Origin of the sequence: Bacillus nitratireducens, assembly GCF_036320425.1 — a bacterium.
GTDB lineage: Bacteria > Bacillota > Bacilli > Bacillales > Bacillaceae_G > Bacillus_A > Bacillus_A nitratireducens.
Map to the genome: position 1 here is coordinate 173,015 of NZ_JAUMJO010000004.1, position 57,671 is coordinate 230,685.

At 33.8% G+C, this 57,671-nt stretch carries 66 protein-coding genes, 2 pseudogenes and 1 other annotated feature (2 of these 69 running past the window's edge); of the genes and pseudogenes, 51 read left to right on the forward strand and 17 right to left on the reverse strand.

Annotated features, from left to right (window positions below; genetic code table 11):
• The 10 genes from Q3V31_RS16390 to Q3V31_RS16435 all read left to right on the forward strand — a co-directional run.
• A protein-coding gene (locus Q3V31_RS16390; RefSeq protein WP_001273571.1) for a bifunctional 3-deoxy-7-phosphoheptulonate synthase/chorismate mutase crosses the window boundary here: on the forward strand, positions 1-306 show its 3' portion. 771 nt of this gene lie to the left of the window's left edge; the window shows 306 of its 1,077 coding nt (coding positions 772-1,077); the start codon falls outside the window, past its left edge; its stop codon occupies positions 304-306.
• A 9-nt stretch (positions 307-315) separates the two neighbouring features.
• Positions 316-535, forward strand: a binding site (T-box leader).
• A 53-nt stretch (positions 536-588) separates the two neighbouring features.
• Positions 589-1,761 (forward strand): chorismate synthase, encoded by a 1,173-nt coding sequence (gene aroC, locus Q3V31_RS16395; protein WP_001269415.1) that lies wholly within the window; start codon positions 589-591, stop codon positions 1,759-1,761.
• A gap of 17 nt (positions 1,762-1,778) precedes the next feature.
• Positions 1,779-2,879 (forward strand): histidinol-phosphate transaminase, encoded by a 1,101-nt coding sequence (gene hisC / locus Q3V31_RS16400; RefSeq protein ID WP_090813579.1) that lies wholly within the window; start codon positions 1,779-1,781, stop codon positions 2,877-2,879.
• Positions 2,872-3,972, forward strand: a complete 1,101-nt coding sequence (tyrA, locus tag Q3V31_RS16405; RefSeq protein WP_000335160.1) for a prephenate dehydrogenase — start codon at positions 2,872-2,874, stop codon at positions 3,970-3,972. Before hisC ends, tyrA begins: the two co-directional genes overlap by 8 nt.
• A 15-nt stretch (positions 3,973-3,987) precedes the next feature.
• Positions 3,988-5,277, forward strand: coding sequence for a 3-phosphoshikimate 1-carboxyvinyltransferase (gene aroA / locus Q3V31_RS16410; RefSeq protein ID WP_000665532.1), 1,290 nt, complete (start codon positions 3,988-3,990; stop codon positions 5,275-5,277).
• Positions 5,278-5,315: 38 nt separating this feature from the next.
• Positions 5,316-5,801, forward strand: a complete 486-nt coding sequence (locus Q3V31_RS16415) for a SpoIIAA family protein (protein WP_000879137.1) — start codon at positions 5,316-5,318, stop codon at positions 5,799-5,801.
• Positions 5,802-6,077: 276 nt separating this feature from the next.
• Positions 6,078-7,238 (forward strand): GNAT family N-acetyltransferase, encoded by a 1,161-nt coding sequence (locus Q3V31_RS16420; RefSeq protein WP_139265928.1) that lies wholly within the window; start codon positions 6,078-6,080, stop codon positions 7,236-7,238.
• A gap of 109 nt (positions 7,239-7,347) precedes the next feature.
• Positions 7,348-7,803, forward strand: a complete 456-nt coding sequence (locus Q3V31_RS16425; RefSeq protein ID WP_090813576.1) for an NUDIX domain-containing protein — start codon at positions 7,348-7,350, stop codon at positions 7,801-7,803.
• Between the two features lie 127 nt (positions 7,804-7,930).
• The gene (locus Q3V31_RS16430; RefSeq protein WP_001107286.1) at positions 7,931-8,497 is read left to right on the forward strand and encodes a TetR/AcrR family transcriptional regulator; all 567 of its coding nucleotides are present in this window, start codon (positions 7,931-7,933) and stop codon (positions 8,495-8,497) included.
• Positions 8,498-8,747: 250 nt separating this feature from the next.
• The gene (locus Q3V31_RS16435; RefSeq protein WP_141534517.1) at positions 8,748-11,864 is read left to right on the forward strand and encodes an MMPL family transporter; all 3,117 of its coding nucleotides are present in this window, start codon (positions 8,748-8,750) and stop codon (positions 11,862-11,864) included.
• 29 nt (positions 11,865-11,893) lie between these two features.
• On the opposite strand, the pseudogene Q3V31_RS16440 reads toward Q3V31_RS16435, so the two are convergent.
• Positions 11,894-12,318 (reverse strand): annotated as a pseudogene (locus tag Q3V31_RS16440) (stress protein).
• Between the two features lie 258 nt (positions 12,319-12,576).
• Here Q3V31_RS16440 and Q3V31_RS16445 point away from each other — a divergent pair.
• The 3 genes from Q3V31_RS16445 (at position 12,577) to ltaS (ending at position 17,126) form a co-directional block, all read left to right on the forward strand.
• Positions 12,577-14,202, forward strand: a complete 1,626-nt coding sequence (locus Q3V31_RS16445; RefSeq protein ID WP_000633871.1) for an ABC-F family ATP-binding cassette domain-containing protein — start codon at positions 12,577-12,579, stop codon at positions 14,200-14,202.
• A gap of 90 nt (positions 14,203-14,292) precedes the next feature.
• The gene (locus Q3V31_RS16450) at positions 14,293-14,790 is read left to right on the forward strand and encodes an SRPBCC family protein (RefSeq protein ID WP_001067400.1); all 498 of its coding nucleotides are present in this window, start codon (positions 14,293-14,295) and stop codon (positions 14,788-14,790) included.
• A 362-nt stretch (positions 14,791-15,152) separates the two neighbouring features.
• On the forward strand, positions 15,153-17,126 hold the full coding sequence (ltaS, locus tag Q3V31_RS16455; RefSeq protein ID WP_001183887.1) for a lipoteichoic acid synthase: 1,974 nt from the start codon (positions 15,153-15,155) through the stop codon (positions 17,124-17,126).
• Between the two features lie 47 nt (positions 17,127-17,173).
• Here the strand turns inward: ltaS and Q3V31_RS16460 are convergent, their stop codons facing one another.
• Positions 17,174-18,622, reverse strand: coding sequence for a DHA2 family efflux MFS transporter permease subunit (locus Q3V31_RS16460; RefSeq protein WP_001168356.1), 1,449 nt, complete (start codon positions 18,620-18,622; stop codon positions 17,174-17,176).
• Positions 18,623-18,795: 173 nt separating this feature from the next.
• Here Q3V31_RS16460 and Q3V31_RS16465 point away from each other — a divergent pair, with 173 nt between their 5' ends.
• The 5 genes from Q3V31_RS16465 (at position 18,796) to Q3V31_RS16485 (ending at position 24,078) form a co-directional block, all read left to right on the forward strand.
• On the forward strand, positions 18,796-19,341 hold the full coding sequence (locus Q3V31_RS16465; RefSeq protein ID WP_000108280.1) for a TetR/AcrR family transcriptional regulator: 546 nt from the start codon (positions 18,796-18,798) through the stop codon (positions 19,339-19,341).
• A 404-nt stretch (positions 19,342-19,745) separates the two neighbouring features.
• On the forward strand, positions 19,746-21,851 hold the full coding sequence (locus Q3V31_RS16470; protein ID WP_329765626.1) for a BglG family transcription antiterminator: 2,106 nt from the start codon (positions 19,746-19,748) through the stop codon (positions 21,849-21,851).
• Between the two features lie 13 nt (positions 21,852-21,864).
• Complete coding sequence (locus tag Q3V31_RS16475) at positions 21,865-22,134, forward strand: PTS sugar transporter subunit IIB (protein WP_000757313.1); 270 nt, start codon at positions 21,865-21,867, stop codon at positions 22,132-22,134.
• Positions 22,135-22,158: 24 nt separating this feature from the next.
• On the forward strand, positions 22,159-23,430 hold the full coding sequence (locus Q3V31_RS16480) for a PTS ascorbate transporter subunit IIC (RefSeq protein ID WP_000459912.1): 1,272 nt from the start codon (positions 22,159-22,161) through the stop codon (positions 23,428-23,430).
• A 222-nt stretch (positions 23,431-23,652) separates the two neighbouring features.
• Positions 23,653-24,078: a WapI family immunity protein gene (locus Q3V31_RS16485; RefSeq protein WP_001010971.1), complete on the forward strand. Its 426-nt coding sequence runs from the start codon at positions 23,653-23,655 to the stop codon at positions 24,076-24,078.
• A gap of 44 nt (positions 24,079-24,122) precedes the next feature.
• On the opposite strand, the gene Q3V31_RS16490 is transcribed toward Q3V31_RS16485, so the two are convergent.
• Positions 24,123-24,950, reverse strand: a complete 828-nt coding sequence (locus Q3V31_RS16490; protein ID WP_000551426.1) for a peptidoglycan-N-acetylglucosamine deacetylase — start codon at positions 24,948-24,950, stop codon at positions 24,123-24,125.
• A gap of 218 nt (positions 24,951-25,168) precedes the next feature.
• Here Q3V31_RS16490 and Q3V31_RS16495 point away from each other — a divergent pair, with 218 nt between their 5' ends.
• The 18 genes from Q3V31_RS16495 (at position 25,169) to Q3V31_RS16580 (ending at position 38,818) form a co-directional block, all read left to right on the forward strand.
• Complete coding sequence (locus Q3V31_RS16495) at positions 25,169-25,825, forward strand: hypothetical protein (protein WP_090813572.1); 657 nt, start codon at positions 25,169-25,171, stop codon at positions 25,823-25,825.
• Positions 25,826-25,973: 148 nt separating this feature from the next.
• On the forward strand, positions 25,974-26,657 hold the full coding sequence (locus Q3V31_RS16500) for a DNA alkylation repair protein (protein WP_071734338.1): 684 nt from the start codon (positions 25,974-25,976) through the stop codon (positions 26,655-26,657).
• A gap of 14 nt (positions 26,658-26,671) precedes the next feature.
• Positions 26,672-27,373: a nucleotidyltransferase domain-containing protein gene (locus Q3V31_RS16505; RefSeq protein WP_090813571.1), complete on the forward strand. Its 702-nt coding sequence runs from the start codon at positions 26,672-26,674 to the stop codon at positions 27,371-27,373.
• 15 nt (positions 27,374-27,388) lie between these two features.
• Positions 27,389-27,934 (forward strand): GNAT family N-acetyltransferase, encoded by a 546-nt coding sequence (locus tag Q3V31_RS16510; protein ID WP_071734342.1) that lies wholly within the window; start codon positions 27,389-27,391, stop codon positions 27,932-27,934.
• A gap of 33 nt (positions 27,935-27,967) precedes the next feature.
• Complete coding sequence (locus tag Q3V31_RS16515; protein WP_016129715.1) at positions 27,968-28,468, forward strand: GNAT family N-acetyltransferase; 501 nt, start codon at positions 27,968-27,970, stop codon at positions 28,466-28,468.
• A gap of 87 nt (positions 28,469-28,555) precedes the next feature.
• Positions 28,556-29,494: a DMT family transporter gene (locus Q3V31_RS16520; RefSeq protein ID WP_000643674.1), complete on the forward strand. Its 939-nt coding sequence runs from the start codon at positions 28,556-28,558 to the stop codon at positions 29,492-29,494.
• A gap of 61 nt (positions 29,495-29,555) precedes the next feature.
• Positions 29,556-29,957: a GNAT family N-acetyltransferase gene (locus Q3V31_RS16525; protein WP_000941880.1), complete on the forward strand. Its 402-nt coding sequence runs from the start codon at positions 29,556-29,558 to the stop codon at positions 29,955-29,957.
• Positions 29,958-30,205: 248 nt separating this feature from the next.
• Complete coding sequence (locus tag Q3V31_RS16530; protein WP_329765764.1) at positions 30,206-31,006, forward strand: AAC(3) family N-acetyltransferase; 801 nt, start codon at positions 30,206-30,208, stop codon at positions 31,004-31,006.
• Positions 31,007-31,018: 12 nt separating this feature from the next.
• Positions 31,019-31,708 (forward strand): phosphopantothenoylcysteine decarboxylase domain-containing protein, encoded by a 690-nt coding sequence (locus Q3V31_RS16535; protein ID WP_000676690.1) that lies wholly within the window; start codon positions 31,019-31,021, stop codon positions 31,706-31,708.
• Between the two features lie 179 nt (positions 31,709-31,887).
• A complete protein-coding gene (locus tag Q3V31_RS16540) occupies positions 31,888-32,361 on the forward strand; it encodes a tetratricopeptide repeat protein (protein WP_071734346.1) in 474 nt (157 codons plus the stop codon).
• Positions 32,362-32,373: 12 nt separating this feature from the next.
• Positions 32,374-33,429, forward strand: coding sequence for a hypothetical protein (locus Q3V31_RS16545; protein ID WP_329765627.1), 1,056 nt, complete (start codon positions 32,374-32,376; stop codon positions 33,427-33,429).
• Positions 33,422-33,907 (forward strand): NUDIX hydrolase, encoded by a 486-nt coding sequence (locus Q3V31_RS16550; RefSeq protein ID WP_000030344.1) that lies wholly within the window; start codon positions 33,422-33,424, stop codon positions 33,905-33,907. Before Q3V31_RS16545 ends, Q3V31_RS16550 begins: the two co-directional genes overlap by 8 nt.
• Positions 33,908-34,074: 167 nt before the next feature.
• Positions 34,075-34,587 carry a ribonuclease FAU-1 family protein gene (locus Q3V31_RS16555; RefSeq protein ID WP_000009081.1) on the forward strand — a complete coding sequence of 171 codons (513 nt, stop codon included), beginning with the start codon at positions 34,075-34,077 and terminating at the stop codon, positions 34,585-34,587.
• A 181-nt stretch (positions 34,588-34,768) separates the two neighbouring features.
• The gene (locus tag Q3V31_RS16560; protein WP_000218588.1) at positions 34,769-35,524 is read left to right on the forward strand and encodes an ABC transporter ATP-binding protein; all 756 of its coding nucleotides are present in this window, start codon (positions 34,769-34,771) and stop codon (positions 35,522-35,524) included.
• Between the two features lie 18 nt (positions 35,525-35,542).
• Positions 35,543-36,529, forward strand: coding sequence for an aliphatic sulfonate ABC transporter substrate-binding protein (locus Q3V31_RS16565; RefSeq protein ID WP_000277170.1), 987 nt, complete (start codon positions 35,543-35,545; stop codon positions 36,527-36,529).
• A gap of 16 nt (positions 36,530-36,545) precedes the next feature.
• A complete protein-coding gene (locus Q3V31_RS16570) occupies positions 36,546-37,394 on the forward strand; it encodes an ABC transporter permease (RefSeq protein WP_329765628.1) in 849 nt (282 codons plus the stop codon).
• A 76-nt stretch (positions 37,395-37,470) separates the two neighbouring features.
• Positions 37,471-38,583 carry an FMNH2-dependent alkanesulfonate monooxygenase gene (ssuD, locus tag Q3V31_RS16575; protein ID WP_016129708.1) on the forward strand — a complete coding sequence of 371 codons (1,113 nt, stop codon included), beginning with the start codon at positions 37,471-37,473 and terminating at the stop codon, positions 38,581-38,583.
• A gap of 142 nt (positions 38,584-38,725) precedes the next feature.
• Entirely contained in the window at positions 38,726-38,818 is a 93-nt protein-coding gene (locus Q3V31_RS16580) for a putative holin-like toxin (RefSeq protein WP_001289319.1), read from the forward strand.
• A 228-nt stretch (positions 38,819-39,046) separates the two neighbouring features.
• Here the strand turns inward: Q3V31_RS16580 and Q3V31_RS16585 are convergent, their stop codons facing one another.
• Positions 39,047-39,868: an HNH endonuclease gene (locus Q3V31_RS16585; protein WP_097872165.1), complete on the reverse strand. Its 822-nt coding sequence runs from the start codon at positions 39,866-39,868 to the stop codon at positions 39,047-39,049.
• 149 nt (positions 39,869-40,017) lie between these two features.
• Between Q3V31_RS16585 and Q3V31_RS16590 the strand changes: the two genes are divergently transcribed.
• Positions 40,018-41,103, forward strand: coding sequence for an AI-2E family transporter (locus Q3V31_RS16590; RefSeq protein ID WP_016129707.1), 1,086 nt, complete (start codon positions 40,018-40,020; stop codon positions 41,101-41,103).
• A gap of 232 nt (positions 41,104-41,335) precedes the next feature.
• On the opposite strand, the gene Q3V31_RS16595 is transcribed toward Q3V31_RS16590, so the two are convergent.
• Genes Q3V31_RS16595 through Q3V31_RS16615 form a run of 5 tightly spaced genes read right to left on the reverse strand, consistent with a single transcriptional unit; the run spans position 41,336 to position 42,155 of the window.
• Positions 41,336-41,476, reverse strand: coding sequence for a YrzI family small protein (locus Q3V31_RS16595; RefSeq protein ID WP_000668492.1), 141 nt, complete (start codon positions 41,474-41,476; stop codon positions 41,336-41,338).
• 27 nt (positions 41,477-41,503) lie between these two features.
• Complete coding sequence (locus Q3V31_RS16600) at positions 41,504-41,644, reverse strand: YrzI family small protein (protein WP_000669808.1); 141 nt, start codon at positions 41,642-41,644, stop codon at positions 41,504-41,506.
• Between the two features lie 26 nt (positions 41,645-41,670).
• Positions 41,671-41,814: a YrzI family small protein gene (locus tag Q3V31_RS16605; RefSeq protein ID WP_090813565.1), complete on the reverse strand. Its 144-nt coding sequence runs from the start codon at positions 41,812-41,814 to the stop codon at positions 41,671-41,673.
• A gap of 29 nt (positions 41,815-41,843) precedes the next feature.
• Positions 41,844-41,987 (reverse strand): YrzI family small protein, encoded by a 144-nt coding sequence (locus Q3V31_RS16610; protein ID WP_000142722.1) that lies wholly within the window; start codon positions 41,985-41,987, stop codon positions 41,844-41,846.
• Positions 41,988-42,014: 27 nt separating this feature from the next.
• Positions 42,015-42,155 carry a YrzI family small protein gene (locus Q3V31_RS16615; protein WP_000156189.1) on the reverse strand — a complete coding sequence of 47 codons (141 nt, stop codon included), beginning with the start codon at positions 42,153-42,155 and terminating at the stop codon, positions 42,015-42,017.
• Positions 42,156-42,595: 440 nt separating this feature from the next.
• Here Q3V31_RS16615 and Q3V31_RS16620 point away from each other — a divergent pair, with 440 nt between their 5' ends.
• The 6 genes and pseudogenes from Q3V31_RS16620 (at position 42,596) to Q3V31_RS16645 (ending at position 46,418) form a co-directional block, all read left to right on the forward strand.
• Positions 42,596-43,189, forward strand: a complete 594-nt coding sequence (locus tag Q3V31_RS16620) for a DUF4825 domain-containing protein (protein ID WP_000876560.1) — start codon at positions 42,596-42,598, stop codon at positions 43,187-43,189.
• A 169-nt stretch (positions 43,190-43,358) separates the two neighbouring features.
• Positions 43,359-43,739, forward strand: a complete 381-nt coding sequence (locus tag Q3V31_RS16625; protein WP_000805182.1) for a GntR family transcriptional regulator — start codon at positions 43,359-43,361, stop codon at positions 43,737-43,739.
• Positions 43,736-44,606 (forward strand): annotated as a pseudogene (locus Q3V31_RS16630) (ATP-binding cassette domain-containing protein). The gene Q3V31_RS16625 and the pseudogene Q3V31_RS16630 overlap by 4 nt, the downstream one beginning before the upstream one ends.
• Positions 44,603-45,274: a DUF4052 family protein gene (locus Q3V31_RS16635; RefSeq protein WP_329765629.1), complete on the forward strand. Its 672-nt coding sequence runs from the start codon at positions 44,603-44,605 to the stop codon at positions 45,272-45,274. Before Q3V31_RS16630 ends, Q3V31_RS16635 begins: the two are co-directional and overlap by 4 nt.
• 35 nt (positions 45,275-45,309) lie before the next feature.
• Complete coding sequence (locus Q3V31_RS16640) at positions 45,310-45,789, forward strand: CcdC family protein (protein WP_090813564.1); 480 nt, start codon at positions 45,310-45,312, stop codon at positions 45,787-45,789.
• A 119-nt stretch (positions 45,790-45,908) separates the two neighbouring features.
• Entirely contained in the window at positions 45,909-46,418 is a 510-nt protein-coding gene (locus tag Q3V31_RS16645; RefSeq protein WP_090813563.1) for a 2'-5' RNA ligase family protein, read from the forward strand.
• Positions 46,419-46,433: 15 nt separating this feature from the next.
• On the opposite strand, the gene coaW is transcribed toward Q3V31_RS16645, so the two are convergent.
• From coaW to Q3V31_RS16685, 8 genes are all read right to left on the reverse strand, one after another.
• On the reverse strand, positions 46,434-47,255 hold the full coding sequence (gene coaW, locus Q3V31_RS16650; protein ID WP_001246775.1) for a type II pantothenate kinase: 822 nt from the start codon (positions 47,253-47,255) through the stop codon (positions 46,434-46,436).
• 27 nt (positions 47,256-47,282) lie between these two features.
• Positions 47,283-47,681: a 3-hydroxyacyl-ACP dehydratase FabZ family protein gene (locus tag Q3V31_RS16655; RefSeq protein WP_001021823.1), complete on the reverse strand. Its 399-nt coding sequence runs from the start codon at positions 47,679-47,681 to the stop codon at positions 47,283-47,285.
• 55 nt (positions 47,682-47,736) lie between these two features.
• Positions 47,737-48,936: an LL-diaminopimelate aminotransferase gene (locus Q3V31_RS16660; protein ID WP_139265926.1), complete on the reverse strand. Its 1,200-nt coding sequence runs from the start codon at positions 48,934-48,936 to the stop codon at positions 47,737-47,739.
• Between the two features lie 175 nt (positions 48,937-49,111).
• Entirely contained in the window at positions 49,112-49,480 is a 369-nt protein-coding gene (locus tag Q3V31_RS16665) for a hypothetical protein (protein ID WP_000713877.1), read from the reverse strand.
• Between the two features lie 179 nt (positions 49,481-49,659).
• The gene (locus Q3V31_RS16670; protein ID WP_090813560.1) at positions 49,660-49,962 is read right to left on the reverse strand and encodes a hypothetical protein; all 303 of its coding nucleotides are present in this window, start codon (positions 49,960-49,962) and stop codon (positions 49,660-49,662) included.
• Positions 49,963-50,126: 164 nt separating this feature from the next.
• Positions 50,127-51,329: an MFS transporter gene (locus tag Q3V31_RS16675; RefSeq protein WP_090813559.1), complete on the reverse strand. Its 1,203-nt coding sequence runs from the start codon at positions 51,327-51,329 to the stop codon at positions 50,127-50,129.
• A gap of 293 nt (positions 51,330-51,622) precedes the next feature.
• Positions 51,623-52,057 (reverse strand): exosporium protein ExsC, encoded by a 435-nt coding sequence (gene exsC / locus Q3V31_RS16680; RefSeq protein WP_090813558.1) that lies wholly within the window; start codon positions 52,055-52,057, stop codon positions 51,623-51,625.
• A 170-nt stretch (positions 52,058-52,227) separates the two neighbouring features.
• A complete protein-coding gene (locus Q3V31_RS16685) occupies positions 52,228-52,380 on the reverse strand; it encodes a YqbF domain-containing protein (protein ID WP_071734354.1) in 153 nt (50 codons plus the stop codon).
• A 484-nt stretch (positions 52,381-52,864) separates the two neighbouring features.
• Between Q3V31_RS16685 and Q3V31_RS16690 the strand changes: the two genes are divergently transcribed.
• The 8 genes from Q3V31_RS16690 to Q3V31_RS16725 form a co-directional block, all read left to right on the forward strand.
• Positions 52,865-53,233 carry a hypothetical protein gene (locus tag Q3V31_RS16690; RefSeq protein ID WP_090813557.1) on the forward strand — a complete coding sequence of 123 codons (369 nt, stop codon included), beginning with the start codon at positions 52,865-52,867 and terminating at the stop codon, positions 53,231-53,233.
• A gap of 202 nt (positions 53,234-53,435) precedes the next feature.
• A complete protein-coding gene (locus Q3V31_RS16695; RefSeq protein WP_000085736.1) occupies positions 53,436-54,221 on the forward strand; it encodes a class I SAM-dependent methyltransferase in 786 nt (261 codons plus the stop codon).
• 69 nt (positions 54,222-54,290) lie between these two features.
• Positions 54,291-54,479, forward strand: a complete 189-nt coding sequence (locus tag Q3V31_RS16700; RefSeq protein ID WP_000621876.1) for a DUF3970 family protein — start codon at positions 54,291-54,293, stop codon at positions 54,477-54,479.
• A gap of 84 nt (positions 54,480-54,563) precedes the next feature.
• Positions 54,564-55,529 carry a nucleoside hydrolase gene (locus tag Q3V31_RS16705; RefSeq protein ID WP_090813556.1) on the forward strand — a complete coding sequence of 322 codons (966 nt, stop codon included), beginning with the start codon at positions 54,564-54,566 and terminating at the stop codon, positions 55,527-55,529.
• A 123-nt stretch (positions 55,530-55,652) separates the two neighbouring features.
• Positions 55,653-55,895 (forward strand): GlsB/YeaQ/YmgE family stress response membrane protein, encoded by a 243-nt coding sequence (locus tag Q3V31_RS16710; protein ID WP_000638425.1) that lies wholly within the window; start codon positions 55,653-55,655, stop codon positions 55,893-55,895.
• A 79-nt stretch (positions 55,896-55,974) separates the two neighbouring features.
• The gene (locus Q3V31_RS16715; RefSeq protein ID WP_071746243.1) at positions 55,975-56,370 is read left to right on the forward strand and encodes a cytosolic protein; all 396 of its coding nucleotides are present in this window, start codon (positions 55,975-55,977) and stop codon (positions 56,368-56,370) included.
• 256 nt (positions 56,371-56,626) lie between these two features.
• Positions 56,627-57,472 (forward strand): DUF5700 domain-containing putative Zn-dependent protease, encoded by an 846-nt coding sequence (locus tag Q3V31_RS16720; protein ID WP_090813555.1) that lies wholly within the window; start codon positions 56,627-56,629, stop codon positions 57,470-57,472.
• 24 nt (positions 57,473-57,496) lie between these two features.
• Positions 57,497-57,671, forward strand: the start of a protein-coding gene (locus tag Q3V31_RS16725; RefSeq protein WP_139265925.1) for a YjgB family protein. The gene runs 530 nt beyond the window's last position; the window shows 175 of its 705 coding nt (coding positions 1-175); the start codon lies at positions 57,497-57,499; its stop codon lies off the right edge, out of view.

Consider the following 57,671-nt stretch of genomic DNA (forward strand, 5'->3'; position numbering starts at 1 on the left):
CTTTGTGAGCGCGGTATCCGCACATACGAAAGAGCGACACGTAACACATTAGATATTTCAGCAGTTCCGATTTTAAAGAAAGAAACACATTTACCAGTTATCGTTGACGTAACACATTCAACTGGACGTAGAGATTTACTATTACCAACAGCGAAAGCAGCACTTGCTATTGGAGCAGATGCAGTAATGGCGGAAGTACATCCAGACCCAGCAGTTGCTTTATCAGATTCTGCGCAACAAATGGATATTCCGGAATTCCATAGATTCATGGATGAATTAAAAGGTTTCAAAAATAAATTATCTTAATTCCATATCATATATGCGCTGAAGAGGAAACAGTAGTGCTTATCTCACTGTTAAAGAGAGCTGATGGCCGGTGTGAATCAGTACAAAGGTAAGCATGAATTACAGCCTTGGAGCATCTTTCCCGCCAATTTGTGGAGGGGAAGACGGTCAAACGATCGTTAAAGAAGAAGAGAGGTAGACGATAGTTGTCTACAACTAGGGTGGTACCGCGATAAACATCGTCCCTACTGAGCGCTCAGTAGGGACTTTTTTGTACAAAAAAATAGTAAAGGGGCAAGAGAAATGAGATACATTACAGCTGGAGAATCACATGGTCCGCAGTTAACGGTTATTTTAGAAGGTGTACCGGCAGGTTTAACATTAACAGCGGAACATATTAATAAAGAATTATTAAGAAGACAAAAAGGACATGGGCGCGGAAGACGCATGCAAATTGAAACAGATACTGTTGAAATTGTAAGTGGTGTTCGTCACGGGATGACACTTGGCTCACCAATTACGTTAATCGTAAAAAATGATGATTTCAAACATTGGACGAAAGTAATGGGTGCAGACCCGATTTCAGAGCAAGAAAGTAAAGAAATGAAACGTACAATTACAAAACCACGTCCAGGACATGCAGATTTAAACGGAGCTATTAAATACGGTCATCGTGATATAAGAAACGTATTAGAGCGCTCATCTGCAAGAGAAACGACAGTTCGTGTAGCTGCTGGTGCAGTTGCAAAACAAATTTTGAAAGAGTTAGGTGTGGAAATTGCAGGGCATGTGCTTGAAATTGGTGGAGTGCAAGCGAAGCATATTTCAAACTTACCAATTGAAGAAATTAAAACGATAACTGAAAATTCACCTGTTCGATGTTTAGATAAAGAAGTAGAACAAGAAATGATGGATGCAATCGATAATGCGAAAAGCAGCGGAGATTCAATCGGTGGTATTGTTGAGGTAATTGCAGAAGGTATGCCAATTGGCGTTGGTAGCTACGTTCATTACGATCGTAAATTAGATGCAAAACTTGCTGGTGCTATTATGAGTATTAATGCATTTAAAGGTGCTGAAATTGGTGTTGGTTTTGAAGCGGCAAGACAACCAGGAAGTAAAGTGCACGATGAAATCCTTTGGGATGAAGAAAAAGGATACACGAGAAAAACGAACAATGCCGGCGGCTTAGAAGGCGGTATGACAACGGGAATGCCAATTGTCATAAGAGGCGTAATGAAGCCAATTCCTACATTATATAAACCGTTAGCAAGCGTAGATATTGATACGAAAGAAGCATTCCAAGCGAGTATTGAGAGATCTGATAGTTGCGCAGTACCAGCAGCAGGTGTAGTAGCTGAATCTGTTGTGGCATGGGAACTTGCAGATGCACTAGTCGAACAATTCGGAAAAGATCGTATGGAATTATTAAAGCAAAACATTACACAACATAACAAATACGCAAAAGAATTTTAAAAAAAGGTGGGTTTAACATGCAAGTAAAAGATCAACTATCATCATTACAACCATATAAACCAGGTAAATCCCCAGAGCAAATGAAAGAAGTATACGGAGATCATTCGTTTGTGAAATTAGCATCGAATGAAAATCCATTCGGTTGTTCACCACGAGTTTTAGAAGAGTTGCAAAAATCGTGGTTGGAACATGCTTTATATCCTGACGGAGGTGCTACAACGCTCCGTCAAACAATCGCAGACAAATTAAATGTTCAAATGGAACAAATACTTTGCGGCAGTGGTTTAGATGAGGTCATTCAAATAATAAGTCGCGCAGCATTACGAGCTGGAGATAACATCGTAACGGCTGGCGCGACATTCCCACAGTACCGTCATCATGCAATTATTGAAGGCTGTGAAGTGAAAGAAGTTGCTTTAAATAACGGTGTATACGACTTAGACGAAATCTCGTCAGCCGTTGATAACAATACAAAAATAGTTTGGATTTGTAATCCGAACAACCCGACAGGCACATATGTGAATGAGCGAAAATTGACTCAATTCATTGAAAGCATTAGTGAAAATACGTTAATTGTCATTGATGAAGCGTACTATGAATACGTAACAGCAAAAGATTTCCCTGAGACATTACCGCTTCTAGAAAAACATAACAACATTCTTGTACTTAGAACGTTTTCTAAAGCGTACGGATTAGCTTCTTTCCGAGTTGGTTATGCGATTGGACAGGAAGAGTTAATCGAGAAATTAAATGTCGTACGTTTGCCATTTAACGTATCTTCATTAGCGCAAAAAGCAGCGACGATTGCTTTTAACGATGAAGAGTTTATTGAAGAAATTGTACGTGTTAATACAGAGGGATTACAACAATACGAAAGTTTTTGTAAGGAAAACGAAATTCCATTTTATCCGTCGCAAACAAACTTCATCTTCTTACCAGTGGATAATGGGGGAGAGATTTATGAAGCTTGTGCACACGCAGGATTTATTATTCGTCCGTTCCCAAATGGTGTCCGTATTACAATCGGAACTAGGGAACAAAATGAAGGAGTGATTTCAGTGTTAAAAGAACACTTTGAAAATAAAAAAGGTAAGTCTCGAGATGAGGCAAATGTGTAAAAAGGTAGTATTAATTGGAACAGGTTTAATAGGAGGTTCTCTCGCATTAGCAATTAAAAAAGAACACGACGTAACGATAACAGGCTATGACATATTTAAAGAGCAAGTAGAGCGTGCGAAAGAATTACATGTAGTAGATGAAGTAGCAGTAGATTTACAGCGTGCATGTGAAGAGGCACATTTAATCGTCTTTGCCTCTCCAGTTGAAGAAACGAAAAAGTTATTACACAAACTTGCATCATTTCATTTACGAGAAGATGTTATTGTTACCGATGTAGGAAGTACGAAAGGGACAATCATGAATGAAGCGGAAGCTTTATTATCAAAGAAAGTTGCTTTTATCGGTGGACATCCAATGGCAGGTTCTCACAAAACAGGAGTTGAAAGTGCGAAGGCGCATTTATTTGAAAATGCATTTTACATTTTAACACCGATGAATCATGTATTAGATGAGCGAGTAGAAGAGTTGAAAGAATGGTTAAAAGGAACAGGATCACATTTTCTCGTTTTAAATACAGAAGAACACGATTATGTAACAGGGATCGTTAGTCATTTTCCGCATCTTATCGCAGCAGGATTAGTAAAACAAGTTGAGAAACATGCTGGTGATAATCCGCTTATTCATCAACTAGCGGCTGGTGGTTTTAAAGACATTACACGCATTGCATCAAGTAGCCCGAAAATGTGGAGTGATATTGTAAAGCAAAATCGCGGGCATTTATTGGAACTATTAGAAGAATGGATCTCAGAAATGGAAGAGTTATATAAGACTGTTTCTAAAGGAGATGCAGGTGAAATACAAAACTATTTCGCTGACGCAAAAGAATACCGTGATTCTTTACCAGTGCGAAAGAGAGGTGCAATTCCTGCCTATCATGACTTATACGTCGATGTTTTAGATAAAGTAGGGGCCTTAGCTCATATTACGAGTATTTTAGCAGAAGAGGAAATTAGCATTACAAACTTGCAAATTTTAGAAGCACGCGAAGGATTGCTCGGGGTACTTAGAATTAGCTTCCAAAGAGAAGAAGATCGCATGAAGGCAAAGCTGGCGCTAGGAAAAGAAGAATACCAAACGTATGAAACAATTTAAAAAGAGGGTGATAACGTGAAAGAAACTACAATACAAACAGTAACTAACGGATTGAATGGCACAATTACAATCCCTGGAGATAAATCAATTTCCCATCGCGCTGTCATGTTTGGCGCAATTGCAGAGGGAAAAACAACAATTAAAGGATTTCTTCCTGGTGCGGATTGTTTAAGTACTATTTCCTGTTTTAAAGAAATGGGAGTAGAGATAACGCAAAATGGAGAAGAAGTTACGGTAATTGGAAAAGGATTAGAAGGTTTGCAAGAGCCAAAAGCTGTATTAGATGTTGGTAATTCTGGTACAACGATCCGATTAATGTCAGGGATTTTGGCTAACACACCATTTTTCTCTTGCGTACAAGGTGATGCGTCCATCGCAAAAAGACCGATGAAACGTGTAACAAATCCATTAAAGCAAATGGGTGCAAAAATTGATGGCCGAGAAGAAGGAACGTTTACACCGCTAACAATACGTGGCGGAGATTTACAAGCAATTGAATACACTTCACCTGTAGCAAGTGCACAAGTAAAGTCAGCTATTTTACTTGCAGGCCTTCGCGCAGAAGGTGTAACAGCAGTTACAGAACCACATATTTCACGCGACCATACGGAAAGAATGCTTGAAGCATTTGGAGTTAAAGTAACTCGCGAAGGAAAAACAGTGAAACTTGCAGGTGGGCAAAAGTTAACAGCAACAGACGTTCAAGTGCCAGGTGACGTATCATCAGCAGCCTTTTTCTTAGTAGCAGGCGCAATCATTCCAAATAGTAAACTAGTATTACAAAATGTAGGGATGAACCCAACACGTACAGGTATTATTGATGTTTTAGAGAAAATGGGTGCTATGTTCACTGTAGAGCCAATTAACGAAGGATCATCAGAACCAGCTGCAAACATTACGATCGAAACATCTTCATTAAAAGGAATTGAAATTGGCGGAGATATTATCCCAAGATTAATCGATGAAATTCCTGTTATCGCTTTAGCGGCAACACAAGCAGAAGGCATTACAGTTATTAAAGATGCACACGAGTTAAAAGTAAAAGAAACGAACCGTATTGATACAGTCGTTGCGGAATTAACGAAACTCGGAGCCCGCATTGAAGCAACTGATGACGGAATGATTATATACGGCAAATCAGCTTTAAAAGGTAGTGCAGTAAATAGTCACGGAGATCATCGCATTGGCATGATGCTTGCGATTGCCGGCTGTATTGCTGAGGGAGAAACAACAATTGAAGATGCAGAAGCGGTAGGTGTATCATATCCTACATTTTTTGAAGAACTACAAACGTTAGCTAAATAAAGTGATGAGAAGCAGATATGTAATGTATCTGCTTTTTTATGTTGGCTTTTTTCGTAAATAATGTTGCTTTATTGCGTAAGAATTTTATCCTTATTGATTTTATGAGATTTTTACGCATAATTGTAACTAAGGGAGATGATTCCAAGTTGAGTAAACAGAATATCAGCACAACAGTTTCAGGGGATTTAATTGTTACCCATCTAATTGGTAAGATTAATACAGCTGATGTTTATGAATGGTTTAATGGCTTCGAGCAGGTTTGTCAGCAATTCATTTCCGAGGGTCGGAAATACAAATTGTTGGTGGATAGAAAAGGATACACGCCAGATCATTTTTCTGTTCAAAAAGCATGGAAAGATAAGTTCTTCAATGAAACCATTTTGAATCACAGTAAGGCAATTGCGTTTCTCCTTGAAGAAGGGGAGATAATGAATTATTTACAACAATCCAATACAAAAGAATCCGTAAAATTTTTCGATGATTATGAACAAGCATTAATTTGGTTGAATGAATATCCAATATAAAACCTTTATTGAACCAGTTTCTCTCAATCAACTGGTTTTTTTATGCCCGTAATGTTGCCGTTGTCATAAGTTTCATCACTTTCAATGGTACCTCTTAGCTTCGCAAACCCAAGAGAACGCAAGGCGTTTAATATTCAGAAAGCAGTTGAAAAGAGCCTTTATGTTAGATTGTTTCTAAATCGATGTCTTTTGTTGAAACATCCTCGTAATTTCACTTACCGAACTTTAATAGTTTGAATTATGATATAATTCAAACGAGGAATGGAGGAGAAATATATGAACGTTATACAATTAAAAGATGATAAGTTTAGAGAAGCATTACGTTTATCAGAATATGCTTTTCAATATAAAGCAAATGAAGAATGGATAGAGCAGAAAATTGCAAGAATGAAGGAAAGCCATCAAATATACGGTATTATGGAAGGAGAAGAGTTAGCTGCAAAGTTGCACTTAATTCCTTTTCATATTTACATAGGAAAAGAAAAGTTTAAAATGGGTGGCGTTGCAGGGGTAGCAACGTATCCTGAGTATAGAAGAAGCGGTTATGTAAAAGAGCTACTTCAGCATTCACTTCAAACGATGAAAAAAGATGGATATACAGTATCGATGTTACATCCATTTGCAGTGTCATTTTACCGTAAATATGGATGGGAACTATGTGCGAATCGCCTCGTAAGCCATATGACAAAGAGCGATTTAATTATGAAAAAACAAGTGAATGGAACTATAAAACGATTCAACAAAGAAAACCATATAGAAGAAGTAGAGAAAATATATGAATCATTTGCTGAACGTTTTTCAGGCATGCTAGTTCGCAGCGAAAAATGGTGGATACAATCAGTCTATGATGATTTAACGTTAGCAGTTTACTATGATGAAAATAAAAGTGCAGCTGGTTACATGCTATATAAAATAGAAAATAATAAAATGACAGTAGAAGAATTTGTTCCGTTACATAATGAAGCAAGAATTGGTCTTTGGAACTTCATCTGCCAACATGATTCTATGATTAAAGATCTAGAAATGATACTAAGTGAGACAGAAACACTTCTTTACACATTACAAGAACCACGAGTAAAAGCAGAAGTAACTCCATATTTCATGGGAAGAATTGTAGATGTAGAACAGTTTTTCAAACAATATGAATGGAACTGGAACAACGAAGAGCAAGAAGTAATTTTACATATTACAGATTCATTTGCACCGTGGAATAACGTATCAGTGAGGCTTGCAAATCATGAAATAACAATTATAAAGGAAGAAACAAAAGACAGAGGAATTAAGCTGGATATAAACGCACTATCTACAATAATGTTTGGCTACAAACGTCCGTTAGAACTAAATGAATTAGAATTAATTAGCGGAAGTGATGAGGAGATACGTGCATTTGAGAATTTAGTTCCAGTGCGTAAGCCGTTTATTTATGATTTCTTTTAATTAATGTCATGTGCTATGTATGAGTAGAAAAGTACTATAATGATAACCTTTATATTATAGTACTTTTCTATTAATAGAGTGAAATCATTATTTTAGGAGGAAAAATAGAATGATTAGGCAAGCTGTAGGTGCGGTCGTATTCCAACACAGTGAATTTTTATTGGTACATAAGGTGAAAATTAGCGACATAGATGGAGAAAATGCTATGTCAAAGGGGGAATGGGATTTTCCTAAAGGTGGAGTGAAACATACAGATAATGATTTAGAGAGTGCTATTTTGAGAGAGCTGGAAGAAGAAACTGGATCTACAAAGTTTAAAGTTATTAAGAAATTTGAAGATAAAATTTGCTTTGGCTTTGCTGAAGAACTCAAAATGAAAATTGGCTATGAAGAGCAAGAAACTACTATGTTTTATGTAGAATATATAGGTGACAGAATAGATTTACATCCAAAAGATAATGAAATAAGTCAAGTTCAATTTTTTAAGATACAAGATGTATTGAGGGTTTTAAGTCATGATGATACAAAGAAATTTTTTGAAGGGATAACGCAAAAAATGTATTAATAACCTAATTGAGTGTATTTTTTGGATAAATGCCATATTAGCTTATTCACACACTTGACTTTTAATCCATGTAATTTATAATTAAAAACGGAATGAATTTTCATTCCTGAAAATTGAGGTGAGAAAAATGGCTAAAAATAAGCAAGAGGATATTTTTGATGCTGCTATAAAACTTTTCGCAGAGCGTGGTTACGATGGTACGACAATTCCGATGATCGCTGAAAAAGCAAATGTCGGCGCTGGTACTATTTATCGTTATTTTGAAAATAAAGAGGCACTCGTTAACTCACTATTTTCAAAAAGCATGTTGCAATTATCTGAAATACTAAAAACTGATTTTCCTGTTGAAGCAAATATTCGTGAACAGTTTAGTCATATTTATAACCGTTTATTTGAATTTGCGAGAAACAATGTGGATGCTTTTCTTTTTACAAATTCTCACTGTGATAGTTATTTTCTTGATGAACAGAGTAACAAAATATTTGACGATTTTATAGGCTTCTTTATGAATATTATAGAAGATGGAATCGCAAAAGGTTTTCTCCGTCCATTGCCTCCAGTTGCTTTAATTATTATTGTATATCAACCGTTAGAAAAATTAACTAAAGTAATGGCAACAGGGCAATTAGAATACTCAAAAGAATTAGTAAAAGAATTGGAAGAAAGCTCTTGGAATGCTATTAGAATCATTTGATTCTATAGCTTTATAAGGACAGGAATGAACATTCATTCCTAAATAAATATAAAAACGATTACAGGAGATGATATATCTGCACAATTAAAGGAATGAATATTCATTCCGTAGGTAGTGGTTTGATAGAATTGAAAAAAATTTAATAGGATAATAGGAATGAACGTTCATTCCTAAATGATATTTTCAAAAATAAGGAATGAATATTCATTCTCTATGCACCATGAAACTCTAATAACAGGAGATGATTCAAATGAGCAAGCTAAAAAGTTGGAGAAGTTTATCTTTCCTATTATGGATAGTTATTACTATTGCAATGGTCGTAACGATGCCTAATATGGATCAGTTAGTGAAGGAAAAAGGGCAAATCACAATCCCTAGTACAGAACAAAGCAGTATTGCTGACAAGATGATAAAAGAGATGGATAAAGAAGGGGCTGAAAAGTATGAAATTATAGCTGTCTTTAATAGTGGAAGTAAGAAGGCTTTAACAAATGAGCAAAAAGCGGAAATAACGAAAACGATCAATGCCCTGCAAAATGAAAAAGAGCAATTAGGAATTAAAGAAGTAGTTTCACATTTAGATAATAAAGACCTGGAAAAACAATTAATTTCGAAAGATAATACGACTGTTTTAACGCAAATATCGGTAGATAAAAAACATGGTAAAATATCAAAAGTTGCAAATAATCTTCATAAAAAAGTACAAACGAAAGGAGTTACAACGTACTTAACAGGAAGTGATTTAATAGCGGGTGATTTTCTTACATCCTCTCAAGAGGGCGTGAAAAAGACAGAAGTTATTTCAATCATTTTCATTCTTGTAGTATTAATCATTGTATTCCGTTCACCAGTTGTTCCGATTATTTCTCTTCTTACAGTTGGTGTTTCGTATTTAATTTCAATGGGGATTATTGCCCATCTTGTAGATCAATTTAATTTTCCGTTTTCAAACTTTACGCAAGTGTTTGTAGTAGTCGTCCTGTTTGGAGTGGGAACAGACTATAACATTTTATTATATACAAGATTTAAAGAAGAATTAAGTAAACAAGAAAATGCATTTTTGGCTACGAAAGAAACGTTTAAATCGGCAGGTAAAACCGTTTTATATAGCGGGATAGCAGTACTAATTGGCTTTGCATCTCTTGCTTTAGCGAGTTTTAAATTATATCAATCTACTTCAGCAGTAGCAATTGGTGTTGCAGTATTACTACTCGTATTAACTACGTTAAATCCATTTTTTATGGTGCTTTTAGGAAAAGGAATGTTTTATCCAGTTAAAACATTTAAAGGTCATGAGGATAGTCGCTTATGGGGATTTCTTGCGAAAAATTCAGTAGCAAGGCCATTTGTCGCTTTAATCATTGTATTCGTGATATCGATTCCTTTCGTATTAAAATACTCTAACATACTTAATTACAATGATTTATTTGAAGTAGATAATAAGTATGAATCAAAGATGGGGATTAACGTAATAGAAGATCATTTTCCTCCTGGTTTTTCTTCACCAAGTACGTTAGTCATTCAATCGAATAACAAGTTAGATGAGGCGACTTCTCTACAAACTTTAGATGAACTAACTGATAAAATTTCGAAAGTTAAAGGAGTTTCAGAGGTATATTCACCGACGCGTCCAACCGGTGATAAGATAAAAGAATTATATATAAATAAACAAGCGGGAGAACTGAATACAGGATTAGGAGATGCCAATGGTGGCATAAAAGAAATCAATGATGGATTAACGGATGCGAAAGATAAAATGGGTAGTAATGATTCAAATAGTCTCGCAAATGTTCAAAAGTTAATTGATGGAACGAACGAGGCGAAAAACGGTGTATCAGCATTAGGAACTGCTTTAAATCAATTATCGAATGGCATAAACGACGGTGCAAAAGGAGCACAGAAAATCGAGAGTGGTTTAGCTTCAGTAAACGAAAATATAAGTGTATTATCAAATGCAACTTCACAGCTTCATGCTGGTTATGCACAGTTAGAAAAAGGTTTAAGTTCTTACGATCAATATTTCGGAAGTATTTCTCAAGCGATTGATGGTGCGAAAAAAGGTTATGAACAAATTGAAATGTTAATGACTAATTTCATTCAAACGAAACCAGAATTAGCAAATGATCCGAACATACAGCAAACGATAGGAATTGCTAAAGAAGCTCAAAAGCAATTAACTGGACTTTCAAAAGAATTAAATCAATTGGCGGTGCAGCATAAAGCAGCGATGAATTCATTTAAAGAAGCGAATCAATCGTTATTGAAAGTCGATAATGGTTTAAAAGAAATGAATAATGGCGTTAACGAGTTACAAAAAGGAACTACTGGACTGAAAAACGGATTAAACGAAGGGGCTACAGGTTCAAAACAAATTGCGAACAAATCAGCTGAGTTACAATCCGGATTAACGAAAATAAACGAGGGGCAAGGACAGTTATTAACTGGACTGAAAGACCTGCAAGAACAGATGGGGCAATTACAATCAGGATTATCTAAAAGTACAGAAGGGCTTGGAAAAGTAAGTAACGGCCTAGGGGATGCTCAGAAATATTTAGGCGAACTTAATGAATCAAAAAGCTCTGAGAAATTTTATATTCCAAAAGAAGTTTTAGAGGGAGAAGATTTCCAAAAAGCATTGAATACGTACATGTCACATGATAGAAAGATTGCTAAAATGACAATCATTTTAGACGTAAATCCGTATTCAAAAGAAGCGATGCCAATCATTCAAGAAATTAATAAAACGATAGACGGTACGTTAAATGGTACAGAATTAAAATCAGCAAAAAAAGCGATCGGCGGGACAACAGCTAGAAACGTTGATTTAAAAGAAGTAACCGGGCAGGATTTCTTACGTACTGCTACAATTATGTTAATTGGAATTGCGATTGTATTAATCGTTATTACTCGTTCATTCTTAAACACAATCTTTATTATTGGATCATTAATATTAGCGTACTTTGCATCACTTGGTATTAGTGAACAAATTAGTGCACACTTATTAAACGTAGGGTCATTAAGCTGGAATGTTCCATTCTTTAGCTTTATTATGATTGTCGCTTTAGGAGTGGATTATAGTATTTTTGTAATGATGCGATACAATGAGCTAGAAGGGGATTCAGTAACGAAAATTGTAAATGCATCTCGTCACATAGGAGGAGTCGTATTATCAGCAGCACTTATTTTAGGTGGAACATTTGCAGCATTAGTCCCTTCAGGAGTATTGACACTTATACAAGTAGCATCCGTTGTTGGTGTTGCACTTTTACTATTAGCTTTAATCGTGATGCCAATATTGTTACCTGCTTTAATAGGGTTAACGAGTAAAATGAAGAATTATACAAAGAAATTAAGTAATAGAAAATAAAAGAATCCCCCTTTAAAGAGGGGGATTCTTTATTTAATAAACTTGTCCAGCACATCTTTATATTTTGCAAATTCTTCGTCTTTCATATCGCCATTCATCTGTAAAAGGACGTTACCTTTTTCGTATGTATGAGAGAAGAACAGAGGAGATGAGTTTCCTAATTCATCGTAATATTTCTTAACTTTCTCTAAGTCGTCTTTCTTTGTAATTTCGAATAATCTATCGCCTTTATCTTCACCGAGCGCAGGCACGATAATACGTTTTCCTTCTTTTCGAAGATTACCAAATTCTTTTTCTGGAAGTCCAGTTGGATTTTCTGTTTGTAGACCAGCATTCTTAAATTCAGAGATGATTGAATTTACTGTTACTTTCGTTTCTTTTTTTCTTGTTTTGATTCAGTAGGTGTTTTTGCATTGTTATTACCACCGCAGGCAGTTAAAGAAGCTAAAGATATACATAACGCACCAATTATTAATGTTTTCTTCAAAAAAATCCTTCTTAAAGTTTATTTTATTTCTGTACAATCTTGTTTCGTTAAAAATAAGGATTTTATTCATGGATGAAAAGAGATGAATAGCAATCAACCGTTGCTATTCATCCATCTTCTACTATATAATAGCTATAGTCTACAATAATTGAGTCGTAATATGCGATTTTTTAAGACAATCGGTGAGAAAACGCTGAAATAAGCGGTATTAGTAGGAGGACACAAATGATTACAGTAAGTAACGTTAGTTTGCGTTTCGCGGATCGCAAATTGTTTGAAGATGTTAACATAAAATTCACGCCAGGTAACTGCTACGGTTTAATCGGAGCAAACGGTGCGGGTAAATCAACATTTCTAAAGATTTTATCTGGAGAAATCGAACAATCAACAGGTGATATACATATTACGCCAGGTGAGCGTCTAGCAGTATTAAAACAGAACCACTTCGAATATGAAGAGTTCCCAGTATTAGAAACAGTAATTATGGGTCACACGCAACTTTATAAAGTAATGCAAGAGAAAAATGCCATTTACATGAAAGAAGACTTTAGTGATGAAGATGGTATGCGTGCTGCTGAACTTGAAGGTGAGTTCGCTGAGCTTAACGGTTGGGAAGCAGAATCAGAAGCTGCAATCCTTCTTAAAGGTTTAGGTATTGGTGAAGATGTTCATGATAAGAAATTGTCAGAATTAACTGGGGCAGAGAAAGTAAAAGTATTACTTGCTCAAGCATTATTTGGTAAACCTGACATTCTATTACTAGATGAGCCTACCAACCACTTGGACTTAAAAGCGATTCAATGGTTAGAAAACTTCTTAATGAACTTTGAAAATACAGTAATCGTTGTATCCCATGACCGTCACTTCTTAAATAAAGTTTGTACGCACATGGCTGATCTTGATTTCGGTAAAATTCAACTTTATGTTGGTAACTATGACTTCTGGTATGAGTCAAGCCAATTAGCTTTAAAATTAACACAAGATGCTAATAAGAAAAAAGAAGAGAAAGTAAAAGAGTTACAAAACTTCATTGCACGCTTTAGCTCAAACGCATCTAAAGCGAAACAAGCAACTTCTCGTAAAAAATTATTAGATAAAATTACATTAGATGATATTAGACCATCATCACGTCGTTATCCATTCGTTGGCTTTACACCTGAGCGAGAAATAGGAAATGACTTGTTAACTGTTGAAGGTCTTTCTAAAACAATTGATGGTGAAAAAGTGTTAGATAATGTGTACTTCACTTTAAATAAAGGTGATAAAGTTGCATTTATCGGTCGTAACGATATTGCGATGACAACATTATTTAAAATCCTTATGGGTGAAATGGAGCCAGATAGCGGTTCATTTAAATGGGGCGTTACAACATCTCAATCTTACTTCCCAAGAGATAACTCTAAATACTTTGAGAACAGTGACTCCAACTTAGTTGATTGGTTACGCCAATTCTCTCCACAAGATGAGTCAGAAAGCTTCTTACGTGGTTTCTTAGGCCGTATGTTATTCTCAGGTGAAGAAGTTAAGAAGAACGTTTCTGTATTATCTGGAGGCGAAAAAGTTCGTTGTATGCTATCTAAAATGATGTTAAGTGGTGCGAACGTAATCACACTTGACGATCCAACGAACCATTTAGATCTTGAGTCTATCACTGCATTAAACAACGGTCTAATCGCATTTAAAGGTACAATGTTATTCACATCTCATGACCATCAGTTCGTACAAACAATTGCAAACCGCATTATCGAAGTAACGCCAAACGGTGTAATCGATAAAGAGGCTACTTACGATGAGTTCTTAGAAAATGAAGAACTTCAAAAACAAGTAGATGCAATGTACAAAGGTCAATAATAAATAGTGAAAACCCTCGCTTTCTTTATGAGAGCGGGGGTTTTGTTGAAAAGAAATACAATCTTCGCATTTAAATAAAGGTGGGCTAAAATGAATAATTATTCAAAAATAACATTAACGATGGTAAGGGATTTTGATGTTGCACCAGAAGAAATTTTTGAAGCATGGATAAACCCTGATATGATGAAGAAATGGTTTTTTACGTTGGAAGGGACGAATAAAATAACAAAAAATACTCCTGAGGTAGGCGGAAGCTGGGAAATTGTCGACCATCGTAATGGAAAAGATTATCGAGCAATTGGGGAATATATTGAAATGAATCGTCCTAAAAAATTAGCATTTACATTTAAAATGCCACAGTTTGGTGAATTAGAAGATACAATTACAGTTGAAATAATGGAGAAACAACAAGGATCTGAAATGATATTTTCACAAAATATTATCGTTCCGCATGAGGAGAATTGGACAAAATCCGATGTTGAAAAAGCACTTAAAGACTATCATGATGGTTCTGAGCATGGATGGAATTTAATGTTTATGGGGCTAAAGGAATTAGTTGAAACTGGAGAAATTAGTTATAAAGGATAAGTTTGTAGAAAAAGTGTAGTTTGAGCAATTATTTCAAACTACACTTTTTCTTATGTGAAATATGTTCCAAAATTGGAGATAGATTAGTTTGCAAATGAGGAAATAAAGGATTATAGTTTGTGGAGTCATAATTAGTGGATGAGCCTTGGGAGAAAACAGGAAATGTTACAAATTTATTTTGTTAAATAGAAACCAAGGTCAAAATGTTTAGAAAGAAATAGTTGAATAAATAAAAGTTACAAATTATAATTACTAATATTCTTCATATAGTTAAACAAATAAAATCTATTTGAAGAAGAAAAATTGAATAGAGAGACAGACTTATACAAAATAAGCCTTGGATGATCAAAAGAGGTGGAGAGATGCAACAATTTTTATTAAAGAGTAAACGAGTATTAAGTAATCATTTTGGATTTTTCGTATTTGCCGTTATTTTACTTTGGTTAAAAACATATGCAGCATATGTGACAGAATTTAATTTAGGGATATCGAACACAATCCAAAAATTCTTACTGTTTTTCAACCCGTTAAGCTCAGCAGTTCTATTTTTAGGTCTAGCATTATTTGCAAAAGGGAAACGAGCTTACATTTGGTTAATTGTTATTAATTTGTTAATGTCTATACTTTTATACGCAAACGTAGTATATTATCGCTTTTTCAGTGACTTTATTACGTTCCCGACATTAACACAAACGAATAACTTTGGGGATTTAGGTGGTAGTATTTTTGCATTGCTACACTTATATGATCCACTATATTTCTTAGATACGATCATTCTAATTGTTTTAGTCGCAACGAAATTTGTAAATCCTAAACCAATCCGTGTTGCGAAGCATAAATTATCTCTAGTATTCGTAGCAGGTATTTTATTCTTTAGCGTTAACTTAGGTCTTGCAGAATCTGACCGTCCTGAATTGCTAACTAGAACGTTTGACCGCAATTATATCGTGAAATATTTAGGGGCGTACAACTTTACGATTTATGACGGTATTCAAAGTGCGAAAGCATCAACCGAACGAGCATTAGCTGATGGAGATAATATGACAGAAGTTAGAAACTATCTTTCATCAACGTATGCAAGTCCAAATCCTGAGTATTTTGGTAAAGGAAAAGGAATGAACGTAATTTATATTCATTTAGAGTCATTCCAAAACTTTTTACTAAACTACAAATTAAATGGTCAAGAAGTTACACCGTTCTTAAACTCATTTACAAAAGATGCGAATACGTTATACTTTGATAACTTCTTCCATCAAACAGGACAGGGTAAAACATCTGATGCTGAGTTCATGTTAGAGAACTCAATGTTTGGATTACCGCAAGGATCTGTTTTTACAAATAAAGCTAATAACACATATCAATCAGCACCAGCTATTTTAGGTCAACAAGGATATACATCAGCAGTGTTCCACGGTAACTACAAAACGTTTTGGAACCGTGATGAAATTTATAAATCATTTGGTTTTAATAAATTCTTTGATGCGTCATACTATGACATGAACGAAAAAGATGTAGTAAACTATGGTTTAAAAGATAAACCGTTCTTTAATGAATCGATTCCGTTATTACAAACGTTAAAACAACCGTTCTATACGAAGTTCATTACGTTATCGAACCATTTCCCTTATCCTATTGATAAAGCGGAAGCAACGATTGAACCAGCTAAAACAGGTGATTCATCAGTAGATACGTACTTCCAAACAGCACGCTATTTAGATGAGTCTGTGAAAGGATTCATTGATTACTTGAAACAATCTGGTTTATACGATAACTCAATTATCGTTATGTACGGTGACCATTACGGTATTTCAGATAATCATAGCGCAGCAATGTCTCAAATAATGGGTAAAGAAATGAACTCATTTGAAAATGCTCAATTACAACGTGTACCTTTAATCATTCGCGTACCAGGAATGGAAGGCGGCGTACAACATCAGTACGGCGGAGAAATTGACGTTCTTCCAACGTTATTACACTTACTAGGTACAGATACGAAAAATTATGTCCAATTCGGATCAGATTTATTATCACCAGAGCATAAACAAGTCGTTCCGTTCCGTAACGGTAACTACGTAAGCCCAACAGTTACTGCACTTAACGGCAAATACTATGATACAGCGACTGGGAAACCTGTAGAATTTACAGATGAAATAAAACAAAATGAACAAATGGTTCAAAAATCACTAAAATACTCCGATCAAGTTGTTAACGGTGACTTATTACGATTCTACACACCAGAAGGATTTACACCAGTAGATCGTTCTAAATATAACTATAACAATCGTGATAAAAGTAAAGCGAAGGTGAAGACGACTGAAGTCGAGGAAACGAAATAAATAATAAAAAACCCTACTCGTATAGAAAACGAGTAGGTTTTTTTGTTTTAAGATATACTTTCGGATTTTTGGATTGCTACTTTTTTAGGCATAAAACATGCAATAATCAAAGCTATAAAGGATAAGACTAACATAAATACGTAGGCATCACTTGAGCTGAAGATAGAAGCTAATTTCGTTACTTGCATAGCTGATACGCTTCCGTTCTCACTAGATAACTGCAAAGTATGTGCAGTGGATTGAATAGTATACACAGTGATAATGACTGCTGTTCCAATAGCACCTGCTAATTGGCGAATTGTATTATTTACTGCTGAACCATGTGAACCCAGTTCTCTTGGTAAAGCATTTAAGCCTGCTGTATTTAAAGGCATCGAAATGAAACTTAATCCAATTCGTAGAATAATGGTACGAACCATTAAATACATATAAGCTGTGGATTCGGTCAAACCAATTACACCCCACATCGAAATAATGATACATATTAATCCAGTAATGAATAGTGGTTTTGCGCCGTACTTATCAAACATTTTCCCTGTGATAGGTGATAAGAAGGCATTAATCACAGCTCCAGGTAATAGAAGTAAACCTGATTCAAATGCAGTAAAACCTCGTCCATTTTGCAAGTAAATCGGTAAAAGAATTAAATCTGCATACATAATCATCGTAATGAGTACGTTAATGACTGATGTAAGGGTGAAAATTTTATATTTAAATACGGATAAATTTAATAGTGGATCGCTAGACTTTATTTGACGTAAACAGAATAGAGTTGTAACGATTATTCCGATGATAATTGTAGTAATAACAACTGGATGATCCCATCCTTTGCTTCCTGCACTACTAAATCCGAATATAACACAACCAAAGCCAATCGTTGATAAAATGACACTTATGATATCTAATTTTGCATTTGTTGTCTCAGCAACATTCATCAAATATTTAAGTGCGAGAATAATAACAATGCATACAAATGGAGCTAATCCAATAAATAGCCATCTCCATGATACATATTCAATGATAAAGCCAGATAATGTTGGAGCGATGGCTGGCGCAAAAATTATGGCGAAACCGATGGTTCCCATAATGCTTCCACGCTTTTCACTAGGGTACAAATATAAAATAACAGTCATCATTAGTGGCATAATAATTCCTGCTCCAACTGCTTGAATCATTCTTCCTGTTAACAGAGTGCCAAAATTCATGGCACATGCACAAAGAACAGTACCAATAAACAAAGAGAGCATCGAGCTAATAAATAGCTGCCTTGTTGTAAATCGTTTCATTAAAAATGCAGTAATTGGCACGAGAACACCATTTATGAGCATAAATCCTGTCGATAGCCATTGCACTGTAGCAGCCGTAACATCAAATACTTCCATTAAATTACTCATTGCCACATTTAATAGAGTCTGATTTAATGTTGATAAAAAACAGCCGGATATGAGGACAACTAATATAATTTTTTTATTTCTTTCAGATATTTCCTTTTGCATTCGTAAACTCCTTCGTTGTCACCTTGATTTATCGACAATGTGTCGATAAAATTAATGGTAACAAAATAAATTTTCTTTGACCATGAACAGTTTTGTTGAAAATGTTCACTACTCGACATAGAAGATGTGCACTGTCGAGTAAGTAAAGAGAAAATCTATAAAGGAGTTCCAAAATGTCTACAACTAAAAAAGAAGATCCTCGTACAGTACGTTCAAGAGAAATGTTTAAAAATGCTGTTTTTTCTCTCCTATGTGAGAATCCTAGTATTTCAAGCTTAACAGTTCAGAAAGTAGCAACAACGGCAGGATTAAATCGAACAACATTTTACTTACATTATCAAGACATTCAAGATTTACTAGACCAAATCACTAATGAGATTTTAAATGAGCTTTCTAATAAAATTGTTGATTTAATACATGCAAAAGATTTATCAGAAAAACAAAAGCTAATACAATTGCTTGATTATTTATATAACCACCGAAATTATTTATTTATATTATTTAAAATGAATCAATTTGAGGAGCAACTATTTTTATTTTTAAAGCAATTAATAGAAACGAGAAGAGAGAATACGAAAAAGGATTTACCAGACGAATATGTTGCAGTTGATATTAAAACAGCTTCATTAGTAGGTATCATCATGTGGTGGATAAGGAATGGACTTCACTTTAGTTCAGATTATATCGCAAATCAAATTTATTTCATGTACAGAGGGTAATGAGTTGAAAATATTTTATGTATCGACACATTGTATTATTAAGTGCGACACCTAAAGAAAAAAGCCCATATCGCTTCGTATAAAGTAGAAGTTATCACATCACTTACTCATACAGAAAACTGCCCATGAAGGTTTTCAGGAAGAACTGTCGCACTTAGATTGACAAAGTGTCTTTAAAATAAAAAATCGTATTGTATAATTTCATATGCCGCATGTATATAGTAAAATTTTTAAATGAAAGTACAATCATTGCACTGTGCATAAACAAGAATTTGGACTTAATTTTAGAAGAGATACAAGATAAGATATTAATAGAAAGCGATTTCAAACTCTAATTTTGCAAAGTTAGTATCTATACTTGCAATTCTATTTAAGAACAAGTATAGAAAGGGTGTATATCATATATGATATTAGATAATCGAAGTATAAGTATTTTACAGCAAATTATTCAAGCAGATAGCTATGTTTCTGTATCTCAATTAATGGAAGTCATACAAGTTTCAAAGCGAACAATTTATTATGATATGAAGAAAATAGAAGATTGGTTAGTTGCAGAGGATTTAAATTCATTTGAATATATTCGCCCTTTAGGCTACTGTTTTGATAATGAAACGAAGCAAAGAGTAATAAAAAAGTTAAATGGATTTACAACAAGCCAATATGAATATTCTCCACAAGAACGAAAAATATTGCTGGTTCTTTATTTACTAACAATGGAGAAAAGGATTCTATTAGAAGACTTAATAGAACTTGTGCAAGTCAGTCGTAATACTGCTCTTGCTGACTTGAAAAAAATAAAAGCAGAGTTAGTGAAGTTTAAGCTCTCTTTAAACTTTGATCGTAAACATGGCTACAATATTAAAGGGAATGAACATGGAAAACGAAATATATTAATTTTAAATCTTTCACAAATAATTTCAAAGCATGGATGGGAATATTTAACATCTCATGTGAAATACATTACGAATGATGATAAAAGTGTAAAAGGTAATAAAGATCACGAGGAACTTCTTATAATAAAAAATATTTTATCAAATTGTGAGGAGCTTTTAGGGGTCCAGTACACAGATGAGGTACTTGAAAGTTTAAGCGTTTACATGTATTTATTCCGCAATCGTATTGTAAATGGAAAATGTGTTGAGATGGAAGATGCTGAAAAGGATGTACTAAGAGAAACAAACCAATTTGAGGCAGCAAAATATATTGCAAAACAGTTTGAAAGAGTATTTTTCGTGGATTTTCCAATAGATGAAATTTATTATATTACGACTCATTTGTTAGGAGCAAAAGTAAATGCTCAACAAAAAGACTTTGAAAAAAGTGAGATTGATGGAATACATTCAATGGTCGGATATATGATAAAGGATTTTCAACATTATGCTTGTGTTATATTTCAAGATTTTAAAGGACTTGCTTCGGACCTATATCTGCATATGAAACCGGCATATTATCGTGTAAAGTACGGGATTGAAATAGAAAATCCATTACTTTATACAATCCAGCAAAATTATGAAGAAGTATATACTCTTACAAAAAAAGTAATTCATCATTTTGAAGAATATGTTGGAAAAACAGTTTCAGATGATGAAATGGCATATATTACTATGCACTTTGGTGCTTGGATGAGGAAAGAGGGAATCGTTCCCAGTCCAAGAAAAACCGCGCTACTTGTTTGTCCAAATGGTATTGGTACATCACGTATGTTGCAGTACCAATTAGACCAAGTGTTTTCAAGTGTAGATATTTTAAAAGCCATTTCAAAGCGGGAATATGAATCAAATACATTTGATGTAGATTGTATTATTACTACAACTGAACTGGAGAAGGGGAAAATTCCTATCTTTATGGTAAATCCAATTTTGACCGATTCCGAAAAAGCATCGTTACTACGAAAAGTCAATGTAGCTTTATATGGCGAAAATCAAAATGATTCAGTTGATATGATGATGGCTATTATCCAAAAATATACAGACGTTTTAGATGAAAAATCTTTGAAAAATGAATTGAGAGAGTTTATGAGTGGCCCGGTACATATTGATAAGGAGGAGAAATATAAGCCTATGTTAAACGAGCTATTAACTAGAGAATTTATAGAGCTTGAGAATCACGTTGAGACGTGGGAGGAAGCAATTCGTGTTGCTTCGGAACCTTTATTACAAAGTGGACATATTTCTGAAGAATATATTTCTGAAATGATTGCGAATGTAAAGAAGTTAGGCCCGTATATTGTAATTGCACCCAAAATCGCTATACCTCATGCTCGTCCAGAAGCAGGTGTCAAAAAATTAGGGATGAGTTTATTACAACTAAAAGAGGGTGTGTTATTTTCAGAAAAACAAGAGCATGCTGTAAATTTAATTATTGTATTAGCAGCTATAGATAACGAGACACATTTGAAGGCATTGGCACAATTAAGTGAGATGTTATCTGAACCAACGAACATAGAAATGTTAATGCATTCAAATTCAAAAGATAAAATGCTAGAAATGATAGCTAAATATTCTAATTAAAGGGGAGATTGAAATGAAAAAAGTATTAGTTGTATGTGGAAATGGATTAGGAAGTAGTTTTATTATAGAAATGAATGTAAAGAAAATATTAACTGAACTTGGTATGCAAGCCGAAGTTTCTCATACTGATTTAGCATCAAGTAAATCAGAACAAGCAGATCTATATTTAGGTGCGAAAGATATCATTTGCAACCTTGAAGATGGTACTCGCACAGTTGCTGGATTAACAAACATTCTAGATTTAAATGAAATTAAAGAAGCATTACAAAAACACCTGATGTAGAAACGGTGAAAGGGGAGTAGTGCTATGTTTGATTTAATAATGAAGGATATTTTGGGACAGCCTGCAATATTAGTTGGATTGTTTGCTATGTGTGGTTTACTATTGCAAAAAAAGAATTTTGCAGATACAGTTTCAGGAACATTAAAAACAATTATGGGCTTCGTCGTTTTAGGAGGCGGAGCCACTATATTAATAGGGGCTTTAGATGTTTTTGGTAAAATATTTGATAAAGCATTTCATATTAAAGGGATTATTCCAAATAACGAAGCTGTTGTTGCGATAGCACAGCAAACTTTAGGAACAGAAACGGCATTAATTATGGTATTTGGGATGATTGCTAATTTACTAATTGCACGATTTACAAGATTTAAATATGTATTTTTAACTGGTCATCATACGCTTTTCATGGCATGTTTAATTTCAGCTGTATTTTCAACTACAGGGATGAAAGGCGCTTCACTAGTTATTAGTGGGTCTATTATTTTAGGATTACTTATGGTCATTTTTCCAGCTCTACTTCAACCGTATGTTAGAAAAATTACGGGAATGGATGATATCGCAATTGGCCATTTCGGTTCAGTTGGGTATTTAGCAGCAGGATTTGTTGGTAGTAAATTTGGAAATAAGGAAAAATCTACAGAACAAATTAAAGTACCGAAGTCATTAGGATTTTTACGTGATACATCAGTTTCTATGTCATTAACAATGGCTGTGTTATTCTTTATTGTTGCACCATTTGCTGGGAAAAACTTTATCGAAACAGAATTAAGTAATGGACAAAATTATCTCGTGTATTCATTCATGCAAGCAATTACATTCGCTGCGGGTGTATATATTATTCTAGCTGGTGTCCGTATGTTGATTGCAGAAATTGTCCCTGCATTTAAAGGGATAGCAGATAAACTTGTACCAAATGCCAAACCAGCATTAGATTGTCCAACAATCTTCCCATTCGCGCCAAATGCAGTTATTATTGGCTTTTTAACAAGTTTTATTGCTGGATTACTATCTATGTTTATTCTTCCGTTTATCGGATTAAGTGTAATAGTGCCAGGATTAATCCCTCATTTCTTCACAGGGGCAACAGCTGCTGTATTTGGAAATGCAACTGGAGGAAGACGAGGAGCAATACTTGGAGCTTTTGTAAATGGATTATTAATCTCATTCCTACCAGCTATATTACTACCTATATTAGGTGGATTAGGATTTGAAAATACAACATTCGGTGATTCCGACTTTGCTGTTGTTGGTATTTTAATTAGTGAAATTGCGAAATTGCTAGGGAATGTTTTCTAAATAATAGAGCATAAAAAGACTTGAATTCTAATTATGAATTCAAGTCTTTTTATTTAAATATTAATGTGTAAGAAAGTGAGGGGATTTGAATAAAAGAAATAGGGAGTGGTTTGAAAAAAATGTGTTATGATTGTTTGTAAAATCTTTTGATTTTCCTTGAGGATCAATATTGAAACAGAAAAGTATATTTTCAAAATAGGATAAAATAAAAGGAGTCTATGCATGAATTTTCAAAACGAAAAAATATCATTACATTTAGAGGTTGTAAATTACCAATATAAAGATGCAAAAGAAGAGTGTGATAGAAATTGGTTAAGAGTAAAAGCGAAACTATCAGAAGAAAATAAAGTTTTTGAAACGATGGATCCTTTTTTACAAACATCCGACTTACAGTACATGATAAAATGGTTTCAATCATTACCAAACCCTACATATAACGAACTAGATTTCATCGAGCCGAATTTAGCGTTTGAATTTATGGGGGAAAAATCAGGGGAGTTTAACATTGTTATTCGCTTATCGCTGGAACTTAACCCCGCATGGTGTAAGGAAGAAGAGTACGAATTTTCTATCGGTATAACTCAAGATGATAGGGAGAATATTATTCGTTCTATTGAAGAGCAACAAAGGAAATTCCCAAAACGATAATAAAAAGACTTGATAACCTACTAGAGGAAATCAAGTCTTTTTTATTAAATACGATTATCATGCCAGAAGTTTAATGGGAAGTGTTCGTTCTCATGGTAGGCTTCTAATTCATATCCTCTTTCTTTCAGTCCTTTAATAATTCCAGGTACTGCTTTAACTGATTGTGGATGAATATCGTGCATAAGGATAACTTCTGTTGGATTTGTAGCACCAGCTAGAACGTTTTCTACGATTTTAGCTGAAGCAGCGTCAACTGGCATTTTGTTGTATTTCCAGTCTAATGAATCAATTGTCCAATCCCATACTTTTAAACCATTCTCAACAACTTTGTTTCGAAGAGCTTCATTTAACCCTGGCATTGAGCCGTAAGATGGACGAGTTAATACTGGTGATTTGCCTAGAACTCCAGCGATTAAGCCTTGGTCTTCTTTCATTTCATCAACGTAATGACCTTCTGTGTAAAGTTTCTTGTAGTTATGAGTCATACTGTGCATCCCAACATAGTGGCCTTCAGCATCTTCACGTTTTACAAGATCAGGGAAAGCTTTTACGTTTGAACCAATTAGGAAGAATGTTGCTTTTGCATTTTCACTCTTTAACATATCTAAAAGTTCAGCTGTGTATTTTCCAGGACCATCGTCAAATGTTAAGTAAGCGACTTTTCTAACTTGCCCGTTATATTGCTTTGGAGCTTCTTTCGGTGCAAGGGACGTTTGAATTTCACTTACAAGTTGAACAGATTTCGCTTCATTCTCTGTACTTGCTAGAGCGATATGTGTTGATCCGTAAGCAGCTTCGTATGTAAATAATACCCCAGCGCAAATCAACAGAGCCCTTTTCACTAAAGTTGTCATCCGAATTCCATTGTGCATAATTTTCCTACTCTCTATAAAAGTTCTACTCTACTATATTAGCAATTTTAGAGGGGGAAATGCAAAAAAACTTTTTTACAAGCGCAAAAAAGTTTGTTGAAAAGTATGCAAGATTTTACTGTTTTGCAGGTTTGAAAAAATGAAACAAGAATTAAGTGAATGGAACTGCATGTAAAATGGTTCATTCATGTTTTTTGTTTTAGAAAGGGAGGATAAGTATGAAAAAATTAGCTTGTTTACATGCTCATCATTCAAATATTGAATACATTGACCGAGTGTTGCAATCTTTTGAAATAGAAATACTCCATTTTGTAGATCCAATCTTATCACACAGACTAAAAATAGAACGAGAACAAGCACGAAATAATTTAAAAGATATTATAAAGTATATAGCTGAAAGTGATATAGATACACTTTTAATAACTTGTACAGATTATATCACGTTATTAGATGAGAATTTTAAAATAGACATACCTATATTGAAAATTGATGAGCCATTCTTTAAAATGATTTGTCAGGTTGAAGAGTCACAGACCATACTATTTACAAATAACCGTACTGTTTCAGGAACGATGGAACGTTTAAGACTATACGCTCAGCAGAATAATAAATCCATACAGGTAAAAGTAGAAGTGATAGAGGGGATATTTGATTTAATTATGCAAGGTCGTAAAGAAGAGCATGATGCTAAATTAGAACAGTATTTATATGAAATTATGAAAGATAGAAACGAAATGCTTTCAGTTGCACAATTATCAATGGTAGACGCTGCTACAAGGGTAGAAAATATAATAGGAAGGAACATAATAAATCCGTTGCATGCGCTAGTGGAATATTGTATACAAAGTGTCAATGAACAACCGTGTGAAAAATAAAGAAGAGGATGTTTTTTGTTTTAAAGAACATCAATAAAAATTTCACATACCGTATTTAAAAAATAAATATAGGAAAACCAAAAAATAATGTAGAATATATCGTACATACATATATGAAGTCAACATAAAACATAAAAGAGGTGGGCATATGTTACTTGAAGAAGTAATGCAGCAACTAGAAGAGTATGGGACAGAACAAACTCGTAAGACGTATAGAAACCACGGAGCGAAAGAGCCGTTATTTGGAGTTAGTTTTGCGAATTTAAAATTGTTAAAAAAGAAGATAAAAAAAGATCATGATTTAGCAATTTCATTATGGGAAACAAAAAATATGGATGCAATGACTTTAGCGACAATGATTTTAGATCCGAAGAAACTAACATCAGAACAGCTAAATAGGTGGGTTCAGGATGTTGATTATTATTGTTTAATGGACGTTCTTATGACAGCTATATGTACGTCGCCAATCGCGATAGAAAGAATGGAAGAATGGACAAAGTCTGATGATGAATGGATTGGAAGAGCTGGTTGGTCATTATTAGCGAATATTGCAATAAAAAATAAAACGTTAGACAATGACTTCTTCTTACCGTATTTAGAGGGGATTAAAGTTCATATACATAATGAAAAAAACAGAAAAAGAGAAGCAATGAATAGTGCATTAATTGCAATAGGGATTCGAAATGAAGCTTTAGAGCAACAAGCAATTGAAAGTGCACGTGAAATTGGAAAAGTAGAAGTTGATCATGGTGCAACGTCATGCAAAACTCCAGATGCAGAACCATATATTAAAAAGGCACGAGAAAGAGCTGAAAAAAGGAAAGTAAAATAAGAAGGGGTAAGATTATGAAACCAATTGAAGCGGCACAAAGCATAATTACATCACAATTTTCGAATTGTGATGTTGCTTTACTAGGGGGAAGTAATGCTAGAGGAGAGGCTACGAAAACATCTGACCTTGATATTGTAATATTCGATCAAAGTTTGTCATCTTGTTATAGAGAATCTTTCTATAGTTATGGTTGGCCTGTTGAAGTATTCGTACATAATTTAGAAACGTATAAAACCTTTTTTAAAATGGATTGTGATCGCGGGAGACCTTCGTTACCACAATTAGTTTCAGAGGGAATTGCATTAAAAGGGGAAAATGAAATTGTTGAGAAATTAAAAAAAGAAGCGAATGATTTACTAAATAAAGGACCAGCAAAATGGACCGAAGAAACGATGAAGCAGAAGCGATATTTTATTACGGATACTTTGGATGATTTCATTGGTGCAACAAAGAGAGAAGAAGAATTATTTATCGCCAATTTATTAGCTGATTTAATACATGAATATGTATTAAGGGTAAATGGACAATGGCTTGGAAATTCAAAATGGTTTATTAGAGTGTTAAAAAGATATGACGAACAATATGCAGACCAATTTGTAGCAGCTTTTGATCATTTTTATAAAACAGGAGATAAAAATGAATTAATTAGTTTTATAGAAAAAACGCTAGATCAGTATGGAGGAAGAGTGTTCGAAGGGTTTTCTATCGGGAAATGAAAAGGGGATAGCAAAATGAATGTACCATTCGTTCAATTAAGAGAATTGACACTAGACGATGTAGAAGACCGATATCAATGGTCATTAGATAAAGAAGTAACAAAACATTTAGTTGTACCAGATCAATATCCACCGTTCACTCGTGAAGATACGAGAAGATGGATTGAAGTATGCATAAGTCGAGAGAATGGTTATGAACAACGAGCTATCGTTACAAAGGAAGGTTTACACATTGGATGGATAGACCTGAAAAACTTTGATCAAACAAATAAAAATGCTGAACTAGGGATTGCCATTGGAAATAAAGAATACTGGGGTAAAGGATATGGAATGGCAGCACTATACAGTATGTTACAAATTGGCTTTTCTGTATTCGAATTAGAAAAAATATGGCTACGAGTAGACGAAGATAATTTACAAGCTAAAAAGAGTTATGAAAAAGCAGGATTTGTTTGTGAAGGAATAATGAGAAATGATAGATTACGTCATGGTAAATTCATTCATCGCTATCGTTATAGTATGTTAAAAGAAGAATATCAATCTTCATTTAATAGTCTATAAAAATATTATGTAAACTTAAAGGGGATGGGAAAAATGATTCGATTACTTACGAAAGAAGATGCAGAAAAATATTGGGGCTTACGTTTACAAGCATTACAAGTAAATCCAGAGGCATTTGTAACAACTTATGAAGAGGCGATTCGCCAGGAAAATCCTATTAAGCGAGTGGAAAGTAATTTAACAGCTACTACTAGTTGTACATTTGGTGCATTTAATGAAGAAAATCATTTAGTTGGAGTTGTCACTTTACTAACAGAAGAGAGAGCGGCGTATAAACATAAAGGTCATATCGTTGCGATGTATGTAGATGCACAAAATAGACGTAATGGACTGGCACGTGAGTTAATTGCAAATGCAATTCAAAGAGCGAGAGAAATAAAACTTGAGCAATTGAACTTAGGTGTTGTATCTACAAACGAACCAGCAAAAAGATTATATGGATCAATGGGCTTTAAAACTTACGGAATTGAAAAGAGAGCTTTAAAGATAAATGGTGTGTATAGTGATGACGAATATATGGTGTTGTTCCTTTAAAGAATACATATATAATAAAAATTTTGAATTTTAATTATATTTATTTTGTTGTATAGTATAACAAGAAACTAAACAAGGGGTTTTATAATGAAAGCTATTGCAGTAGGGATATTGGCATCGTTTTTCTTTGCCTTTACCTTTGTGTTAAACCGGTCGATGGACTTAGGAGGCGGGAGTTGGATTTGGAGTGCATCATTACGGTATTACTTTATGGTTCCAATGCTACTACTTATTGTTCTGTATAGAGGGAACTTAAAACAACTCTTTCAATATATGAAAAGTAATCCGAAAGAATGGTTGTTATGGAGTATTGTTGGATTTGGTCTCTTTTATGCACCGCTTAGTTTCGCGGGTGCGTTTGGACCGGGGTGGCTTGTCGCTTCGACTTGGCAAATTACAATAGTTGCAGGGATTTTGTTAACACCATTTTTTGCGGTAGACCCATTACATAAAAAACTACCAATGAAGGAATTAGTAATGTCAGGCATTATTTTATTCGGTGTTGTTCTTATGCAAGTAGAACACGCTTCTTCTTTAGGGATTCGTGAAACCATTTTATGTGTAGTTCCTGTACTCATTGCTGCGTTTGCATATCCACTTGGAAATAGAAAAATGATGCAAGTATGTAAGGGCGAATTAGATGTCTTCCAACGAGTTCTCGGTATGACATTAGCAAGTTTACCATTTTGGTTTTTACTTTCGGGTTATGAAGTATCTACAAGCGGTTTACCGTCAAGTAGTCAAGTTTTTCAATGTTTTATTGTAGCGATTAGTTCAGGTTTAATTGCTACAGTATTATTCTTCTTTGCGACAGATCTTGTAAAAGATGATCCGCAAAAATTAGCAACAGTCGAGGCGACACAGTCTGGTGAAGTTTTATTTGCATTAGTAGGAGAGCTGATCTGGTTATCGGCTCCAATTCCGTCTTCTTTATCGTGGGTTGGAATGAGTCTTGTAATTGTCGGAATGATACTTCATAGTTATGTAGCTGTAGTTGTGAAAAAAGAAGAGAAAATAACGGCGTAAGAAGATTAGCTCTTTTTCAATAAAGAGCTAATCTTTTTTCATGAGAAAGGATGGAGATAGGATGTTACAACGTGTTGAGCATTTAGAAATAGATCCCATTAAAAAAGTATTAAAGCATGCAATCGGTCCGAGTGAAGCAAGCTTATTTAAAGCAGTTTCAATGTATAAAAATGATCAGGCGGTGCTATATAAATATGGGAATAAGGGTTGCATAGGTATAGTGCTAATTCATACAAATAGAGCGAGAGTGTGTCACATAGCTGTTGATGAAAAATATCGCAATCAAGGAATTGCACTTCAAATGATTAAAGAAATAATTAAGGAATATGAGTTAACATATATTGAGGCTGAGACAGATACAGAGGCAGTCGAATTTTACAAGAAATGTAACTTTAAGATTGAAAGCTTGGGAGAGAAATACCTAGGAGTAGAGAGGTTTTATTGTTATTTAGAGAATGAATAAAATAAATAGCTCATCATTTGTGATGGGATATTTCGTATTAGTATAAATTAAGATTGCTAGATTGAAAGTTTTTCATTGCGTTTACCTTACTATATTTATTTCGAATTAATATACCATAATTTAACTGTTTCCGATATGATAAAAACGATAGACGTATAGTAATCGAAATGATTAAGTTAAAAATTAAGAAAAATATGATAATATATGTATGTATTAGTTTAAAGCAAAATGGGGGAACGATCGTGAAAATGAATGCAATAGTGGCGAGTACACAACTTCCAAATACAATCGAAACAATTACAAATGATTTAAACGCATTAGGGATAGAAAAAGGAATGACAGTTATTGTTCATTCATCATTAAGTTCGATCGGTTGGATATCTGGTGGGGCAGTTGCCGTAGTAGAAGCGTTAATGAAAGTTGTTACAGAAGAAGGAACGATAATTATGCCAACCCAATCTTCGGATTTATCCGATCCAAAACATTGGTCAAGACCACCTGTACCAGAAGAATGGTGGCAAATTATCCGGGATAACGTCCCAGCATTTGACCCACGTATAACACCAACAAGGGCAATGGGAAAAGTAGTTGAATGTTTTCGTACATATCCAAATGTATTGCGCAGTAATCATCCGCTCAGTAGTTTTGCAGCATGGGGGAAACATGCAGAGGAAATTATAGCGAATCATTCACTTTCCATAAGTTTTGGGGAAGAATCGCCCTTACGAAAAATATATGATTTAGATGGATACATATTATTACTTGGTGTCGGATATGACTCCAATACGTCCATACATTTATCTGAGGTACGTACAGGTGCACGGGAGTTAATAAAGGTAGGAGCGCCTATTATAGAAGAAGGTGTAAGAGTATGGAAAGAGTTCGTTGAAATGGATTATGATTCTGACACGTTTGTAGAAATTGGAGTTGAATACGAACGGAAAGGAACAGTTACGCGTGGGAAGATAGGGAATGCGACGTGCCGCTTTATGAGGCAACGTGATGCAGTTGACTTTGGAACAGAGTGGTTTCGTGCGAAAAATCAGTAAGGGATGGTTATGATGAAGGGGAAAAAAGTATTAATTACGAGCGGCGGTTGCCTAGAAAAATGGGATCAAGTACGTGGACATACAAATTTAGCAAAAGGTACGATTGGAAGAATTATTGCAGAAGAGCTAATGACAAAAGGAGCAAATGTAATATATTTGCATGGCTATTTCGCTGAGAAGCCAATGGATGTAAATAACCAATTAGAATTGCATCCATTTGAGGGGATTATTGATTTACAAGATAAGATGAAAAGTATTATTACACATGAAAAAGTTGATGCGGTTATTATGGCTGCTGCTGGCTCAGATTGGGTTGTCGAAAAAATTTGCGATCAAGATGGAAATATTCTTAATATGAACGGAAAGATTTCCAGTGACATCGCTCCAATTATTCATTTTCAAAAAGCACCAAAAGTATTAAAACAAATAAAGAGTTGGGATCCAGAAACGACACTCGTTGGCTTTAAACTGGAAAGTGACGTAAATGAAGCAGAACTCATTGAAAGAGCGAGCAAAAGGATGGAAGATGCGAAAGCGAGTGTAATGGTAGCAAATTCACCACATTCATTATATTCTCGCGGCGCTGTGCACCATGTTATTGGACAAGACGGTAATGTGAAGTTATGTAATGGGAAAGATGAAACTGCAAAAGAAATTGTCATTATGTTAGAGCATTTATGTAATCGTATCACTTCTATGTAAATTTAAGCTTTTAGAAAGAGATTCAGTCGCATAGTATGTAATGGAGTTAATATTAAATTAGTGAGGGAACTTCTCCCTTACTGATTATTAAATCGAATCAATGGAATAGGCCATTAGCTGCTCGTAAATGTGTAATACATGTTATATGCATAATGAACATTTTGTGAGGAGTGGATTTTATGGAACATTTATTGAAGCAAGCTATTAAACTTAGAAATGAAAAGAAATATGCACAGTCTAAAGAGATACTTATAGGATTAACAAATTTTACGAGGGATGCAGAAGTACTATATCAATGCGCTTGGATACATGATGTAATGGGTCTTGAAACGGAGGCAGTTCCGTATTATGAACAGGCAATTGCGAACGGACTTGATGGTGAATCCCTTTGCGGTGCATATATCGGTCTTGGCAGTACGTATCGTTGTATAGGAGAATATGATAAAGCGATTACTGTATTAGAAGCAGGGATAAAAAAGTTCCCGGAACATGACGTGATGAAAGTGTTTTTATCACTAGCAAAATATAACGTAAACGATCATGAATCCGCGATGAAATTATTGCTGGAAACGGTCGTAAAAGTAGAGGGAGTAAAAGAATTTGAACGTGCCATTTTATTTTATAAAGACCGTTTAAATGAGGTTTTTGAATAGAGGAGTGAACGTATGAATGTCACCATACCCCGGAAGAGAATGGGCGTTTGGTTTTGGCTTGTATCTTTAATTATGTTGTCAAACTATTTATTGTATACCCTTCCAATTGTACCAGCTGCTCCGAAAGAAGTAGTGCTTGGTTCGTTATTAGATTTTATGTTTGTAATTCCAGTCATCACATATTTCTTTATTATACGGAAAAGGTATTCGTTAACGTATATGTTTCCTGTAGTTATAGCAGGATACGTGTTCGCAAGATTTATAATTCCTAGTGATTATTTACAAGCTTTTTCATTTGTTTCGTATGTAATAGTTGCTGGAGAAATTTTGTTCGTATGCTTTGAACTGTTTCTGATATATAAAATTATTAGAGTTCTACCTAAAATAATAAAACGATATAAAGAATATAGAAGTGAGTATTCTTCATTTTCTTATGCGATTGATCAAGCATTTGATGATACTATGAAAAGAAGTAGGTCAGTAAATATCATTCTTACAGAGTGTAAATTATTATATTATGCTTTTTTATCGTGGCGTGTAAAAGTATCAGAAAGTGAATTCACATATTCATATCATAAAAAGACCGGTGCAATAGGTGTTTATATCATGATTATTCATGCAACTGTAATTGAAAGTATCGGTTTTCATTATTTACTTCATCAATGGAATCCAGTAATAGCTTGGATTTTACTTATCTTAAACATATATGCGATGTTTTATTTTTTAGCTGAAATACAAGCGATGCGTAAAAATCCAATTATCGTTTCGGAAGAAAAAGTAATTATTCAAATTGGATTAGGAAAGAAAATCGTTATACCATTTACACAAATTGATAACATTGCGTTTTATAAAGGCGAACCTTTAAAGAAAGAAGAAGAGAAAGAGGTTCTTGACGCAACTGTTATGGAATTTATAAAGGAACCTCCAACTTTTGAAATAACGTTAAAAGAGCCAATTAAAGCGCAGTTGATATATGGATTTTCTAAAACAGTAAGTCGTGTTCACTTAAATGTAGATGATGAACGGAATTTTTATGATGTAGTTAAGGCAAAGTTAAAACATGAGTAAAGCTCTTAAATATCATCGTGCGTTTGGTGTATACGGCATTTGTATCGAAAATAATAGCATATTAGTAATCGATAAAATTAAAGGGCCATATAAAAACCGATATGATTTACCTGGTGGTAGTTTAGAAAATGGGGAATCATTATTATCCGGACTTCATAGAGAAATTGAAGAAGAGACTGGGCTGAAAGTGAAAGTAGTAAAACAAATAGGCACAATTGACTTTCAATTTCCATCAAAATTCAAGGGATACACACATGTACATCATATCGCAGTACTGTACGGCGTTGAAAAATGCGAAAGTGAATTCATTGTACCTAAACAATTTGAAGGACAAGATTCATTAGGAGCGAGATGGATTCCTATAGAAAGCGTTACAGAAGAGAATTCATCCCCACTTGTGTGTAGTGCTGTTGAGTGGTTAAAAGAACGGGAGTTTTGTTTAGAAGTAAAGACTTATCCATCGTGGGTTATAAAATAATAATGGTATTGGAGTTCCTTCTAATTTAGAAGGGGCTTTTTTGTGGAGCAGAAATGAGATGAAATGGATTTTAACTTTAAAAACAAGAAACGAATTCACTAAACGGCTTCTTAGTGGAAAAATAAAGGGTTATAATGAAAGAACTAAAATAAAAGGGGAAATACAAAATGAGTTTCTTACGTCCAACAGGGATTGAAATTATTGAAAGGAAAATCCGATATGATGCTACAACTGTAGATCATATTTGTTTATTAATAGAAGCACAACCAGAAAAAATTGTTTTATATCATGAAGTACAGTACTCTTTTACAATGGCAGCGAACGATAAGAAGTTAACGATCCCGAAAGGAAGTTATACAGCTGCATACTACTGGAGGAATCGTCCATATAATTTATACGTTTGGAGAGATCAGGATGGGAGTTATCTAGGTTCTTATTTTAATATTGTAAGGAATACATATATAACAGATGGAGTGGTATCCTTCGAAGATTTAATCCTTGATATTATGGTACTTCCAAGTGGGGAATATTTTATATTGGATGAGGATGAATTAGATGAGCCGTTAGAACAATTTGAAGACGGATATGTAGAAAAAGCTCTTCATACAGTCAAAAATATAATTCGAGAGTCGCTTCCAAAAATCATTTTAGAAACTGCTAATATTTTTAAAAGTAAATAACGTTCATTAAAACCTAGTTGACTTATCGGAAATGTTTGTATAATATATAGTTAATTCTATAACGTATTGCTGATTGGAGAAACCAAAGGCATTTTATCTATTGATAAAATGCCTTTGGTTTTTTTATTATACAAATGCTGGATCTGTTCATTTAGATGAATCATTTCAAGGAGGGGAAGAAGTGACTGTTTCAATTGATGGAGTATCAAAATATTTTTCGAAACAAACTGGTACGGTTCAAGTATTGGAAGATATTAATTTTCAATTAGAGAAAGGGGATTTTATAACTATAATTGGACCGAGTGGTTGTGGGAAAAGTACGCTTTTAAAAATTGTTGCGGGGTTGGATAACGAATTTGAAGGTAAAGTTATCATTGATGGGGAGCAAATCGTAAAACCGAGTAAGAAACAAGGGTTTATTTTTCAAGAACACCGCTTGTTTCCATGGTTAACAGTTGAAGAAAATATTGCTGCAGATCTGTCGTTAAAAGATAAGTATGTAAAAGATAAGGTTAAGGAATGGGTTGAAATCGTTCGATTAGATGGTTTTGAAAAATCATATCCGAAAGAAATTTCAGGCGGGATGTCACAACGTGTTGCGATTGCGAGAGCTTTATTAAGGGATCCAAATGTATTATTACTTGATGAACCATTCGGAGCACTTGATGCTTTTACTAGAAGTCATTTGCAAGAAGTACTGTTGAATATTTGGGAGCAGAAGAAAACGACAATGATATTTGTTACTCATGATATAGACGAAGCGATATATCTTTCAAACCGAATTATCATCATGAGTGCAAAGCCTGGAAAAATACATAAAGTGATTGAAAATAATTTACCTTATCCACGTAGTAAAACTTCGGAATTATTCCAAGAAATTCGCACGAAAATATTGCAGCAGTTTGAACACGGGGGATTGATTCAAACAAGTATATAGGAAAAGGGTGAATTATATATGTATAAAAAAAGTAAGATTCTTTCTTTTGCATTAGTTATATCTTTATTTTTATTAGGATGCGAAAAAAGCACAGCAAGTAGTAAGAAAGAAGAGGTAACAATACAAATTGGTATACAGCAAGGATTAAGCCCGCTCTTACTGGCACAGAAAAAGGGATGGTTTGAAGAGGAGTTTAAAAAAGATGGAGTTAAAGTGAAGTGGACAGAGTTTCAAAGCGGGCCTCCTTATTTTGAGGCAATCGCATCAAATCGGTTGGATTTTGGTGAAGTTGGCAACTCTCCAGTTATTTCAGCACAAGCAGCAGGTATTGAATTTACCGAAATTGCTAATACAAGTTATGCGAGGAAAGGAACTGGAATTCTTGTACAAAAAGATAGCAAGATTACGAGTGTAAAAGATTTGAAAGGTAAAAAAATTGCAGTAGCAAAAGGAAGTAGTGCATTTAATTTATTATATCGGGCACTAGATAAAGAAGGTATTGATGCAAAAGGTGTAAATGTCATTCAATTACAACCAGATGAGGCGCAGCCTGCATTTGAATCTGGTTCAGTAGATGCATGGGCAATTTGGGATCCTTTCATATCGTTACATACGGTAAATAAAGGAGCGAAGGTGATTGCAGATGGTGAAACGTTAAATGTCTCTTCACCAGAATTTTTAATTGCGAGAACAAAATTTGCGAAAGAGCATCCAGAATTAGTTGAGAAATTCCTTAAGGTGTATGAAAAAGCACGTGTATGGCAAGAGTCAAATTTAGAGGAAGCAATAAAAATATACACTGCTGCAAAGAAAATAGATGCCGAAATTGTAAAAGAAGTGTTTAATCACGACAAACCAATTTTAGTTCCAGTAAAGAAAGAAATAATAGTGGAACAGCAAAAGACAGCGGATTTTCAATATAATCTCGGTTCTATAAAGAAAGAAATCAAGACAGATAAAGTAGTAGATAATTCTTTCGTAGAAAAAGCATTAAAGGCGAAATGAAAAGAGGTTTTGTAAATTGGAGAATATGAAAGCTGTTATGAAACCAACGAGTATAACGATTGGCAAAAACGATGTAAAGAAAGTGCGAAAGACGAATGTAAAAGTGTTAGTAAGAGCAATTATGATACCGATTATCGTATTAATTATTTGGCAGCTAGCTGGCGTATTCGATTTAGTTTCTAAAACAGTTTTACCAACGCCATTAGATATATTTCTAGCTTTTCAAGAACTTATAAAAACAGGAGAGTTATTCGGTCATTTAAGTATCAGTGTATTCAGGGCTGCGGTTGGTTTCTTTATTGGCGGGAGTTTAGGAATTATTTTAGGAGCGATTGTTGGATTTTCAACGAGAAGTGAGCAATATTTAGATCCGTCTGTACAAATGTTAAGAACTGTACCTCATTTAGCTGTTGCACCGCTTTTCGTATTATGGTTCGGTTTTGGAGAAACATCGAAAGTGTTATTAATTGCGGACGGTGCATTTTTTCCTTTATACGTAAACGCCTTTTTAGGAATACGTGGTGTAGATTCAAAGCTATTTGATGTTGCACGAGTGTTAGAGTTTAGTAAACGAAAGTTAATTACGAAATTAATTTTACCGGCTGCATTGCCGAACCTTTTACTTGGAGCAAGATTATCTTTAGGAGTTGCATGGGTAAGTTTAGTAGTAGCAGAACTGATGGGATCTACAGAAGGTATTGGCTATATGATTATGGATGCAAGGCAATTTTCCAATACAGACATCGTATTTGTCGGCATAATTATCTTTGCATTCGTTGGGAAGTTTTCTGATTCACTCGTACGTTTACTAGAAGTAAAGTTTTTAAGGTGGCGAGATAATTTTAAAGGTGGGAAAGGGAATTAACATATAAATTATTAGGGGTAATTTATATAGAGTATTTTAGTATACGTTTCAAAATAAATAAGGGGTGTGTAAAGGTATGGAATTATTATGGTTTATTCCGGCTTATGGAGATGGTCGATATTTAGGAACGACAAAACGAGGAAGAGCAGCTGAATATGGTTATTATAAACAAGTTGCACAGGCAGCTGATTATTTAGGATATACAGGCGTTTTACTTCCAACTGGTCAAGGATGTGAAGATCCATGGGTATTAGCGTCAGCTCTTGCAGCTGAGACAGAGAAATTAAAATTTTTAGTAGCGGTTAGACCAGGACTTATGTCACCGACAGTTGCAGCGAGGATGGCATCAACATTTGATAGAATTTCAGACGGGAGACTACTTATAAATGTCGTAGCTGGAGGAGACCCGGTCGAACTGCAAGGAGATGGACTGTATCTTGAACATGATGAAAGGTATGAAGCAGCGGATGAATTTTTAAAAGTTTGGAAATCGACCTTGCAAGGAGAAAGTATTTCTTTAGAAGGAAAACATATTAAAGTTACAGATAGTAAAGTCGTGTTCCCGCCAGTTCAAACACCGTATCCACCAATTTATTTCGGGGGATCTTCCGCTGCAGGTAAAGAAGTTGCAGCTGAACACAGTGATGTATATTTAACGTGGGGGGAGCCGCCAGAGCAAGTGAAAGAGAAAATAGAAGAAGTAAAAAAACTTGCGGAAGAGAAGGGACGTAAGCTGCGATTTGGTATTAGGTTACACGTTATTGTAAGAGAAACAGAAGAAGAAGCATGGGAAGAGGCTGAAAAGTTAATTCAATATGTAGATAACGAAACAATTGAGCTTGCCCAACAGACATTTGCAAGATATGATTCAGTTGGTCAAAAGCGGATGACACATTTAAATAAAGGAACACGGGATTCGTTAGAGATAAGTCCTAACTTATGGTCTGGCATTGGACTTGTAAGAGGTGGTGCAGGTACTGCACTTGTAGGAGATCCACATACAGTAGCGAAAAGGATAAAAGAATATGAAGCGTTAGGAATTGAGACGTTTATTTTATCGGGATATCCACATTTAGAAGAAGCGTATGAAGTAGCAGAATTATTATTCCCACTATTGAAAGACGAAAAGAAACAAGAAAATAAAATTGTTGGTGAAATGATTGCTGATGCATATGCACTAAAAAAATAGTGAAAAATAAAAAAACTCGCAGCTCACTAGCTTGCGGGTTTTCGTCGTAAACAATTTAAAAATATGGTAAAATTAAGAGGTAACTTAAGGTGCGGTTGGTTGTTCAATTATCACTTCTCCAAGTAGGAGGGGGTGATAATTCGTGAGTGAAATTGCGTTGCTGCTGCAAGGTGGACTGTTTCTCGTTGCATTGTTAACGTTTATTGTCGTCTTAATTGACAAGCTCAAAAAATAACAACCCACCTATGCCTATAGAAAGTGGGTTGTTGTGTTTGTACGAAACAAATAGGATAAATGAACAATCCAATCTGCTAAGTTACGTGGACTAGTGTGTAGCCGCACACTAGTCTTTTTTATTTATATACAGTTTTTAATTGTTTTATGTGATTGTATTGTTCTTTTCATACTCATTATAACACAGTGTCTTTTCATGAAGAAAGGAGACCGTATGTTCTGATGTGGATTAAATAGAGGATGTAGTTTCTTTAAATAGCCCGTCCATATACTGTTTTAAGTTTTCTACAAAAAATCCTTTTTTGTCTACATTATTTACACCGACAATTGGTGATGGAAGATCATACCTTTTTTCTGATAAATGAACAACAACATCAAAAATATCAAAAAGGCGAATGAAGCAGAATAAACCGTCTTTATCACTAAGTAAAATAAAGTAATGGTTTTCACTCGTTGTATTTAATGTATTCCATAAAGAGCTTTTGCTTAAGTCACGTACGATACTCTTCTCCTTTAATTCCATGAAATCGGCATTTAATAGAATGTTAGAAATATCAATCGCATCTGGATCGTCAATGTAACCATCAATTGTTTGTGCAGCAAAAGTATAGGCCATTTTTAATACACTCATTTTATATTTACGGTTATCTAAAAGCAATTCACGTTGAATAGAACTAGCTACTTTTGTTACACGCTCTTCTTTCCAAATTTCATTATGTAGTGAAATATCGTGCTTTTTACATAGTTTCATAATTAATGCATTAGAATAAAGTATTTCATCACTTATTTCGACAACATCCGTTTCAGCGGCCGCCAGCTCCTCACCATGTTCATTCGTATAGAGAGGGGAGTCGATTTGTTTTTTCATTTGCTCAATCTTATATTGACTTAGCTTATGCCTAATTAAAGGACGGTCAACATTTGTTGTCATATGTTCATGACAGGAATCACAAATGGAGTCTGTGAAATAATATCCACATAATATCTCTGGTATGACATATTGTTCACTAAGTTCTTTCGTATCTTTTCTGCAAATGATGCATTGTGTCATATTTATCACCTTTACCTACAAATTTGTATGTAATCTCATTGTAGTGTATTTAATGGTATTTTGGAATATTGTAAAGGAAAATATTATGTAAAATTCGTGTTTATTTTGGTACAATGAAAAGAAGTGCTAGTTTAAAGGAGGATGTTTTTTTGAAATCGAAAGTGCACTTTTGGACATTAGAAGTGCTAATGGTTGTAGGAATTATATTTATTTGCACAAAAATATCGTTTCTATTTCAACCGATTGGTATCTTCATATCAACATTATTTTTCCCAATTTTAATCGCGTTATTTTTATACTTCATTTTTAATCCATTGTTAGTCTTTTTGGAGAATAAAAAAGTACCGAGAGGTTTAGCGATTTTACTATTGTATCTTTTTATCATCACATTAACTGGAGTTGCTATTGGAGTAGTCGTTCCAACCATCTCACAGCAGCTAATGGATTTAGTGAAAAACATGCCGACTTATATAAAAGAGGGAAAAGTATACATACAAGATCTATCCCATCATAGATTATTTGAATGGCTATCTACACAAAACTACGTTTCCATTGAGACAATTGAGAAAAATGCAATTGAATACTTAAAGGAAATACCAAACACAATTACGTCGAGTGCAACGGCTTTATTTGGTATTATCACGAACGTGGCATTAGTTATTTTTACAGTACCGTTCATTTTATTTTATATGTTTAAAGATGGACATGCATTTCCAGGAAAAGCCGTTAGTGTATTACCAGAGTCTTACCGTGAAGAGGGACTTCGTATCATAAAGGAAACGAACGAAACATTATCTGCATATATTCAAGGGCAAGCGCTCGTTTGTATGTTTATTGGTGCCTTTACATTTACTGGTTATTTAATCATCGGTTTACCGTATGCATTCGTTTTAGGGATTATCGCAGCACTTACAAACATTATTCCAAATTTGGGCCCGTTTATCGGAGCAGCACCAGCTGTCATTGTAGGTCTGTTCGTTTCTCCAATGCAAGCTCTGTACGTAATTATCATTGTAACGATAGTACAGCAGTTTGAAAGTAACATCATTTCACCGCGTATTATGAGCTCGAAATTAAACATTCACCCGTTAACGATCATTATTCTTATTTTAGGGGTAGGTAATTTCGCGGGAATCATCGGAATGATTTTAGCAGTGCCAGTTTATGCGGTAACGAAAACAGTTGTTTCGAACTTAGTGAGATTGTTTAAGACGAAACGAAGTAATCGGAAATAGAAAAAATTAGGGAAGATACACCGCTGAAAAAGTGGTGTATCTTTTCAAATTTTTAGAGTGTATGAAATGCGTATTATTATATATTTTTTACACATCAAATTAACTGCAACGCATGTATAAATTATTCCTGCTAAACTACGTGGAATCCCTCTGAACTATCCAAATCATTTCTTTACACCGCGTTATTAACATCATAATCGACTCCTTTCGTTTCTAATATAATTTCAAATAATTATAGGTGAGTGTAGTACTTGCTTCTACGATCACGAATTTCATCTATAATCTTTTTATATTGTTTCTGTTGTTTTACTTCATCTGCAGATATAGTTTCTTTTTGAATCGTAATGGTTAAAAAGAAAAGGTGAAACTTCATACATGAATTCCTCCTTTCAAATCGGAATTACAGGTGACTACAATAGTGACTTTGTCGTTCTTTGACGTTGTCCATAGCCTGTTCAATTTGTCGGTCATGAAGCGTATCAGACTCAGATAGTTTGTTTTTTTGAATCGTAATAGTTAAAAAGAATACTTTGAATTTCATTGGATTTTTACCCCTTTATAATTTATTTAGTAAAGACGGTTGTAATAAGAGGACTGTCGTTCTTTTACTTCGTCCATAATATTTTTAATTTGTTGTTCGTTAGAAAGTTCATCTTTTGAAAGTTTACGTTTTTGAATGGTAATCGTTAAAAAGAAAGCTTTAAATTTCATTAGGATATTGCCCCTTTAAAAATATATTTTTAATACATTTGCGTATAGTATGAACTTTTAATGTCAGTTATTTTATCAGTCATTTGTTTTAATTGTTGTTTACGAATGATTTCATCTTCAGATAAAGTGTTTTTCTGAAGTACAGTCGTAAAAAAGAAAATATGAAAAGTCATAAATGAATTCCTCCTTTCGAAAAGGAATTACAGGTGATCACAATAAAGCGCTTGGCGCTCCTTAACATCATTCATAGCTTTTTCAATTTGCTCATTATGGAAAATTTCATCTTTGGAAATTGTATTTCTTTGAATCGTAATACTTAAAAACAATACGCTAATAGTCATCGAATGTTGCTCCTTTCTTAAAAAAATAATGTAAGAGACTAAAAAATCGCACAAAAAAGCCACAGGAAGATATAGTTCTCCTATGGCTAGGCGTGAAAAAGCCACAGGAAAGTATACGACCTCCTGTGGCGAATTTATGAATTAATAGAAATAAAGTACGATTTTCAATTCTCCGTTAGGGTGGTCGAATTCATATTCAATTGTCCGAAAAACAAAGGTGCAGTTAACGCTAATGTTAAAGCATGTAATTGTAATTTCATCATTTCCTTCGACCTCCTTTTAGAATATTTTTCTTACGTTAGTAATTATATACAATTAATGGATAATTGTAAACATAAAAAGTGAAAATTTTTAATTTTGATTAAAATGCGTATATTTTAAAGGGTTTTGAGAAGAAGTATTGTAATGAACGAAATATCGATAAAAATGGGGGATGCTAAATGAAATATATGCATCGTAATGTGGTTGTTATGCTAACAATTTTTTTATTTATTACTGCTTGTTCTAGCGGAGAAAGAATAAAAGAAATATCTGATATTGAACCTGGTGCTTTTAAGAAATATGCTGGGACATATGTTGGTAATAACTCAGATGTGGTTGCAATTGTTAATCATTTACCCGGTGGTGAAACATTTCAAAGTATAAGTTTAGAGAATGAAAGTATAAAGGTGAACTATGGTGCACGAGGGAATGGAGCCCTTACAGAAGATATGGTTGAGACGTATTGGTTTGATGGTAAGGATACGATGAAGAAGAATTTTCTCTTTAATACTATTTATCTTGCGGTTTTAGTACCGAATGCGAAAGGGTATGAGTTTCAGATTGAAAATCAAAGCTTTGCATTAAAAAGAGAGGAACTTTTACCCATACTGTATAAAGAACTTAATGATTTACCAAGGGATGATCTTATATGGAATATGGGAATCGTAATGAATTTCTTTTACGGTAATCAAGAAAAAATAGAAAAGCTAGTTAATAATAAAGATTTTCGAAAGCAATTTTTTAATGAACATCCTGTGCGTGAATCTAAGTGATATGGAGGAAGAGGTGGTTATTTAACGATTGAAAATAAGGACATTTTTTAAAGGGGGTCATTCAGTATCGAATGATTCTTTTTTTGATGAAAATTATGGAAAAAAATATAACGTTGTGCTATGGTTAATTACATAAGTAATGAACCTATGAACCTAAGGTGGTGAAATCGTGAAACCTACTCTAGAACAAAATAAGTTAATATACATACAAATTGCAGAAACAATTGAATCTGATATTTTAAAAGACATATTACTTGAAGAAGAACAAGTTCCGTCGACAAATCAATTTGCGAAGATGTTACAAATTAATCCGGCTACAGCTGCAAAAGGAGTAAATCTACTAGTAGATGAGGGGATTTTATATAAAAAGAGAGGGATCGGGATGTTTGTTACAAAGGGAGCAAAAGAAGTCGTACTAAAAAAAAGACAAAATACATTTATGACCGAGTATTTACCTAAAGTGTGGGAAGAAGCAAAAGTACTAGAAATATCAAAAGACGAATTGATGGACATGATACACAAAATTACGAAGGAGGGGAAAGAGGGATGATTGCACTTGAAACGAAAGATTTAACGAAAAAATATAAAAAGAAACTAGCTGTCAATGAAGTAACAATTTCATTGGAAGAACATAAAATATATGGTTTGCTTGGAAGAAACGGAGCGGGGAAAACAACATTATTAAACATACTTGCAGGTCAAATTATTTCAAGTAGTGGAAGTGTATCTATATTTGGTGAAAATGTTTTTGAAAATAGTAAAGCGATGCGAAGCATTTGTTTTGTTAGAGTGAAAGAAGAAGGGCATTTAAGTAATAAAATTAAAGAGATTTTTGAGCTATGTAACATGTTTTATAAAAATTGGGATCAGAAATATGCTGAAGAACTGGCAGGGAAGTTTCAGCTTAATATGAAAGAGAAATACCATAAATTATCACACGGTATGCAAACAGTCGTAGGAATTATTCAAGGTCTAGCAAGTAGAGCACCAATTACAATTTTTGATGAACCAACTACAGGTTTAGACGCAGCACATCGTGAGTTATTTTATAGTTTACTATTAGAAGATTACGGTGAGTATCCTCGAACAATTATATTATCAACACATTTAGTAGAAGAAGTAACCCATGTTATTGAAGATGTAATTATCATGAAAGAAGGAAGATTAGTTGTTCAATCATCGGTGGAAGATTTATTACAACAGGGGCATATAATTTCAGGAATAAAAGATAAAGTAGATGAATTTTCGATAAAAAAAAATTATAAATCGAGAAGTCTATGGAAATAAAGGCATTACTGTTATATGGGAAGAACTTTCTAATGAAGATTATTACTCTCTTGAAAAAGAAGGTTTAGTAATTGATAGAATTACATTACAAAAATTATTTATTCACATAACTGGTGGTGAAGTGAAATGAAGATGTTAATGAAGCAGTTGAAGTTACATATTAATTTTCATTATAAAGCAATTTTAATATTTTGGATTGTAGCTTTATTAATAAAAGGGGCTTTAAATGCTGTTCATTTAAATGAATTGAAAATTAGTTATCTACCCGAAATTATCAATAACCCTTCAATAGCAATTATGATGTTTATAGTAGTCAGTACTTTCAATATACAAGATGATTTATTTCGTTTAGCTATTTCATTTGGTGTAACGAGAATTCAATATTTCATCGGAGCGATTTGTTATATTGTACTGCAATCTGCGTTATTTTCATTTCTTCAAGTTATACTTTTACAAGACATAAAATATAATTTAGGGAATGTTAGCATTGGAGAACAATTAACACAACAATTTATTTTACAATTTTTGTTTTATGTTACGACAGCATGTTTCTTCCAAGTAGTAGTAGTTTTTAAACAAAGATTTCAGTGGATTGGTCTCATGATTGGTGGAACGCTTTTCTTATCAACAAACAGTTTGCTTTATGGAGAAGTAGGGATAAAAGGTTTATTATTTACAAGCGATCTATCTTTAATAGATATTCCCTATTTTACTGTGATTTCAATTGGATTAACCATTCTATATATCATAACTAGTAGTATATTTATTCGTAAAGTTTCATTTGAGCAAATGGTTTAAAATATTGTTAGATTATTATAGAAAGAGGGAAGACAATGGGAGATACTTCTTCACTAATAACCGTCTTTTTATGCGTGGCACTGCTAATTTTTTGGCGACGATATCGTTCTATGTATAAGCCAATTAAGGGGACGGGAAAACGTATTTTGTGGCCATTACTATTTTTAACACCGGGTATTTTATTGTTTTTTGGTCCAGTACACCCAGCTATATTACAAGTGACTATAGCAGTATTCATTGGAGTTCTTTTCGCTGTGCCACTTATAGTTCTAACAAATTATGAGCGAAGAGATGATGGGAATATTTATACGAAAAAAAGTGCAGCCTTTTTAATTACCTTTATTGGAATTGTTATTTTAAGATATGGTTCAAGACAATATATTGTTGACTTAGATCAGCAAACAATAGGTTTATTATTTTACGTAGTTGCAGTATCGTATATTATTCCGTGGAGAATTGCTTGTTATATAAAATTTAGGAAAGTTTTAAGAGAAAATAATAACCATGCCATATGAAAACTTCTCATTTGAGAAGTTTTTTATTTTTATATGCAAGCAAAATAATTTGTTGAAGTTCACGCTACCATACAATATGATAAATATAAAAAAATTGAGAGGGAGTAGGGGATATAAAAGTGCGTACAATTCTACTGTTTTTACATAATATGCACATAGATGAAATAGAGAGTGTCAGAGAAAAGCATGATCCTTTATTCGGATTAATTCCTCCTCATATAACAATTGTATTCCCGTTTGAAAGTTCTATTTCGAATGATGAGCTGGAAGTACATATTTTGAATGTGGCGAATGGGGTTCAACCGATTGAAATTGAGTTTGCTAACCGGATAAGTAGCAAGGGAGAGTATCTATTTTTGGAAGTGGAAAGAGGGAAAGAAAAAATAGAAGAATTACACGATAGATTGTATACAGGTCCTTTACTGCAATTTTTGAGAACGGATATTCCATACATACCACATGTAACAGTTGGGAGAAAAGAAAGTGCCGAGTTAGCAGCTAAAGTAGTAAAGGATATGCCTAGTTTTCATGAAAAGTTAAATTGTGTAATTGATAGAATTAGCGTGGAGCGAATTGGAGAGAACGGGGAATCAATTATTGAATTTGAAGTACCATTACAAAAAAGCTGACAAAAGTCAGCTTTTTTATTTCGAACTATGGAGTAAAGCACCAATTGCACCACTATAACCGCCGTCTTGTAAAAAGACTGGTATTTTGTTTTGATATTCTGTATAGCTACTAATAATATTTTGAAGATGTACGTTATTACATAGAGTAGAACCGATGTAAATGATATGGTCAATATTTTTTGCTTCGGCGAATTGAAGACTTAATGCTGTGACGACTTCACCGACAAGTCCTTGAACGGTAGCTAGTATATCTGAACTACTATAATTTGAGTCTGTAATGGCCGCTTTTCCAAAATTGCTAGCAGTTAAGTTGTTATCAATAGGGGAGAGAATACCGCCATAAATATCTCCAACCGTAATATCTAGACTTTTTCTTGATCCTATATTCGTAAGCGGTAGCACATCTTCAAAATGATCTATATTTGTTAATAGTTTTGAAAGACCCATAATTGTTCCGCCGCCAACTCCAGTTCCACCAGCGCGAATGTATTGTTTGTCGTGAACGTAGTGAATGGAAGTACCTGTACCGATATTTGTTAGGACAAAGTTCTGTATAGCACGTTTTTCTTCTTTTAGTATGAATCGTACTCCCCCTAATGTAGCTTCGAACTCGTTTAATTCTACTATTTTAAATGAACCTGAAAGTAGTTCTTCTAACTGTTTAGCTTTGCCACCTGTAATGCATAATTGTGTAATTGAATTATGACTTTGAAGCCATTCTTTAACTCTTTCTTGTTCATATGAATAAAATTTTTCGAAAACTAATTTGTTCATTTCGTTAAAGTAAGCAATTTTTGTTAATGTTCCCCCAGCATCAATACCAACAACATTCCGCATTTTCCTACCCCTTACTATGTGATCTGTTTAATCAGCTTGATATATTAATAGCTTTTCAATGGTAACGATTGATTGACCGTTTACAGAGGCAATTCCTTTCCCAAGAATAAAACCTCGTCTGTTACGTGTTAATTCATAATGTAAGTCAAGTTTATCACCGGGATACGCATTTGCATGAAATTCCACCCCATCTAATGAGGAGAGGAAACCAAGTCCTTCAGATTCACCTGTACTGACAAAGGCACTAAGTTGCGCTAGTGCTTCTACAATTAACATATGAGGCATATAGTTTTGATTGTTATTAATAAACCACTCATTATTTGTAATCAGTTTGTATCCTGTAGCTGATTGAGATTCTGTAACGCTTGTAATTTTATCGATCATTAAAAATGGATAGCGATGGGGAAGAGTATCTTTAATATTCATATCGTACCTCCAGGAATAATAATACCCCTGCTACAGTTAAGCAGGGGAGTTATTATTAATTTTTAACTAATTCTTCTATTTTTTCAATAGAGAAAATACCGCTATTTTTAATGTTTTCAACTACTTCTTGTAATACTACTTTATCTTGAACGAGTGCAATACGTACAAAGCCTTCTCCGTGAGGTCCAAATGCATGACCTGGTGTAACAACGACATTCGCACGATCCATTAATGCATAAGCGAAATCTATAGAAGTCCAGCCTTTCGGAATTTCAGCCCAGACGAACATACTACCAGCTGGTTTATCAACATTCCAACCAAATGTTCGGAATCCATCAACTAAAGTATCTCTACGTTCTTGATAAATACCGCGATTTTTTTCGCAAAACGAAGCGCCATTTCTTAGCGCAGCTGATGCTGCTTTTTGAATTGGTAAAAACACGCCGTAATCTGTATTTGATTTAAATTGAGTAAGTGCACGAACAATTTCTTCATTTCCAATCATATAACCAATACGGCTACCTGCTAAACTATAACTTTTTGACAAAGAGTTGATTTCTATGCCAACTTCTTTAGCTTCAGGTACAGAGAGGAAGCTAATTGGTTTATTACCATCAAAATAAAATTCAGCATAAGCAAAATCATGGACGACAATAATATTATGCTTTTTCGCGAATGCGATTACCTCTTTAAAGAAATCTTCATGAGCCATTGCTGGAACTGGATTTCCTGGGAAGTTCAAAATCATCATCTTCGCTTTATTGGCAATTTCTTCAGGGATAACTTCTAAGTTAGGTAAGAAATCATTTTCTTTCTTTAATGGCATGTAGTAAGATGTTGCGCCGGCCATTTGAATTCCTGTTTCATAAGCCGTATATCCTGGGTCAGGAACTAATATAATATCTCCCGGATTTGCAAAAACCATCGGTAAATGAACGAGTCCGTCTTGTGAACCCATTAATAATAAAACTTCTTTATCGGCATTTAAAATAACGTTATGAGTGTTGTTGTAATATTCAGTTACAGCTTCGTGAAATTCTTGTATGCCTGTTAATGTGTATCCATAGCTTTCTTTTTCACTCGCCGTATGTACCATTGCTTCTCTTACGAAATCAGCAGGAGGCATATCGGGATTCCCGATACTTAAATCAATCATTTTATGACCTGCTGCAATTTTCTCTTTTTTATAGGCCCCTAATTCACTAAATATAGAAGATTGGAATGCTTTCATTCTAGTTGCTAACGTGTAAGTCATCAAAACCCCTCCTAAAAACAGTGTTTTCTTTCTGCGTTTTTAATTATTCTGAAAACACATGTTAACATTTTATCATTTTTTTATGAAAATTAAAACGATTGACAAATTTAGAGGGAGGATAATAAGGGGAAAATAAAAATAACGCAGAAAATATTTTCTACGTTATAAATGACAATTATTTGTTTACTTTTTTGTATGTACATGTTTTTTCAGTTGTAAAAAAGTATACATTTAATTTATTATCGACAACTTTTAAAGATTGATCCGATGTAAACGAGTTACCATAATCAATACGATACACGTTAGAATTTTTAACAAACGATCCTTTAAATAAATCTTCTTTTTTATTTGTTGTTTGCATTTCCACTAAATTGTGAACAACCTTTTCTTTCTTTTCCTCTTTTACAACTGTTTCAAATTTATAATATACAGGGCATTCACCTTTTTTATTATCAATGACCTCCCAAGAGCCGTATATATCATTATTGCTACATCCACTAAGTAGAACGATTAATATAGGGAAAATAAATAGAAACTTTTTCATTGTGTACTCCTTTCTTATTCGTTTTTATAAACGTGCGAATACGATAGGAATATTGTAAAAAATAAAGTTTAAATTTTTATAAAGAATTATTAAATTTCACATAAAAATTTGGAGAAAGGTGAGATTTTTAAAATAAAAAGGCATGAATCTAGTGTAATGCTAGATTCATGCCTAGTACTCTATCTTATGTTATGTTTTTTGAGGATAAATGAAGCGGAAAGAAGAATGACAATTCCATTTACAATATATACATTTACAATAACGAAGACTTGGTTAGCTACTCCCAAACCACCTTTATCGAATATAGATGTGAGTGCTGTAGTAGTCAAAAAGATAATGGGAGTTAACAATAAAAATAGGAAACCTGCAACAATCCTTCTTTTAAAGTTATTTTGAGATAAGGAAATGGCTAAAAAATTAAGGACGCCAAACATGACCAATGAAAAAAGAAGGATAATTAATAATTGGATGCCATAAGACATTTCCACAGCTCCTTTTTGAAAAACTATAATTTATTTTATTCGAAAGTAGTAGGGGATACTCCTTTAAATATTTGAACTACATAAAGAAAATAGGTTTTAATCCTTGAAATTCAAAAAGAATGGACCCAGTAAAATACGGGATCCATTCTTAAGAAGTATTAGTTTTACATATTCGCAGATTGTGACGTTTGTTTTTTAAATTGTTTCTGCTTAGATAAGGAAATAAAAATAATCAACAACGAAATAACTCCGAAGATGAGAACCATATATTGTAACCCAATCGTATCTAAGAAGAAGCCAGTTCCAAGTAAGACAATTTGGAACATAACTCTCTCAAACATATTACGGAATGAGAAGAGGCGACCGTGATAGCTTTTTTCTACTTTCGTTTGGAAAATTGTCGACATAATGGGGAAGAAACAGCCGACACTAAAGCCAAACAAACCAAACGATGTAAGAGCCATCCATTTTATATCGCTAAAGAACAATGAAAGGTGTGCAAAAGCGGTACAAACAGCGAAGAAATATAACAATTTTTCAGGTTTGAAATGGTCAGATAAACGTTTAATAACGAAGGCACCTAACATAAATGCGACACCTTCAATTGTATATATAAATCCTTTAATCGTTGGATCATGTTGCATTTCGCTAATGTTAATAACCATTAAATTGAATCCAGCTATAAATAATAGAGGGATAATACTTAATATAAGTGCTGTAAAAGCAATAGGAATTCCTTTTAAAATACGAAATACTTCCATAAAGCTATTATCTTTAGCTGATTCTTTACTTGAAGTAGTTGACTTTTTATCCTCAAATTGTAGGAAGAAAGTTGAGAGGAATAATAAAGCGTATGCTGCCATTGAGAAGGCATACATATACTGTAAACTCATTACAACTAAAAGAATTCCACCTAGTGAAGTACCCGCAATACGAGCGATTGTACCAACATTCATATGTACACCGTTCATCTGTAATAACTCATGCTCACGAACGATTAGAGGAATTACAGATTGTAATGCAGGGAAATAAAATGCAGCTGAAATTTGAAGTGCAACCATAAATGCAATCATGAATGCGATACTTTCATATTGAATGGCGAAAAACATGAAAATAACACTAATAACACGACCGAATCCAGCGTATAGAAGAACTTTCTTTTTTTCATATTGATCAATGACACGCCCAGCCATTGGGCCAACTAGAACACCAGCTAACAGTCCGATAAATAATATAACGGATTTCATAAAATCAGAAGGGACGTATTTTTGCATAAATTCAAGATTACCAAGAATACCAAGCCATAACCCTAGACCAGCAATAAACTCCCCAATTAACACAATCCAAACATTTTTATTACGCCACATAATGTAAAACCTCTCCGTCTTTTAAAATGAAAAACTCGTATATAAAACCTCCTTATTTTATGTATTATTTTTAACGAACTTTTTTAGAGTCAGAGTCTATATTACGTGTTTCATTAATTGATTTCAATCTTTTTGATTTGTAAAAAAATGATGAATTAAGTGATACAATGGGTAACTAAAAATACAAAAAATTCACAAGTAAATTCAAAGGGAAGGTAAGTGTGTGGAAAATAAAAAAAGTAAGAACGCAGATAATACGTCTTACTTTTTTCAAAAAACCAAAATAGATTAAATTAGCAACACTTATGATCTTGTCCAATAGCTAAACCGCTAAAAGACAGAGGACCAACAATGTCTGCACTTGCACCACTAGTAAGGTTTTCTACAGTTAATGAATACTCGTGAGTCCCGCAGCTAACATTTTGATCTATAGCTTGAAATGTTTGTGCGTAAAATTGCTCAGAATCTGTAGATTCAATCCCTACTTGAGCGTTGAAGATTTCTGTATTGTCACGGAAAATTCGGAATAAAACTTGTGAAATCTCAGTTATACCTTTAACCCCAACTGTAGCAATTAATTCTACTCGATTATTACGTGAATCTCTTCTTGAAATTTTTAATTTAATACTTGCTAGAATTGCTTTTTCTGGGGGATGGGGAATTGCAAAAGTTGTTTCACCGGTTTTATTTAAAGGTTGAGTAGCTTGATAATCAATGATATGAGTCATATTCGTCACCTCCTCATATACTAAAATATGAAGATGACGATGAATTAGCTTGGACATATACTATAAGATTTTAAGAGAATTGAGGAGTAATGTTGAATAAAGGGAGATAATATAAAAGCATCAAGAAAGAATCCCAATTATGAGAGTCATTTTTTGATGCTTTTCATACTTTAGGCAGAATATTCTTCTTTACGTACTTCGAAGAATTCATTTCGGCGTAAGTAATTAAAAATTTTTTCCGAAACCTCTTCTTCATAAGACACTAAGAATCGATGATCAAAAGCATAGAAAGATTGACCTTTAATTAGTTTTACGTAGTATATTTTACACGCCTCCTTTAAATTAGGATCCTTAAATACTTTATATTATGATGACCTATCTGGTTGTTAATAATACTTAAAATTTCAAAGGGGAGAAGTATAAATTCAAAAAACATTGAAATAGCTTACAAATATGTAATGTTTTTGTCACCTTTGCCGATAGTTTAAATTAACTAATATCTCCTATAATACAAATAAGTTCCATTAAACAAGGGGGTAGAAAGATGGAGGAAGTAATTGGAGAAGTTGTAGCAGGGATTTGTGAATTTGTAGTTGAAGTAACGGCAGATGCTATTGGAAATTTAGTATCCGGAAATGATGAGGAAAAAGAAACATTATAATAGTTTGTAAAAATATAAAGATGATCAAAAAATAAAGGCTGATTTCTAAAGAGAAGTCAGTTTTTTTATTTTTTACATTATATTAATTTTATTTGAATATTCATTTGTTATTATGTTTATGAAACTCATAAAGGAGGTGAATAAATATGTCGAAATTACGGTCTGATTTATCTGATTCTCGTTTGATTGTGGTGAATGTGGAGGAAAAGGAATATCACTTTGTTGTTCGTGAACATCCCATTGTAGGGAAAATTATATCGCTATTTGAAAATGGAAAAGAATATGGCTTAATAGATAAACAAATCGCTAATAAAGATAAATTTATTAAATCGGAGCTTACTAAATTAGATTATTTTAACATAGATGTTCTATATCATACACCTGGATGGATATGGATCGGCATGGATCAATTTGGTTTACATGCTCGTGAGGCTACTTATAACGAAGTAGAAGTTATTATGAAGTTGAAAGAGGATTTATTTTATATAGATATATATGAAAAAATAAAAATGTAATAGATATTAAGTAAGGTTAGGGGACAAGTTCCCGTAGCCTTTTTTGTTTAATGGTAAAACGTAAAATTAATATTAATATTCTGTTAATGATGACAGCGTTATAAGAAGTGAGCGGAAAAGAGGATTTGAAAATATATAAAGAGAATTTTAATTATTATATGAATCCTGTATATTTAAATACCAATAGAAAGAAGATGATAAAATGAGTAGAGAAGAGCTTGTGAAACAACAGTTTGGTAATAATGCGGAAAAATATGTGAAAAGTAAAATTCATGCAAAAGGACCAGATTTACAATATGTAGTTCAACAAGTAGCGTCTCGTCATAATAATCGTCTTCTTGATATTGCTACTGGTGGTGGACATGTTGCTAATCTGTTAGCCCCAATGTTTAAAGAGGTAGTCGCTCTTGATTTAACAGAAAAAATGTTAGAAAAGGCAAAAGGTTTTATAGAAGGGAACGGGCATGAAAATGTATCATTTGTAGCAGGACATGCAGAAAGGTTACCATTTGCTGAAGAATCTTTTGATACAATTACATGCCGAATTGCAGCACATCATTTTGTTGACCCTTCGCAATTTATTTTTGAAGTACATCGAACGTTAGAGGATGAAGGATTATTTATATTAATAGATAATGTTTCACCAGAAAATAATGAGTTTGATACATTTTATAATTTTATTGAAAAAAAACGTGATCCAAGCCATGAACGAGCTTTGAAAAAAACAGAATGGATTACTTTATTAGAAAAACATGGTTTACAAATGCAGTCATGTCTTACTTTTGACAAAAAATTTGATTTTGACTGGTGGTGCGATATGATGGATGTGCCTGTGCCAAAGCGCGTAAAGTTAACAGAATGTATGATGAAAACATCAAACGAAATGCAGGAATTCTTCAACATTCACTTTGATAATAATAAAGTAGAGTCGTTCTATACTGAGATGGCACTGTTTGTCTGTAAAAAAAGTTCAACATTAAAAAGATAAATTTCTTGCAGAGTTTCTGAAGTACGATATACTTAGTACAGAGAAAATGAGAATTGAGGAATAGTAATAATGATTCGTGTACGTATTGAAGGAACTGAGGAAGAAATGCTTGAATTTTTGCAAAGAATGCCTGATATTCCTGGGTTTGAAAAAACACATATGAGAGAACCGAGAAAAGGGAATAATCCGAAATATGATTCAAGCAAAAGTGTACTAGCATATTTATCTTATAAAAAGATTGAAGTCGCCAATAAGTAATAAATAGGCGGCTTTTTTAATTATCTCTGTTTCACCGCCTTGTCTTTTTCGCATAATAATGATAGTAGATTATGCTGGAGAGGGGTGAGGAAAGTTAATAAAAAAATAATCTTTTTCGGAGATTTTGGAATTGATGATGCGGTAACGTTAATTTATGCGAATAAAACATGCAAATTAGATATTTTAGGTATTGTTGCAGAGTATGGAAATGTATCAAGAGAAATTGTTACCGAAAATGTATATTTTTTAGAAAGATACTATGCTACAAAAGTAAAGATTATCGAAGGTGCCAGTAGACCGATGACAGCTGAAGAACCTTTATTTTTTCCTGAAATTCATGGGGATCACGGTTTAGGTCCAATTATTCCACCGAAAATGAGAATTTGTGAAAGAGAAAATTTTTGTGAATTGATTAAATTAATTGAGCCTTGTCCAGAAGATATTATTATAGTGGCGACGGGACGATTAACAACACTTGCAACATTATTTTTATTGTCCCCCAATTTAATGAATCGAGTATGTTCTTATTATATAATGGGTGGTGCTTTTCTTTTTCCAGGAAACGTTACACCAGTATCGGAAGCTAATTTTTACGGCGATCCAATTGCGGCGAATATCGTTATGAAATACGCGAAGAATGCTACTATATATCCGTTAAATGTAACGCAGCGCGCTCTTATTACGCCTGAAATGGTCGATATTATTGATAAAGAAGGAACCGGACAGGTGAAACTTATTAAACCAATGATTGATTTTTATTTTGAAAACTTTTATAAAAAAGAATACCCAGGTATTGCTGGGAGTCCGATCCACGATTTACTTCCGTTCATTTCTTTTATAAATGATAATATTTTTGAATATAAAAAATCAGCAGTTTGGATTAGTACGACGAATGATGTAACGAGAGGTCAAAGTGTAGCTGACTTTAGAAAAATTGCTGAGCCAACACGATTTGATAATCGCCCGATACAAAGAATCGCCGTTGAATTTAATTATCAAGCGTTTAAAGACGAATTTATGAGAACAATATTGAAGCCAGATTGTCCTTAATTGGTTGAGCAGATTTGAATGATTTTCATAAGACGAATAACTTACGAAAAATGTAACATAACTAATGGTAAGCAATTGTTTCAGATTTTATTTATATTGGTTAAATATACAGGAGGTTATCATATGATTTGGTATTTAATCGTCGGTGGTATATTAGGATGGTTTGCAAGTTTAATTACTGGAAAGGATGTGCCGGGCGGTGTAATTGGTAATATTATTGCTGGTATTATCGGTTCTTGGCTTGGTTCGTTATTACTTGGTAAATTCGGTCCTGTTATTGGTGGCTTTGCAATTATTCCAGCTTTAATAGGTGCGATTATTTTAATCTTCATCGTGAGTTTTCTGTTACGAGCAATTCGGAAATGAAGATAGGTGGACTGTTTACATTTGTAAGCAGTCCATTTTATATGTTATGCTACTGTTATACAATCAGGAGGTGTCAGCATTGAAATCATTCACAGTAAATTTCCATCAAGAAGATAATGCAAAAGCGACAACAGTACATAAATTAAGTGAAGAGGACTTCAATAAAGCAACAGAAAAAGGTACTCGTCATCTATTTGATTTAGATACAAACGTTGGTTTCTTCGTATTCTTTGATGCTGAAGATGCAGAAGGTAATGATCAATACTTAATGTTACAATATGAAGGAGATCATGAAGAACCAAGTGCTTGCTACGGATTTGATTTAAAACTATACTATCAATTTTTAGCATTATACTTAAATGATCTTGAATTCCAAGGTGAAACAAATGAAGAAGAGGAAGAGTATGGTCCAATTCATCATTTAGCTCACTTACTTTACCATATCGTTGAAGACGGTAAATCAATCGAAGTGTAAATATACATATTTTGAAGCTGTCCTTAAATAGGACAGCTTTTTTAATTATATAAATAGGCAGTCTTAATGGAGTTATGATGGCGACAAATGGTTTGAATAAAATATAGAAAGAAAAAATATTAAACCAGCAGGGAATGAATATTTACTTCCAGCTGGTTATTTGCATTTAAATGAGCTTTTGTGACAGTTTATTTTAAGTTATTAATGAAGGATATAAAGAGCATGGAGAGAAGGTGTATACAAGGAGATGAATAAGATGATTAACAATACAATTCCAAGGTTTTTGAAGATTTTGGAAAGCGATGATATAGGATTACATGATTTGAACAATTATTATGATATGTATCCAGAAGCATTCGAAGAATATTTTAATTATCATTGTCCTAAGACAGAAGAACGTCTTTCTAGTGCAATTAAAAAATATCCTGAAAAACTAGAAGACATTCATATTATTTCGGAAACTTTACCATCTATTATTCAAGAAATGAGTGAGGAGTATCGCATTCAATTTGGTTTTAATATAGATTTAACTTTTCATCTATTTGTAGGTGGATTTGGTTCTAATGCATTTGTAGAAAGAGATATTATTGGGGATATATTTCTTGCGGCAGAAAAATTATCTCCTGAAAGGGAGCATCTTCGTGTTATTGTTGCCCATGAAATCGGACATATATATCACAATTTCGTATTGCAAGAAAGTGGAATGGATTGGACTAAAGCACAATGGACTGATGCAGCGGTTAGTTTATATCGTGAGGGAGTCGCGACATATTTATCGCAAAGAATAGCTAAAGGATTAAGTAAACCAGTCTATTATTCATATGATAATGATGGAGACGATTGGTTGTTTTGCTATGAAGAACATAAAGATCAAATTAAGAAACATTTTTTACAAGATTATGTTAAAGGATGGACAGATGAAAAAGAGAAAGAATGGTTCCGTTTATCAGGAGGGAACTATTTCGGATACAACCGACTCGGTTATTTTTTAGGAACATCATATATAGAGTATATAGTCCATACTTTCGGAGAAACCGAGGCACTTACTTTTTGGAGAAAAAATAATTTGAAGAGTAGTGTTATGGAATGGTTGCAAAAGTGAATATGTTGAAGAGGGAGGCTGAAAATGATGAAAGTATATATGAAAGTGCTTATATTATTCCTAACTTTAACGTGTGTAGCAGCTTTAACCGCGTGTAATAACGCTGAGGAAAATAAACAAACTAATTCAACATCAGAAAATGGTACGGAAAAAAAGAGAGATACGTCAGAAACGGGTAAAAAGAATGAGGACACCGCTC

Bases quoted from the DNA above. Each gene is read 5' to 3' on its own strand.
- aroC (WP_001269415.1), top strand. From the start codon at position 589: ATGAGATACATTACAGCTGGAGAATCACATGGTCCGCAGTTAACGGTT.
- hisC (WP_090813579.1), top strand. From the start codon at position 1,779: ATGCAAGTAAAAGATCAACTATCATCATTACAACCATATAAACCAGGT.
- tyrA (WP_000335160.1), top strand. From the start codon at position 2,872: ATGTGTAAAAAGGTAGTATTAATTGGAACAGGTTTAATAGGAGGTTCT.
- Q3V31_RS16415 (WP_000879137.1), top strand. From the start codon at position 5,316: ATGTTGGCTTTTTTCGTAAATAATGTTGCTTTATTGCGTAAGAATTTT.
- Q3V31_RS16420 (WP_139265928.1), top strand. From the start codon at position 6,078: ATGAACGTTATACAATTAAAAGATGATAAGTTTAGAGAAGCATTACGT.
- Q3V31_RS16425 (WP_090813576.1), top strand. From the start codon at position 7,348: ATGATTAGGCAAGCTGTAGGTGCGGTCGTATTCCAACACAGTGAATTT.
- Q3V31_RS16430 (WP_001107286.1), top strand. From the start codon at position 7,931: ATGGCTAAAAATAAGCAAGAGGATATTTTTGATGCTGCTATAAAACTT.
- Q3V31_RS16435 (WP_141534517.1), top strand. From the start codon at position 8,748: ATGAGCAAGCTAAAAAGTTGGAGAAGTTTATCTTTCCTATTATGGATA.
- Q3V31_RS16445 (WP_000633871.1), top strand. From the start codon at position 12,577: ATGATTACAGTAAGTAACGTTAGTTTGCGTTTCGCGGATCGCAAATTG.
- Q3V31_RS16450 (WP_001067400.1), top strand. From the start codon at position 14,293: ATGAATAATTATTCAAAAATAACATTAACGATGGTAAGGGATTTTGAT.
- ltaS (WP_001183887.1), top strand. From the start codon at position 15,153: ATGCAACAATTTTTATTAAAGAGTAAACGAGTATTAAGTAATCATTTT.
- Q3V31_RS16460 (WP_001168356.1), bottom strand. From the start codon at position 18,622: ATGCAAAAGGAAATATCTGAAAGAAATAAAAAAATTATATTAGTTGTC.
- Q3V31_RS16465 (WP_000108280.1), top strand. From the start codon at position 18,796: ATGTCTACAACTAAAAAAGAAGATCCTCGTACAGTACGTTCAAGAGAA.
- Q3V31_RS16470 (WP_329765626.1), top strand. From the start codon at position 19,746: ATGATATTAGATAATCGAAGTATAAGTATTTTACAGCAAATTATTCAA.
- Q3V31_RS16475 (WP_000757313.1), top strand. From the start codon at position 21,865: ATGAAAAAAGTATTAGTTGTATGTGGAAATGGATTAGGAAGTAGTTTT.
- Q3V31_RS16480 (WP_000459912.1), top strand. From the start codon at position 22,159: ATGTTTGATTTAATAATGAAGGATATTTTGGGACAGCCTGCAATATTA.
- Q3V31_RS16485 (WP_001010971.1), top strand. From the start codon at position 23,653: ATGAATTTTCAAAACGAAAAAATATCATTACATTTAGAGGTTGTAAAT.
- Q3V31_RS16490 (WP_000551426.1), bottom strand. From the start codon at position 24,950: ATGCACAATGGAATTCGGATGACAACTTTAGTGAAAAGGGCTCTGTTG.
- Q3V31_RS16495 (WP_090813572.1), top strand. From the start codon at position 25,169: ATGAAAAAATTAGCTTGTTTACATGCTCATCATTCAAATATTGAATAC.
- Q3V31_RS16500 (WP_071734338.1), top strand. From the start codon at position 25,974: ATGTTACTTGAAGAAGTAATGCAGCAACTAGAAGAGTATGGGACAGAA.
- Q3V31_RS16505 (WP_090813571.1), top strand. From the start codon at position 26,672: ATGAAACCAATTGAAGCGGCACAAAGCATAATTACATCACAATTTTCG.
- Q3V31_RS16510 (WP_071734342.1), top strand. From the start codon at position 27,389: ATGAATGTACCATTCGTTCAATTAAGAGAATTGACACTAGACGATGTA.
- Q3V31_RS16515 (WP_016129715.1), top strand. From the start codon at position 27,968: ATGATTCGATTACTTACGAAAGAAGATGCAGAAAAATATTGGGGCTTA.
- Q3V31_RS16520 (WP_000643674.1), top strand. From the start codon at position 28,556: ATGAAAGCTATTGCAGTAGGGATATTGGCATCGTTTTTCTTTGCCTTT.
- Q3V31_RS16525 (WP_000941880.1), top strand. From the start codon at position 29,556: ATGTTACAACGTGTTGAGCATTTAGAAATAGATCCCATTAAAAAAGTA.
- Q3V31_RS16530 (WP_329765764.1), top strand. From the start codon at position 30,206: ATGAATGCAATAGTGGCGAGTACACAACTTCCAAATACAATCGAAACA.
- Q3V31_RS16535 (WP_000676690.1), top strand. From the start codon at position 31,019: ATGAAGGGGAAAAAAGTATTAATTACGAGCGGCGGTTGCCTAGAAAAA.
- Q3V31_RS16540 (WP_071734346.1), top strand. From the start codon at position 31,888: ATGGAACATTTATTGAAGCAAGCTATTAAACTTAGAAATGAAAAGAAA.
- Q3V31_RS16545 (WP_329765627.1), top strand. From the start codon at position 32,374: ATGAATGTCACCATACCCCGGAAGAGAATGGGCGTTTGGTTTTGGCTT.
- Q3V31_RS16550 (WP_000030344.1), top strand. From the start codon at position 33,422: ATGAGTAAAGCTCTTAAATATCATCGTGCGTTTGGTGTATACGGCATT.
- Q3V31_RS16555 (WP_000009081.1), top strand. From the start codon at position 34,075: ATGAGTTTCTTACGTCCAACAGGGATTGAAATTATTGAAAGGAAAATC.
- Q3V31_RS16565 (WP_000277170.1), top strand. From the start codon at position 35,543: ATGTATAAAAAAAGTAAGATTCTTTCTTTTGCATTAGTTATATCTTTA.
- ssuD (WP_016129708.1), top strand. From the start codon at position 37,471: ATGGAATTATTATGGTTTATTCCGGCTTATGGAGATGGTCGATATTTA.
- Q3V31_RS16585 (WP_097872165.1), bottom strand. From the start codon at position 39,868: ATGACACAATGCATCATTTGCAGAAAAGATACGAAAGAACTTAGTGAA.
- Q3V31_RS16595 (WP_000668492.1), bottom strand. From the start codon at position 41,476: ATGAAGTTTCACCTTTTCTTTTTAACCATTACGATTCAAAAAGAAACT.
- Q3V31_RS16600 (WP_000669808.1), bottom strand. From the start codon at position 41,644: ATGAAATTCAAAGTATTCTTTTTAACTATTACGATTCAAAAAAACAAA.
- Q3V31_RS16605 (WP_090813565.1), bottom strand. From the start codon at position 41,814: ATGAAATTTAAAGCTTTCTTTTTAACGATTACCATTCAAAAACGTAAA.
- Q3V31_RS16610 (WP_000142722.1), bottom strand. From the start codon at position 41,987: ATGACTTTTCATATTTTCTTTTTTACGACTGTACTTCAGAAAAACACT.
- Q3V31_RS16615 (WP_000156189.1), bottom strand. From the start codon at position 42,155: ATGACTATTAGCGTATTGTTTTTAAGTATTACGATTCAAAGAAATACA.
- Q3V31_RS16620 (WP_000876560.1), top strand. From the start codon at position 42,596: ATGAAATATATGCATCGTAATGTGGTTGTTATGCTAACAATTTTTTTA.
- Q3V31_RS16635 (WP_329765629.1), top strand. From the start codon at position 44,603: ATGAAGATGTTAATGAAGCAGTTGAAGTTACATATTAATTTTCATTAT.
- Q3V31_RS16640 (WP_090813564.1), top strand. From the start codon at position 45,310: ATGGGAGATACTTCTTCACTAATAACCGTCTTTTTATGCGTGGCACTG.
- coaW (WP_001246775.1), bottom strand. From the start codon at position 47,255: ATGCGGAATGTTGTTGGTATTGATGCTGGGGGAACATTAACAAAAATT.
- Q3V31_RS16655 (WP_001021823.1), bottom strand. From the start codon at position 47,681: ATGAATATTAAAGATACTCTTCCCCATCGCTATCCATTTTTAATGATC.
- Q3V31_RS16660 (WP_139265926.1), bottom strand. From the start codon at position 48,936: ATGACTTACACGTTAGCAACTAGAATGAAAGCATTCCAATCTTCTATA.
- Q3V31_RS16665 (WP_000713877.1), bottom strand. From the start codon at position 49,480: ATGAAAAAGTTTCTATTTATTTTCCCTATATTAATCGTTCTACTTAGT.
- Q3V31_RS16670 (WP_090813560.1), bottom strand. From the start codon at position 49,962: ATGTCTTATGGCATCCAATTATTAATTATCCTTCTTTTTTCATTGGTC.
- Q3V31_RS16675 (WP_090813559.1), bottom strand. From the start codon at position 51,329: ATGTGGCGTAATAAAAATGTTTGGATTGTGTTAATTGGGGAGTTTATT.
- exsC (WP_090813558.1), bottom strand. From the start codon at position 52,057: ATGACTCATATCATTGATTATCAAGCTACTCAACCTTTAAATAAAACC.
- Q3V31_RS16690 (WP_090813557.1), top strand. From the start codon at position 52,865: ATGTCGAAATTACGGTCTGATTTATCTGATTCTCGTTTGATTGTGGTG.
- Q3V31_RS16695 (WP_000085736.1), top strand. From the start codon at position 53,436: ATGAGTAGAGAAGAGCTTGTGAAACAACAGTTTGGTAATAATGCGGAA.
- Q3V31_RS16700 (WP_000621876.1), top strand. From the start codon at position 54,291: ATGATTCGTGTACGTATTGAAGGAACTGAGGAAGAAATGCTTGAATTT.
- Q3V31_RS16710 (WP_000638425.1), top strand. From the start codon at position 55,653: ATGATTTGGTATTTAATCGTCGGTGGTATATTAGGATGGTTTGCAAGT.
- Q3V31_RS16720 (WP_090813555.1), top strand. From the start codon at position 56,627: ATGATTAACAATACAATTCCAAGGTTTTTGAAGATTTTGGAAAGCGAT.